57 protein-coding genes, 3 pseudogenes and 1 riboswitch (2 of these 61 running past the window's edge) are annotated in these 54,759 nt (G+C 66.4%); of the genes and pseudogenes, 29 read left to right on the top strand and 31 right to left on the bottom strand.

Features of this window, described 5'->3' with window-relative positions; all coding sequences use genetic code 11:
• Nucleotides 1-93: riboswitch (cobalamin riboswitch) on the bottom strand (it extends 110 nt beyond the left edge of the window).
• The gene (locus ESD82_RS22610) at nt 88-282 is read right to left on the bottom strand and encodes a short-chain fatty acyl-CoA regulator family protein (RefSeq protein WP_167521748.1); all 195 of its coding nucleotides are present in this window, start codon (nt 280-282) and stop codon (nt 88-90) included. It overlaps the preceding riboswitch by 6 nt.
• Nucleotides 283-675: 393 nt before the next feature.
• On the opposite strand from ESD82_RS22610, the pseudogene ESD82_RS22605 reads away from it, so the two are divergent.
• From ESD82_RS22605 to ESD82_RS09735, 3 genes and pseudogenes are all read left to right on the top strand, one after another.
• Nucleotides 676-807: pseudogene (locus tag ESD82_RS22605) on the top strand (hypothetical protein); the annotation flags it as partial.
• 22 nt (nt 808-829) lie between these two features.
• Complete coding sequence (locus ESD82_RS22600; protein ID WP_249038352.1) at nt 830-1,060, top strand: hypothetical protein; 231 nt, start codon at nt 830-832, stop codon at nt 1,058-1,060.
• A 148-nt stretch (nt 1,061-1,208) separates the two neighbouring features.
• Nucleotides 1,209-1,891 (top strand): annotated as a pseudogene (locus ESD82_RS09735) (isocitrate lyase); the annotation flags it as partial.
• A gap of 113 nt (nt 1,892-2,004) precedes the next feature.
• Here the strand turns inward: ESD82_RS09735 and xrtE are convergent.
• Together xrtE and ESD82_RS21790 are read right to left on the bottom strand one after the other, a co-directional pair.
• Nucleotides 2,005-3,693 (bottom strand): exosortase E/protease, VPEID-CTERM system, encoded by a 1,689-nt coding sequence (xrtE, locus tag ESD82_RS09730; RefSeq protein ID WP_167521747.1) that lies wholly within the window; start codon nt 3,691-3,693, stop codon nt 2,005-2,007.
• Nucleotides 3,690-3,917 carry a hypothetical protein gene (locus tag ESD82_RS21790; RefSeq protein WP_024843390.1) on the bottom strand — a complete coding sequence of 76 codons (228 nt, stop codon included), beginning with the start codon at nt 3,915-3,917 and terminating at the stop codon, nt 3,690-3,692. Before ESD82_RS21790 ends, xrtE begins: the two co-directional genes overlap by 4 nt.
• Nucleotides 3,918-3,921: 4 nt before the next feature.
• Between ESD82_RS21790 and ESD82_RS21785 the strand changes: the two genes are divergently transcribed.
• Nucleotides 3,922-4,134 (top strand): hypothetical protein, encoded by a 213-nt coding sequence (locus tag ESD82_RS21785; protein WP_167521746.1) that lies wholly within the window; start codon nt 3,922-3,924, stop codon nt 4,132-4,134.
• Between the two features lie 93 nt (nt 4,135-4,227).
• Here ESD82_RS21785 and ESD82_RS09725 read toward each other — a convergent pair whose 3' ends face one another.
• From ESD82_RS09725 to ESD82_RS09710, 4 genes are all read right to left on the bottom strand, one after another.
• Nucleotides 4,228-5,541, bottom strand: a complete 1,314-nt coding sequence (locus tag ESD82_RS09725) for an FtsX-like permease family protein (protein ID WP_024843389.1) — start codon at nt 5,539-5,541, stop codon at nt 4,228-4,230.
• Nucleotides 5,538-6,224: an ABC transporter ATP-binding protein gene (locus tag ESD82_RS09720; RefSeq protein WP_028710292.1), complete on the bottom strand. Its 687-nt coding sequence runs from the start codon at nt 6,222-6,224 to the stop codon at nt 5,538-5,540. The genes ESD82_RS09725 and ESD82_RS09720 overlap by 4 nt, the downstream gene beginning before the upstream one ends.
• A 9-nt stretch (nt 6,225-6,233) precedes the next feature.
• Entirely contained in the window at nt 6,234-6,710 is a 477-nt protein-coding gene (locus ESD82_RS09715) for a hypothetical protein (protein ID WP_147429249.1), read from the bottom strand.
• Nucleotides 6,711-6,777: 67 nt separating this feature from the next.
• Nucleotides 6,778-8,532, bottom strand: a complete 1,755-nt coding sequence (locus ESD82_RS09710) for an alkaline phosphatase (protein ID WP_147429250.1) — start codon at nt 8,530-8,532, stop codon at nt 6,778-6,780.
• A gap of 118 nt (nt 8,533-8,650) precedes the next feature.
• On the opposite strand from ESD82_RS09710, the gene ESD82_RS09705 reads away from it, so the two are divergent.
• A protein-coding gene (locus ESD82_RS09705) for an IS5-like element ISPso2 family transposase (protein ID WP_147427659.1) occupies nt 8,651-9,408 on the top strand; the annotation gives its coding sequence in 2 pieces (ribosomal slippage) (nt 8,651-8,975 and nt 8,975-9,408; 759 coding nt in all).
• On the opposite strand, the pseudogene ESD82_RS09700 reads toward ESD82_RS09705, so the two are convergent.
• The 5 genes and pseudogenes from ESD82_RS09700 to ESD82_RS09680 all read right to left on the bottom strand — a co-directional run.
• Nucleotides 9,404-9,520 (bottom strand): annotated as a pseudogene (locus tag ESD82_RS09700) (IS5/IS1182 family transposase); the annotation flags it as partial. The gene ESD82_RS09705 and the pseudogene ESD82_RS09700 overlap by 5 nt on opposite strands.
• 95 nt (nt 9,521-9,615) lie before the next feature.
• The gene (locus tag ESD82_RS09695; protein WP_147429251.1) at nt 9,616-10,455 is read right to left on the bottom strand and encodes a hypothetical protein; all 840 of its coding nucleotides are present in this window, start codon (nt 10,453-10,455) and stop codon (nt 9,616-9,618) included.
• 63 nt (nt 10,456-10,518) lie between these two features.
• Nucleotides 10,519-11,283 (bottom strand): sulfotransferase family 2 domain-containing protein, encoded by a 765-nt coding sequence (locus ESD82_RS09690; protein WP_167521745.1) that lies wholly within the window; start codon nt 11,281-11,283, stop codon nt 10,519-10,521.
• A gap of 116 nt (nt 11,284-11,399) precedes the next feature.
• Complete coding sequence (locus ESD82_RS09685; protein ID WP_147429253.1) at nt 11,400-12,533, bottom strand: UDP-galactopyranose/dTDP-fucopyranose mutase family protein; 1,134 nt, start codon at nt 12,531-12,533, stop codon at nt 11,400-11,402.
• Nucleotides 12,534-12,959: 426 nt separating this feature from the next.
• Nucleotides 12,960-13,717, bottom strand: a protein-coding gene (locus ESD82_RS09680; protein ID WP_114669439.1) for an IS5-like element IS1248A family transposase whose coding sequence is annotated in 2 segments (ribosomal slippage) — nt 12,960-13,396 and nt 13,396-13,717 — 759 coding nt in all. Because the reading frame shifts where the segments join, the coding sequence is not laid out codon by codon here.
• Nucleotides 13,718-14,007: 290 nt separating this feature from the next.
• Here ESD82_RS09680 and qatB point away from each other — a divergent pair.
• Genes qatB through qatD form a run of 3 tightly spaced genes read left to right on the top strand, consistent with a single transcriptional unit; the run spans nt 14,008 to nt 16,632 of the window.
• The gene (qatB, locus tag ESD82_RS09675; RefSeq protein ID WP_198019375.1) at nt 14,008-14,613 is read left to right on the top strand and encodes a Qat anti-phage system associated protein QatB; all 606 of its coding nucleotides are present in this window, start codon (nt 14,008-14,010) and stop codon (nt 14,611-14,613) included.
• Entirely contained in the window at nt 14,610-15,887 is a 1,278-nt protein-coding gene (gene qatC, locus ESD82_RS09670; protein WP_147429255.1) for a Qat anti-phage system QueC-like protein QatC, read from the top strand. Before qatB ends, qatC begins: the two co-directional genes overlap by 4 nt.
• Nucleotides 15,888-15,942: 55 nt before the next feature.
• Nucleotides 15,943-16,632, top strand: coding sequence for a Qat anti-phage system TatD family nuclease QatD (qatD, locus tag ESD82_RS09665; RefSeq protein WP_407672808.1), 690 nt, complete (start codon nt 15,943-15,945; stop codon nt 16,630-16,632).
• 58 nt (nt 16,633-16,690) lie between these two features.
• Here the strand turns inward: qatD and ESD82_RS09660 are convergent, their stop codons facing one another.
• From ESD82_RS09660 to ESD82_RS09625, 9 genes are all read right to left on the bottom strand, one after another.
• Nucleotides 16,691-17,932 (bottom strand): tyrosine-type recombinase/integrase, encoded by a 1,242-nt coding sequence (locus ESD82_RS09660; protein ID WP_028714053.1) that lies wholly within the window; start codon nt 17,930-17,932, stop codon nt 16,691-16,693.
• A 333-nt stretch (nt 17,933-18,265) separates the two neighbouring features.
• Nucleotides 18,266-18,850, bottom strand: a complete 585-nt coding sequence (locus ESD82_RS09655) for a dual specificity protein phosphatase family protein (protein WP_147429256.1) — start codon at nt 18,848-18,850, stop codon at nt 18,266-18,268.
• Nucleotides 18,783-19,901: an MBL fold metallo-hydrolase gene (locus ESD82_RS09650; RefSeq protein ID WP_147429257.1), complete on the bottom strand. Its 1,119-nt coding sequence runs from the start codon at nt 19,899-19,901 to the stop codon at nt 18,783-18,785. Before ESD82_RS09650 ends, ESD82_RS09655 begins: the two co-directional genes overlap by 68 nt.
• Nucleotides 19,889-21,616: an ABC transporter permease gene (locus ESD82_RS09645; protein WP_147429258.1), complete on the bottom strand. Its 1,728-nt coding sequence runs from the start codon at nt 21,614-21,616 to the stop codon at nt 19,889-19,891. Before ESD82_RS09645 ends, ESD82_RS09650 begins: the two co-directional genes overlap by 13 nt.
• A gap of 6 nt (nt 21,617-21,622) precedes the next feature.
• Nucleotides 21,623-22,591, bottom strand: a complete 969-nt coding sequence (locus ESD82_RS09640; RefSeq protein WP_024843946.1) for an ABC transporter substrate-binding protein — start codon at nt 22,589-22,591, stop codon at nt 21,623-21,625.
• Nucleotides 22,582-23,727 carry an ABC transporter ATP-binding protein gene (locus tag ESD82_RS09635; protein ID WP_123130372.1) on the bottom strand — a complete coding sequence of 382 codons (1,146 nt, stop codon included), beginning with the start codon at nt 23,725-23,727 and terminating at the stop codon, nt 22,582-22,584. Before ESD82_RS09635 ends, ESD82_RS09640 begins: the two co-directional genes overlap by 10 nt.
• Nucleotides 23,728-23,895: 168 nt before the next feature.
• Nucleotides 23,896-24,240, bottom strand: coding sequence for a GNAT family N-acetyltransferase (locus tag ESD82_RS21780; RefSeq protein ID WP_167521744.1), 345 nt, complete (start codon nt 24,238-24,240; stop codon nt 23,896-23,898).
• The gene (locus ESD82_RS21775; RefSeq protein WP_024843943.1) at nt 24,132-24,431 is read right to left on the bottom strand and encodes a hypothetical protein; all 300 of its coding nucleotides are present in this window, start codon (nt 24,429-24,431) and stop codon (nt 24,132-24,134) included. Before ESD82_RS21775 ends, ESD82_RS21780 begins: the two co-directional genes overlap by 109 nt.
• Before the next feature lie 352 nt (nt 24,432-24,783).
• Nucleotides 24,784-25,554, bottom strand: a complete 771-nt coding sequence (locus ESD82_RS09625; RefSeq protein WP_147429259.1) for a hypothetical protein — start codon at nt 25,552-25,554, stop codon at nt 24,784-24,786.
• Nucleotides 25,555-25,732: 178 nt separating this feature from the next.
• Between ESD82_RS09625 and ESD82_RS09620 the strand changes: the two genes are divergently transcribed.
• The 5 genes from ESD82_RS09620 to ESD82_RS09600 are packed head-to-tail and all read left to right on the top strand — an operon-like array spanning nt 25,733 to nt 28,684.
• Entirely contained in the window at nt 25,733-26,413 is a 681-nt protein-coding gene (locus ESD82_RS09620; RefSeq protein ID WP_024843941.1) for a phosphatidylserine decarboxylase, read from the top strand.
• Nucleotides 26,413-27,156 carry a CDP-diacylglycerol--serine O-phosphatidyltransferase gene (gene pssA / locus ESD82_RS09615; protein WP_028710246.1) on the top strand — a complete coding sequence of 248 codons (744 nt, stop codon included), beginning with the start codon at nt 26,413-26,415 and terminating at the stop codon, nt 27,154-27,156. Before ESD82_RS09620 ends, pssA begins: the two co-directional genes overlap by 1 nt.
• A gap of 8 nt (nt 27,157-27,164) precedes the next feature.
• A complete protein-coding gene (locus ESD82_RS09610; protein ID WP_024843939.1) occupies nt 27,165-27,782 on the top strand; it encodes a class I SAM-dependent methyltransferase in 618 nt (205 codons plus the stop codon).
• Nucleotides 27,783-27,824: 42 nt separating this feature from the next.
• On the top strand, nt 27,825-28,214 hold the full coding sequence (locus tag ESD82_RS09605) for a DUF4186 domain-containing protein (protein WP_024843938.1): 390 nt from the start codon (nt 27,825-27,827) through the stop codon (nt 28,212-28,214).
• Nucleotides 28,211-28,684, top strand: a complete 474-nt coding sequence (locus ESD82_RS09600; RefSeq protein ID WP_123130369.1) for a YbaK/EbsC family protein — start codon at nt 28,211-28,213, stop codon at nt 28,682-28,684. Before ESD82_RS09605 ends, ESD82_RS09600 begins: the two co-directional genes overlap by 4 nt.
• Nucleotides 28,685-29,043: 359 nt before the next feature.
• Here ESD82_RS09600 and ESD82_RS09595 read toward each other — a convergent pair whose 3' ends face one another.
• The 4 genes from ESD82_RS09595 to paaG all read right to left on the bottom strand — a co-directional run bounded on the left by ESD82_RS09595 (nt 29,044) and on the right by paaG (nt 32,354).
• On the bottom strand, nt 29,044-29,643 hold the full coding sequence (locus ESD82_RS09595; RefSeq protein WP_024843936.1) for a TetR/AcrR family transcriptional regulator: 600 nt from the start codon (nt 29,641-29,643) through the stop codon (nt 29,044-29,046).
• Between the two features lie 125 nt (nt 29,644-29,768).
• The gene (paaK, locus tag ESD82_RS09590) at nt 29,769-31,079 is read right to left on the bottom strand and encodes a phenylacetate--CoA ligase PaaK (RefSeq protein WP_024843935.1); all 1,311 of its coding nucleotides are present in this window, start codon (nt 31,077-31,079) and stop codon (nt 29,769-29,771) included.
• A 28-nt stretch (nt 31,080-31,107) separates the two neighbouring features.
• Complete coding sequence (paaI, locus tag ESD82_RS09585; RefSeq protein ID WP_024843934.1) at nt 31,108-31,569, bottom strand: hydroxyphenylacetyl-CoA thioesterase PaaI; 462 nt, start codon at nt 31,567-31,569, stop codon at nt 31,108-31,110.
• Nucleotides 31,566-32,354 carry a 2-(1,2-epoxy-1,2-dihydrophenyl)acetyl-CoA isomerase PaaG gene (gene paaG, locus ESD82_RS09580; protein ID WP_147429260.1) on the bottom strand — a complete coding sequence of 263 codons (789 nt, stop codon included), beginning with the start codon at nt 32,352-32,354 and terminating at the stop codon, nt 31,566-31,568. Before paaG ends, paaI begins: the two co-directional genes overlap by 4 nt.
• A gap of 102 nt (nt 32,355-32,456) precedes the next feature.
• Between paaG and paaN the strand changes: the two genes are divergently transcribed.
• The 7 genes from paaN (at nt 32,457) to ESD82_RS09545 (ending at nt 40,594) form a co-directional block, all read left to right on the top strand.
• A complete protein-coding gene (gene paaN, locus ESD82_RS09575; RefSeq protein ID WP_147429261.1) occupies nt 32,457-34,106 on the top strand; it encodes a phenylacetic acid degradation protein PaaN in 1,650 nt (549 codons plus the stop codon).
• 34 nt (nt 34,107-34,140) lie between these two features.
• Nucleotides 34,141-35,286 (top strand): ABC transporter substrate-binding protein, encoded by a 1,146-nt coding sequence (locus ESD82_RS09570; RefSeq protein WP_147429262.1) that lies wholly within the window; start codon nt 34,141-34,143, stop codon nt 35,284-35,286.
• A gap of 67 nt (nt 35,287-35,353) precedes the next feature.
• Nucleotides 35,354-36,226, top strand: coding sequence for a branched-chain amino acid ABC transporter permease (locus ESD82_RS09565; protein WP_011751016.1), 873 nt, complete (start codon nt 35,354-35,356; stop codon nt 36,224-36,226).
• Nucleotides 36,226-37,185, top strand: coding sequence for a branched-chain amino acid ABC transporter permease (locus tag ESD82_RS09560; RefSeq protein WP_147429263.1), 960 nt, complete (start codon nt 36,226-36,228; stop codon nt 37,183-37,185). The genes ESD82_RS09565 and ESD82_RS09560 overlap by 1 nt, the downstream gene beginning before the upstream one ends.
• The gene (locus ESD82_RS09555) at nt 37,182-37,961 is read left to right on the top strand and encodes an ABC transporter ATP-binding protein (protein WP_147429264.1); all 780 of its coding nucleotides are present in this window, start codon (nt 37,182-37,184) and stop codon (nt 37,959-37,961) included. Before ESD82_RS09560 ends, ESD82_RS09555 begins: the two co-directional genes overlap by 4 nt.
• Nucleotides 37,948-38,649 carry an ABC transporter ATP-binding protein gene (locus ESD82_RS09550; RefSeq protein WP_024843928.1) on the top strand — a complete coding sequence of 234 codons (702 nt, stop codon included), beginning with the start codon at nt 37,948-37,950 and terminating at the stop codon, nt 38,647-38,649. The genes ESD82_RS09555 and ESD82_RS09550 overlap by 14 nt, the downstream gene beginning before the upstream one ends.
• 4 nt (nt 38,650-38,653) lie before the next feature.
• On the top strand, nt 38,654-40,594 hold the full coding sequence (locus ESD82_RS09545; RefSeq protein WP_147429265.1) for a 3-hydroxyacyl-CoA dehydrogenase NAD-binding domain-containing protein: 1,941 nt from the start codon (nt 38,654-38,656) through the stop codon (nt 40,592-40,594).
• A gap of 98 nt (nt 40,595-40,692) precedes the next feature.
• On the opposite strand, the gene ESD82_RS09540 is transcribed toward ESD82_RS09545, so the two are convergent.
• Nucleotides 40,693-41,757 (bottom strand): 3-deoxy-7-phosphoheptulonate synthase, encoded by a 1,065-nt coding sequence (locus tag ESD82_RS09540; protein ID WP_147429266.1) that lies wholly within the window; start codon nt 41,755-41,757, stop codon nt 40,693-40,695.
• A gap of 270 nt (nt 41,758-42,027) precedes the next feature.
• Here ESD82_RS09540 and ESD82_RS09535 point away from each other — a divergent pair, with 270 nt between their 5' ends.
• Together ESD82_RS09535 and ESD82_RS09530 are read left to right on the top strand one after the other, a co-directional pair.
• A complete protein-coding gene (locus ESD82_RS09535; protein WP_024843925.1) occupies nt 42,028-42,729 on the top strand; it encodes a 5-formyltetrahydrofolate cyclo-ligase in 702 nt (233 codons plus the stop codon).
• 91 nt (nt 42,730-42,820) lie between these two features.
• Complete coding sequence (locus tag ESD82_RS09530; RefSeq protein WP_024843924.1) at nt 42,821-43,363, top strand: NADPH-dependent FMN reductase; 543 nt, start codon at nt 42,821-42,823, stop codon at nt 43,361-43,363.
• Nucleotides 43,364-43,426: 63 nt separating this feature from the next.
• On the opposite strand, the gene ESD82_RS09525 is transcribed toward ESD82_RS09530, so the two are convergent.
• Nucleotides 43,427-43,624 (bottom strand): hypothetical protein, encoded by a 198-nt coding sequence (locus ESD82_RS09525; protein WP_024843923.1) that lies wholly within the window; start codon nt 43,622-43,624, stop codon nt 43,427-43,429.
• 309 nt (nt 43,625-43,933) lie between these two features.
• Between ESD82_RS09525 and phnC the strand changes: the two genes are divergently transcribed.
• From phnC to ESD82_RS09505, 4 genes are all read left to right on the top strand, one after another.
• The gene (gene phnC, locus ESD82_RS09520) at nt 43,934-44,752 is read left to right on the top strand and encodes a phosphonate ABC transporter ATP-binding protein (RefSeq protein ID WP_147429267.1); all 819 of its coding nucleotides are present in this window, start codon (nt 43,934-43,936) and stop codon (nt 44,750-44,752) included.
• Nucleotides 44,753-44,785: 33 nt separating this feature from the next.
• Complete coding sequence (gene phnD / locus ESD82_RS09515; RefSeq protein ID WP_147429268.1) at nt 44,786-45,697, top strand: phosphonate ABC transporter substrate-binding protein; 912 nt, start codon at nt 44,786-44,788, stop codon at nt 45,695-45,697.
• 65 nt (nt 45,698-45,762) lie between these two features.
• The gene (phnE, locus tag ESD82_RS09510; protein WP_147429269.1) at nt 45,763-46,608 is read left to right on the top strand and encodes a phosphonate ABC transporter, permease protein PhnE; all 846 of its coding nucleotides are present in this window, start codon (nt 45,763-45,765) and stop codon (nt 46,606-46,608) included.
• Nucleotides 46,609-46,611: 3 nt separating this feature from the next.
• The gene (locus ESD82_RS09505; RefSeq protein WP_147429270.1) at nt 46,612-47,874 is read left to right on the top strand and encodes a PhnE/PtxC family ABC transporter permease; all 1,263 of its coding nucleotides are present in this window, start codon (nt 46,612-46,614) and stop codon (nt 47,872-47,874) included.
• Nucleotides 47,875-47,943: 69 nt separating this feature from the next.
• On the opposite strand, the gene ESD82_RS09495 is transcribed toward ESD82_RS09505, so the two are convergent.
• From ESD82_RS09495 to ESD82_RS09485, 3 genes are all read right to left on the bottom strand, one after another.
• The gene (locus ESD82_RS09495; protein ID WP_000480968.1) at nt 47,944-48,780 is read right to left on the bottom strand and encodes an aminoglycoside O-phosphotransferase APH(6)-Id; all 837 of its coding nucleotides are present in this window, start codon (nt 48,778-48,780) and stop codon (nt 47,944-47,946) included.
• A complete protein-coding gene (gene aph(3'')-Ib, locus ESD82_RS09490) occupies nt 48,780-49,583 on the bottom strand; it encodes an aminoglycoside O-phosphotransferase APH(3'')-Ib (RefSeq protein WP_001082319.1) in 804 nt (267 codons plus the stop codon). Before aph(3'')-Ib ends, ESD82_RS09495 begins: the two co-directional genes overlap by 1 nt.
• Before the next feature lie 65 nt (nt 49,584-49,648).
• On the bottom strand, nt 49,649-50,263 hold the full coding sequence (locus ESD82_RS09485; RefSeq protein WP_000904906.1) for a recombinase family protein: 615 nt from the start codon (nt 50,261-50,263) through the stop codon (nt 49,649-49,651).
• 125 nt (nt 50,264-50,388) lie between these two features.
• On the opposite strand from ESD82_RS09485, the gene ESD82_RS09480 reads away from it, so the two are divergent.
• Complete coding sequence (locus ESD82_RS09480; protein WP_001138082.1) at nt 50,389-53,274, top strand: Tn3 family transposase; 2,886 nt, start codon at nt 50,389-50,391, stop codon at nt 53,272-53,274.
• A 128-nt stretch (nt 53,275-53,402) separates the two neighbouring features.
• Here ESD82_RS09480 and phnF read toward each other — a convergent pair whose 3' ends face one another.
• Nucleotides 53,403-54,122, bottom strand: a complete 720-nt coding sequence (phnF, locus tag ESD82_RS09475; RefSeq protein ID WP_024843918.1) for a phosphonate metabolism transcriptional regulator PhnF — start codon at nt 54,120-54,122, stop codon at nt 53,403-53,405.
• 118 nt (nt 54,123-54,240) lie between these two features.
• On the opposite strand from phnF, the gene phnG reads away from it, so the two are divergent.
• Both phnG and phnH read left to right on the top strand, forming a co-directional pair.
• The gene (phnG, locus tag ESD82_RS09470; protein ID WP_024843917.1) at nt 54,241-54,693 is read left to right on the top strand and encodes a phosphonate C-P lyase system protein PhnG; all 453 of its coding nucleotides are present in this window, start codon (nt 54,241-54,243) and stop codon (nt 54,691-54,693) included.
• Nucleotides 54,690-54,759, top strand: the start of a protein-coding gene (phnH, locus tag ESD82_RS09465) for a phosphonate C-P lyase system protein PhnH (RefSeq protein WP_024843916.1). It continues 497 nt past the right edge of the window; 70 of the gene's 567 nt are visible here — the first part of the coding sequence; the start codon lies at nt 54,690-54,692; its stop codon lies off the right edge, out of view. The genes phnG and phnH overlap by 4 nt, the downstream gene beginning before the upstream one ends.

The following is a 54,759-nucleotide window of genomic DNA, read 5'->3' as shown; positions in this document are numbered from 1 at the left end:
AGTTGCGGGGGCAGTTCCGGTTCGGGACGCCTGCGGGCGCCCCGGCGGATTCCCTTTCAATTCCTTGCGGAAACCGACGCGCCTTCCCTAGCTTCTGGCGCGGGCGCTGGCAAGCGGCAGCATGGCCGGCCGGCTTGCCGCTGCCGCGCCACGGCTGCCCCCGGCCCGGTCCAGCCGCACGAAGAAGAACGGGACGCCGCGCGCCTCGGGGCGTTGCAGCGTGGACATACGATGCGCGGTCTGCTCGAAACTGGCACCGAAGCGGTGGCCCAGCAGTTCCACGTCGTAGCGCGCCGATCTGGAACCGGCGGCTGGACTGCCCCAGCAGTTCGGACAGCATCAGCTCGCCCCTGACCGGGGCGGGCAGGATGCGCACCGCGATGCCATGCGCGGCCAGCCGGCCGGTCAGCGCCATATGTGGCTCGTTGCGGTGCCGCGCCAGCGCCTCGGCCAGTTTCTCGGCCGCGCGGTCCAGCCTATCGACGTAATTGCGCCGGGCATAGAGCCAGTTCCGGACCGCATCGACCGGGCGCGATCTGCCCGACTATCTGCCGCAAACGCGCGAGATCCGGCAGGGCATCTGGCAGGCCGCCTTCGTTCCGCCGGCGCTGGAGGATCGCCGGGTCGAGATCATCGGGCTGCTGGGACCATGTCTTCAGCCATATCGAGCCCGCGATGCTGCTGAACCCGCATCAGGGCCGGATCACCGAGGCGGGCGTGCGGCTGAACATCCAGGTCTGCGTCGAATACCTGGCGCAATGGCTGTCGGGCCGCGGTGCGGTGCCGATCCGAAACATGATGGAGGATGCCGCCACCGCCGAGATCAGCCGTGCCCAGCTGTGGCAATGGCTGCGCCGCGGTCGCGCTGGAGAGCGCCGCATGGCAGGGCGATCTGATGCAAGCCGAGATCGTCGGCATCCTCGACCGGCTGGGCCCGAACGGGCTCCATCGCGGCCATTACGCCGCGGCCGCGCGCATCCTGCGAGAGGCGGCGACGGCCGAGACCTTGCCCGATTTTATCACCCTGCCGGCCTATGCCGTGCTGAACGCGCTGGACTGAGGGGCCCCGATGGACATCATCCGCACGCTTGCTCCCTTTGGCGGGCCGCTTGCCCCGGATGCCCCGCCTTGCCGCCGGCCGCGCCTGCCGATTCCCGGACCGATCATGCGGAAAGGAAGCATCATGAGCAGAAAGACCTTTTCGGCAATACATCAAATGGCTGAAGGTGGAGCCGATCATGGACGCAAACCCGATCCGCGAGGGCACGGGGCGCCGGCGCGTGATCGAGGATTGCATCGCCTCGCTGACCTTGGGCGGCGCCGACCTGTTGTGGATCGAGACCGATACGCCCAACGTGGACAAGATCGCCGGCATGGTGGCCGAGATCCGCAAGGCGGTGCCCGATGCCAAGCTGACCCATAACAACGCGCCCGGCTTCAACTGGACGCTGAGCCTGCGCAAGCAGCTGCGGGCGCAATGGCTGGCCGAGGGCCGGATCGGCAAGGCCGACCATCGTGACGGGAGTGCGCTGATGAAGCCCGATTTCGACGATACCGGCCTGGGCCGCGAGGCCGACGCCCGGCTGCAACGCTTCCAGGCCGACATATCGGCCCGCGCGGGCGTGTTCCGCAACCTGACCATGCTGCGACCTTCCACCTGACCGCCAAGCCGGTGGACGAACTCAGCCGCGGCAATTTCGGCGCGGAAAAGATGTTGGCCTATGTGCAGACCGTGCAGCGCGAGGAGATCCGCCGCGGCATCTCGGCGGTCAGGCACCAGCACGAGGTCGGCTCGGACCTGGGCGACACGTTCAAGGAGATGGTGGCGGGCGAACGCGCGCTGAAGGCGGGCGGGCATGCCAATCCCATGAACCAGTTCGCCGCAGGATAGGCCGGGATCGGGCTGCGGGTCGCCCGCCTTCGGTGGGTTCGCTCAACACCCCCCGGCCTGCCCGCGACGCCCCGATCCCTTGGGGCGTCGCTTTTCCGTCGTCGCGCCCGTGTTCAGATCAATGCCCAGTTGCCGCTGGCCGCCGCGGCGGCGAAGACCACGAGGTTCGCCGCCGCATGCGCCCATACCGCGTCGGTCAACCTGCCGCGGCGCTTGTAGACCGCGGCAAAGGCCAGCCCGGCGACGAAGGCCGCCGCGCCGCTGTCATGGAGCAGCGCGAAGGCGGCCGAGGAAACCAGAACGGCCCCTGCCTGGCCGGCCGGGCCGGGCAGTTTCAGCAGGTGGCCCAGCAGGTAGCCCCGGAAGGCCGCCTCCTCGATCAGGGGCACCAGCAGCACGGTGCCGACCAGGCGCAGGACGATCCAGCTTGCCGCCGCAAGCCCGAGCCCGGCGAAGGGCGGCGGGGCTGGCTCGGCCCCCGCAGCGACGCCGGCGGCAATCCACATGATACCGACCGCGACGCCCGCCAGCAGCGGCAGCGGATCGACGCGCCAGTCGAGCCGGGCCCAGACCGGAAGGAACAGGACCAGCCCCGCGCCCATCGCCGGCACCCGGTATGGGTAGGCCGCCTCGGGATTGGTGAAGAATGTCGATACGAAAAGCCCCGAGAGCAGCAGGACCAGCAGCGGCACCAGCATCGCGCTGACCGGATCGTGCCGGAAGGCGGCTGTCCTTGCGCCAAAGGCCGGGCCAGGTTTTTCGCCGCGCCACAGCGCCGGCACCAGATGCGCCGCGCCGATCATCCCGATGCTCAGCAGGGTGAACAGCAGCCAGCCCGCGTAGCTGTGAAAGGCATTGACCGCCAGGTCGGGCGATATGCGCGCCCCGATCCAGATCAGGGCCGCGATGCGCAGCACGTTGAGGCCGAAACTGGCCAGCAGCCCGACCGGCAGCAGCACCAGTGCCAGAGGCAGGCGCAGGCGCCGCCGCTCGAGCGCGATGAATCCGGCCATCACCAGGGTGATGAGCGCAAAGCCTTGCATGCCCGAGCATGGGTCGCCCACGCGGATGAGGAAATCGTCAAAGCCGATCACCATCTCGTTCGGGGCGGCCACGACCCTGCCGGGCAGCAGGGCAAGCAGGCGCAGCACCAGCTCGAAGGTGGCGGCGGTCAGGGGCGGCCAGCCCCAGGTGCCGTTGAAAAGCCCGGTCAGTTCCGGCGAGAGCAGCGCGATCCCCATGGCCGCCCACAGCCAGGGGCCGCCCCGGCGCAGCACCGAAAGCCAGCAGGCGATGGGCGCGGTCCCGGCCAGCGCCGCTGCGACCGAAACGGCGGCGCCCGCGGCAAGGGCCAGGGCAAGCGGCGCCAGGCTGGCGGTCATGTCGCCCCAAAGCACCGGCAGCAGCATGATCGCCAGCCCCGCCAGCATCGCGGCCGCTGCGGTGCCGGGCGACAGGTCGCCCGCGCCGATGCCGCCCGCGCCCAGGAAGCCGAACAGCTGGCGCCGCGCGGTCATCGCCAGCCCGGCAAGCAGGGCCAGGGCAAGCAGCCGTCCCAGCCCTTCGCGCAGCGCAAGGCAGGCCCGCGGCGTCTGGAAATCCGTGCATTCGATCTCGACCAGGAACTGGTAGCAGAAGGCGACGACCAGCAGCTCGCCCAGCAGCAGGGCGGCGAAAAGGCCAAGCCTGCGCCAGCCGCTTGCAAGAAGGGGCGCTTGCGGCGCCGGCGCCTCCGCCTGCCCATGATCCGGGCCGGCGCCGCCAACCGCCGCCGGGTCCGAGGGGTCGGCGCTGTCGGTCACGGGTTGGCCGAACGCCGGCGCCATTCCCAAAGCAGAAGCCCGACGATCACCGCGATCATCAGGACCGATGCACCCGCGAACAGGTCGATCTCGGGGACGCTGTGGGGTGCGGTGGCGCTTGCCGGATGGGCGGTGCCGGCATGGCTTTCCGAAGGGCCGGTCAGCGCCAGGTGGGTGCCGGCGGCGGACAGGGTCAGCAGGACCAAAAGCGCAGCATAGAACATCGAAATGAACCCAGATACCGAGGAAACGCGACAAACAAGCAAGAGCGTCGATGACCAAGAATTCATCATGCAGGGAAAACCGGCAACCTGTCGGAATCGCCAGGTTTTCCCCTTGCTTGCCCGCGTGATTTCGGGTGAGCGCGGCAATTTCGCTGCTGGCGACCATGCCGTCGGGATGTCGCGGTCGGTTGGCGGTCCACGGCGCCAATCTCTTTGATGCTTGAAAATATATAGATGATTTTCAGTGGTCTAAATCGCAAATATGAAGTGGCGTCGAGGGGTCGCCCTGTCGGCGGAACCCGGTCGGCGGTCAGCCGCGCAAGGCGGCGGCCGGCGGCTGGCGATAGGCCAGCCAGGCCGGCAGCGCCGCCAGAAGCGCCGCGGCCGCGACCAGGATCGCCAGCGTCGCGCCATCCTCGGGCGTGAAGCCGACCGGCAGGCTGAAGCCGCGCTGCATGGCGAAGGCGCGCGACAGCAGGCTGGCGGCCAGGTAGCCGCCGCCGTAGCCCAGCAGGATGCCAAGCCCGACCAGCATGGACAATTCAAGCCAGACGATCCCGAACACTGCCGACCGCGGCGCGCCAAAGGCCCGCAATGCGCCGATCTGCCGCCGGCGCTGGCCGACATGGATCACCGTCACCATCAGCAGCGCCGCCGCGACCAGAAGCTGCGTCCCGGAAGCGATGACCGCCAGCACCTGCCGGGCATCGCCCAGCGTCGCATAAAGGCTGGTCAGGACTTCGCCCGGAAAGACCGCAAGCGTCCGGCCGTCCGCGCGATAATCCTGGCGCAGCCTGTAGGCGTCGGCGATGGTCCTGGGCTTGACCAGGACGGCCGGCAGGCCGGGCAGCGCGCCGCGGTGCCAGTCCTCGTCCAGGGGCGCATCGGCATCCAGGCCGCGATGGCCATGCGCCTCGTCGTTTTCATGCGCGGCGTCGTGTCCGGCGTGGTCGTGTCCGGCATGTTCATCCTCGTGCCCGTGCCCCTGCCCCTGCCCGTGTTCGTCGTGGCCGGGCGCAAGGCCCATGCCATGCACATGCCAGACCGCCTGGATCGGCACCAGGATCGCCCGGTCCCAGGGCGTGCCGGTCGGGTTCAGCCGGCCGCTGACCCGATACCGGACGCCTTCGTGTTCGTGCCCGCCCTGTTCGACCTGACCATGGGTCGGCACGATCGTCTCGCCCGGTTGCAGCGGCACGGCCGAGCCGACGACGGCCTCGCCCTCGGTCCTGAACATCCCGCCCCGGGAAAAGCCGCCCGCGGTGCCCTCGATCAGGGTGGTGGTGGTGCCGACGATCGGGTAGCCGGCATGGAAGTCGCCGAAACCCACCGGCGCGGCCCATTCCACGCGCGGGTCGTCGTTCAACTCGGCCAGCACCTCGCCCGGCATCAGGGGCAGGGCGGCCGGTTGCAGGAAGACCGCGGACAGCACCAGCTGGGTTTCGCTGCCCGGCGCGCCGACGATCACGTCGAATTTCTCGGCGGCGCGGGCGCTGCCCAGGCGCAGCGCGCGTTCCTGCAAGGTGACGCCGACGCCAAGCGCCACCGCCAGCGCGACCAGCAGGACGATCACCACGGAACCGGCCCAGAGCCGTTTCAAGTCGGCCAGGGCAAAGCGGATCATGGCCGGACCTCTGCCATGCTGTCCGACCGGACGGTGCCGTCGGCCATGGCGATCCGGCGCGGCAGGCGCGAGATCAGGCGCTGGTCATGGGTGACGACGATCAGCGTGGCGCCGGTCTGCGCGGCCAGTTCCAGCAGCAGGCCGGCGATGACCGCGCCGTTCTCGGCATCGAGGCTGGCCGTCGGTTCGTCCGCGACGATCACGCCGGGGTCGCGCAGCAGCGCGCGCGCGGCCGCGACGCGCTGCATCTCGCCGCGCGACAGGGTCTCGACCGGCTGGTCCGGTCGCGACAGGCCGACGCGGGACAGAAGCGCGCCCGCGCGTGCCCGGATGGCGCCGTCCGCCACGCGCGCCAGCCGGGCGGGCAGCAGCACGTTCTCCAGCGCCGAAAGCCCTGGAAACAGGTGGAAATCCTGCATGACCAGGCCGATATTGGCGCCGCGCCAGCGGTCGCGCGCGCCTTCGGAAAGTCGCGCGATGTCGCGTTCGTCCCAGAACACGCGGCCCTGGGTCGGGCGGGCCAGGCCGGTGATGACATTGACCAGCGTGGATTTTCCCGAGCCCGAGGGCCCGATCACCGCGACCTGGCTGCCGGCGGCGATCTTCAGCCGCGGGATGCGCAGAACCGGCGCGGGCAGGCCGGGAAACGAGACTTCGGCAGCGTCGAGGTGCAGGCAGGGCATGGTGCGATCTCAGACCGTGGCATAGCGCGCTTCGCGCAGCCGCAGCTGGCTGACGAAGCCGGTTTCGGGGTCGATCCAGGAGCCGCGCTCGAGCCGGCCGGTCACCTCGATCATCTGGTTGGGCTGGGTAAAGGTCTGCCGCCGGTCCAGGTAGACCACGACGATGTTGTCCGGCCAGTCCGCGTCGGACGAGCAGAAGGGGCAAAGCGCCATCGGGATTTCGGACAGGACAAAGAACTGGGCCTCGGCCTTCAGCGGCGGGGCCATGAAGCCGCGGATGCTGACCGTCTTGCCGGTCAGCAGCTTGACCTTGTCCGAGAACTCCAGCCCCAGCACGCCGTATGCGGCATAAAGCTCGTCGAAGGTCAGCGCGGGCGCGCGGGCCAGCGCCGGGACCGGGGCGCCCAGGGCCAGCAGCGCCGCCAGCCCGCCCAGGCAGGCCCGGCGGCCGGGACGGAAACGGATCGGGTCTTGGGGACGGGTCATCCTGCATCTCCGGCAACGAATACGGTTCGGCCTGGCCGGGGCTGAAACCCCGGACAGGCCGCATGGCTCACTTCTGCACGGTGCCGAGGGCAAAGACGTCGGCCAGGATCTTGTAGACGTCGGACTGCTCCATATAGCCCTTGAACGCCTCGGCGCCGGGGCCGGCGGCCTGCAGCACGATGTCGTCCACGGCATGGACGGCGGTGTCGTTGTCCTTGGGCAGGTTGCCCTCGCGGAAGACCGCGCCGGGCAGATCCTTGTAGGCGTCGTTGGCGACATATTCGCCGTTCTCGTTCTGCACTGCGGGCTGGAACGGGCCGTCCAGCTTCGGGCCCCAGGTCTCGTAATGGTCGGGATAGTTCGAGGCGAAGATCGCGAAACGCCGCGCCACGTCGACCGAGTCGGGATAGCCGTCGCCATCGGCATCGGCATAGTCGGGAAAGCCCGCCTCGTCATAGACGCCGACCTTCTGGCGCATCTGGTCGCCGGGCCGGTTGTCGTCGATCGTGCCGATCAGCGAGACGCCATGGGTATGGTCGCCCGTGACCACGATCAGCGTGTCGGGATTGGCCTCGGCGAATTCGCGGGCCAGGGCCACGACCTGGTCCAGTTCGATGGTCTCGACCACGGCGCGATCCCAGTCCATCGGGTGGGACATCTTGTCGATCGAGGCGCCCTCGACCATCAGGAAGAAGCCGTCGGGGTTCTTCGACAGCTGCGCCAGCGCCGATTGCGTCATCTCGACCAGGCCGGGCTGGTCGGGGAACTTGTCCACGGTGCCCTTTTTCAGCTGGTTGCGGTCCAGCCAGGTGTCCATGTTGCCGGTGTGGAACAGGCCCAGGAGCTTGCCGGCATTGCTGCCCGCCGCCGCGGCCAGTTCATCCCTGCTGGTCGCCAGCGCATAGCCGGCATCCTTGAACAGCTGGATATAGTCCTTGTCGTCCTTGCGCTTCGAGCCGGGGATATCGGCCTTGAGGAAATAGGCCGAGCCGCCGCCCAGGATGACCTCGGGCTGGATGTCGTGGAACATGCCGACGATCTCGGCCTTGTCGGCGCGCTTGCGGGTATGGGCCACGACCGCGGCCGGGGTCGCGTCCTGCAGCTCGGAGGTCGAGACGACGCCGATCGCCTTGTTGGTGGTACGGCGCAGCGCCTCGGCGATGGTTTCGACCCTGGGATCGTCCAGGCTGTCCGGGGTGCGGTCGGCATAGACGCCAAGCGCGTTCACGCGGCTCTTGTGGCCGGTCATGTAGGCCGACATCGTATTGGCCGAATCCGTCGCGATGGAATGGGTGGACGAGGTGCCGATGAAGGCCATGTGGTCCAGGTCGTCCATGGCCAGGCGGCCGTTGGCCTTGCCCTCGGTCATGCCCTTGGACATGATCCGCGCCGCGGTGCGATGCGCCACCGACAGCCCGTCGCCCAGGATGAAGATGACATTCTTGGCCTTGGGGGTCTCGGCGGTCGAATAGACCTCCCAGGTGACCGACTTGCTTTCCTCGCCGGCCTTGACCTCGACCGTGTATCGGCCCGGTTCGGCCAGCGCCAGGTCGCGCAGGATCAGGGCCGAGCCGAGGGCCGCGTCGTCATCGCCCTTTTCCTCGGCCACGAACTCGGCGGGCTTGCCGAAGACCTCGGCATAGGGCTTGCCGTTCACGGTGACGGCCACGTCGCCTTCGGGATGAACCTCGTCCAGCTCGATCTTGAAATCGAAGGGGGAGTTCACCAGGATCGTCGCCCGGTCGAGCGGATAGATCGTGGCGGCCTGGGCGGCCCCCGTCAGAAAGGTCGTTGCCGCAAGCATCGCAAGCAGATTTCGCATGATCGCCTCTTGTGAGTTTCGGAAAACCGAGGGTTTTCCCGCAAGGGCGGCCTAGGGTCAGGATGCATTGATTTCTGTTGCGCTGCGTGATTCACGCCTCCGAAAACGGAGCGGTGACATGAGCGATCTCTTCTGGCTGACCGACGCGCAGATGGCGCGCCTGGCTCCCTTCTTTCCCAGGTCGCACGGGAAGCCCCGGGTTGATGACAGACGGGTGCTGAGCGGGATTATTTTCATCAATCGCAATGGCTTGCGTTGGCGCGATGCGCCCGCCTCGTATGGCCCACATAAGACGCTCTACAGCCGGTGGAAGCGTTGGAGCGAAAAGGGCATCTTCGCGCGGATGATGGCCGGGCTGGCGGCGGAACACGGCGAGAAAACGACCGTGATGATCGACGCAACATACCTCAAGGCCCATCGAACGGCGACCAGCATGGCCGCCAAAAAGGGGGGCGTGGTCGCCTGATCGGTCGAACCAAAGGCGGTATGAACACCAAGCTGCACGCCATCTGCGACAGTCAGGGGCGACCGATCGACCTGTTCGTCACCGCTGGACAGGTCAGCGATTATATCGGCGCTCGGGCCCTGCTGAGTGGTCTGCCAAACGTCAAATGGCTACTCGGGGATCGTGGCTATGACGCTGACTGGTTCAGAGAAGCGTTGCAGGACAAGGGGATACGTGCCTGCATCCCAGGCCGGAAGAAACGCAAGACGCCGATCAAATACGATAAGCGGAGATACAAGCGGCGTAACCGCATCGAGATCATGTTCGGCAGGCTCAAGGACTGGAGGCGCGTCGCGACCCGCTATGACCGATGCCCCAAGGTGTTCCTCTCAGCCATCGCCCTCGCGGCTCTCGTCATCTATTGGTTATGAATCCTGACCCTAGAACACGCTTGTCATCGACGCGTGGCTTGCCGTGCGACTTCGGGAAGAAAGGGGCAAGCTTGGTCATCTGCTCGTCGGTCAGCCAGTACAGGTCGCTCATGTCACCGCTCCGTTTTCCGAGCCGTGAATCACGTAGCACACTGAAAATCAATGCATCCTGACCCTAGGTTTAATGTCAGGTCGCGAAGCTTGGCGCTATGGACCGGCAAGCCTATGGACGCACTCGGCAAAAGTGGGATGGTTTCTTGCGAGCGCGTGGTTTGCCAAGACTTCGCGATACAACAAGGTGCCACGGCGAGCCCTTATAGTCTTGAAGAACCATTTCGGATCCAGTTTACCAGCGATCATCGCTCGATTGACCTCCTTGAAAATGCCTATCTGGTTCAACATAGGCGCACCGCCGTGTCCAGCGCCCGGTATTGGCAAATTGACAACATGCGGTCCTACGGACAAGCGGTCTGCGTGTCGTCTGTCGAAAGTGTCCAAGTTGTCGTAAATAATATAGCATAGGCCGGCATGGCGGACCCCGTCCGCGCCGTCCCAGAAGGGCAGGGACCAGTTCTGCCTTGTGCCTTCTGGAAACCTGTTTTCCCACGGCGTAATGTCTGGTTTCAAGGTGCTCTGCGGGCTGTACGCGACTACTTTACATCCCGGCGCAAAGGGGGCGAAGGCGGCTGCCGCGTAACCGCCCATGGAGCCTCCTGTAAAGACAACGTTCGAAAAACTCTCAAAGAAGCCCTGATTCTTTATCGCTTCAAATGCTTCTATGAGGTCGTAGCGGCGATACCAATCGCGTCTGCGTGCAATTACGCCCAGCAGCGAATGGCCTTGCCCAAGATAGAATTTCTGGCCCCAGGTATGGCGGCCGACGTATTTTTCGTTAAGCGGCCGAGCTGCGTTATCGAAAGAAACGATCAGCGTCCGGCCGCCAGCCGTGTATTGAAGACGATGGTTCGAAAGCTGGAAGACAAAGTCCGAAGAGGCGTTGACCTCTCCTATATGCTTTCGCCTTGTAAGAAATCGGAGTAGCCTCATCGGACTGCCTCTATATCCCGTCGGCTTACTTATTGTTCAATCAGACAGATCCGGGTGCAGGCCTCACCGGGGAATTTCAAGGCTATAGCCGAAATGCTCGAAATCATTGGCGTAGACTTTTCGCACAATGTCGGCAGTTTTCTGGGTATAGTATTCCTGCACCTTCTCATTGGACCCGGTTGCGTGTGAACGCCCGGCGGTGAAGGAAAGCTTTGCCAAGCCGACTCGGCGCGCGATATCGCCGGAGTCTTCGTCCAATGTTTCAAGCTTCGCAAAGAAAGTATATGGTATGATATCCGCACAGATGTGTTCGTATTGTGGCCGCCAATGCTGATCGAAGTCCAGCGGCTGTTCGAACAGCGTCAATGCTTCGCAATATTCCTCGAAGCTTACGGAATTATGCGCAACAGCGGACACGTGAACGTCGCGTAGTTTTGCCACCCTGTGCGCGATGTTTCTGAACTGGGGCTCGTTACGCCGAACCTTGTCGAGATAACCAGACAGAATCCGCGCAAAGGGGTTACGCACGACCGCCCATTTGATGACGTTGCTGTCTCTGATAAATTCGTTGAATTTCGTGCGACCCATCTGGAAGGGTTTGATCAGAAGCTGATGCTGAAAAGGGACATGGGGGTTGTGGTTTTCCTGCAGAAAGCCGGCGGGTACGGGCACATCCATTGTTTCCTGCCGCCATAGCTCTTTCTTTACGGCCGAGCATCCCGATTTCGCTACTTCACAAAAGAAATACATATTCTTTAGCGAAATCGAAAAATGATAGTTCATCTGCTGCGGACCGAGCCTCTGGTTACAGTTTTGGTAGTAGAACATTTCTTTCTTCTCCGGGGTATCGGTTGAGGCAGGTTGTGAGGTTGCTGTCTGGAAGGGCGCTTGCGGCCTTTTCCTGTTCCAACTGCGTGAAACATAAAGCGGATTGAATATCTTGATCATAGTGGTGATGTGCAAAACGCTGGTATAGATGGCCTCCCCAAAAACACCGCCGCCGTGTCCAGCGCCTCGCGGATGGTCACGTCCATGTCGAGATAGCGATAGGTGCCCAGCCGGCCGACGAAGGTGACGCCCTTCTGCGCCTGCGCCAGATCGACATATTGCGCCAGAAGCGATTTCTCCTCGACCAGGCGGATCGGGTAATAGGGGATGTCGCCCGGCCCGGCGGCGCGCGAATATTCGCGATAGCAGGTGCTGGCCTCGTGGCTTTCCCAGGGCGAGAAATGCTTGTGCTCGGTGATGCGCGTCCAGGGCACATCGCGGTCGCCATAGTTCATCACCGCGCAGCCCTGGTAATCGCCCTGATAGGTGAAACGCTCGAAATCCAGGGTGCGATAGCCCAGCCGGCCCAGGCTGTAGTCGAAGAACCCGTCCAGCGGTCCCGACCAGAACAGGTGGTCGGCCTGCTCGGCCATCTCGGCGCGATAGGGGGTCTCCAGCTCGACCGAGATGCGCGGATGATCCAGGATCGCCGCCACCATCGCCGTATAGCCGGCGCGCGGCATGCCCTGGAAGCGGTGGAAGAAATAATTGTCGTCATAGTTGAAACGCAGCGGCAGGCGCTTGAGGATCGAGGCCGGCAATTCGCGCGGCGAGCAGCCCCATTGCTTTTCGGTATAGCCCTTGAAGAACGCCTCGTAGAGTTCCGGGCCGACGAAGCGCAGCGCCTGTTCCTCGAAGCTCTGCGGCTCGGCGATCGAGCGGTCGGCGCGGCTTTCGATGAAGGCGCGCGCCTCGTCCGGGCGCAGGGTCTTGCCGAAGAACTGGTTGATGGTGTGCAGGTTCACCGGCAGCGAATAGACCGCGCCCTGCGAGGTGGTCTTGACCCGGTTCTGGAACGGCACGAATTCGGCGAAGCGGTTGACATAGTCCCAGACCCCCGCGTCGTCGGTATGGAAGATATGCGGGCCGTAAAGATGCAGCATGACGCCGGTCTCGGGGTCGCGCTCGGTATGGCAATTGCCGCCGATATGCGGGCGGCTGTCGATGATGCGGCAGTCATGGCCGGCCTCGGCCAACTGGCGCCCGATCACCGCGCCCGACAGTCCCGCGCCCACAAGCAGTATCTTCATCTTCCGTCATTCCCGTTTCCCGCCGCGGCTGCGGAAGGCGCGGATCTTGTCATGGTTGTGCGGCGGAACAGCGTTGCGGTTCGCGCGCCACGGCCCATCTCGCAACGCCGCCCAAGGTCTATAGCATGGGTCGGGGCGATGGCAAAAGCCGGCGCGATGCCCCAATCGGGGGGATTCGCGGGGGGAATCTTGCCGAGCGGGCCGCGCCAAGGCCAATCCGGCGGCATCCCGCCGCCCGGATGAGCGGTTCTTTGCGCTTTGCCGGCACAGCCAGAGCGCGAGCGGGCGAAACGCTTTGCAAGCCTGACACAAAGTAGCCTTAATACAACCGCATAGGATACCGTCCCGACCGTACCGCGTGCCTGGTTGCCATTCCGACGCAAATGTCGCAAAAACCGACGAGTTTAGTTTGCTTAGGGTCAGGATTCATAACCAATAAATGACGGTTGCCGCGAGCGCGATGGCCGAGAGGAAGACCTTCGGGCATCTGTCGTATCGGGTTGCCACGCGCCGCCAGTCCTTGAGCCTGCCAAACATGATCTCGATGCGGTTGCGCCGCTTGTATCGGCGCTTGTCGTATTTGACCGGTGTCTTGCGCTGCTTTCGGCCGGGGATGCAGGCTCGTATCCCCTTGTCCTGCAAGGCTTCCCGGAACCAGTCGGCGTCATAGCCGCGATCCCCGAGCAGCCAATCGACCTTTGGGAGGCTGCTGAGCAACGCCCGCGCCCCGATGTAGTCGCTGACCTGCCCTGCGGTGACGAACAGGTCGAGCGGTCGGCCCTGGCTGTCACAGATGGCATGCAGCTTCGTGTTCATGCCGCCCTTGGTCCGGCCGACGAGGCGTCCACGCCCCCCTTTTTCACGGCCAAGCTGGTCGCGGTGCGGTGCGCTTTCAGATAGGTCGCGTCGATCATCACGGTCTTTTCCTCGCCGTGGTCGGCGGCCAGCCCGATCATCATCCTGGCGAAAATGCCTTTCTCGCTCCAACGCTTCCACCGGCTGTAGAGCGTCTTGTGCGGCCCATACTCCCTGGGGGCATCTCGCCAGCGCAAACCATTGCGATTGATGAAGATAATCCCGCTTAGAACACGCTTGTCATCGACGCGTGGCTTGCCGTGCGACTTCGGGAAGAAAGGGGCAAGCTTGGTCATCTGCTCGTCGGTCAGCCAGTACAGGTCGCTCATGTCACCGCTCCGTTTTCCGAGCCGTGAATCACGTAGCACACTGAAAATCAATGCATCCTGACCCTAGTGGAGGCCCGGGCAGCGGCGTCTCGATGGTGCCACCCTGGACCCCGGACCCGCCCACGGGAGAGGCGTCTGACAATGGGGCGGAAGGCGGGGACGCTCCAGCCGATGACGGTGTTGCGGCCCCCCAGGTGCCGCCGGCGCCCGCACCACTTGCCCCACCAGTCCGCTTCCGCGGTGCGCGTCGTGCGCTAGGCGAGTTCGCAAAATCAGGCGATGGTGGGGACATGCGGCGCAGCATGGGTCACTACGTCCGGACCGGCTATGGCGGATCGGCAACAGCGACTCGGCGCTTCGGAGGTACGGCGGCAACCGCCGGTGCGCTTGGCGGAGCGCTGGCGCGGGTTGCAGCGGGACAGCCGGCCGAGCCAGGCAGCCCGCTTGATCCGGCACTCCTCGCCGGCCGCAATGTGCAGGAAGTTATGAACGCCGTTGTGGAGGCGGTTCGGCCGGTCGACGGGACGCAGGACGCAGAAGCTGAGCGCGCGGCAATTCGGGATGCCTTGACCGAGCTTCTTACCCGGTTCCCAGATGCGGATCTGCTAAATCTCGACCCTGAGCAGCGCGCCTTCGCCATCGAGCGTTTCACGGCAATCGACGTCTTCCGTCGCTTTGAACTCGATGTCGGCAAGACCATCGTTGAGAAGGCGCCGAGTGCGGTGACAGCTCTGTCTCGGCTCAAGGAAGTGCGGGACTATGTGAAGCAGAGCGTGGCAGCGGCATTCCGCAAGCTGCGCGATGCCGGACGCAGCCTCACCAGTGGTCGCATCAGTCAGGTTGTTAGGGATGCTCTGAGGGAGACATTTGAGGTGTTTGAAGGATACGCGGAATGAGGCTGGCCTGCGGTCCAGACGGCGCGGATCTGCCCGGCGGTGAAGGTATCATGCGCGTGGTCCTTTACGGCCAGCCGCGGGCCGAAGGACAAGGAAGCGCTGGCGATGCGGCGAGATCCGAGATCCAACGCCGACGATTTGACCCGGCCCCGCGGGCCTGGGACTTGTTATCGATCGCGCTGAGTGTCGTGACTGCAGATTTCGCAGTCTTGCGCGACAAGAGCCCGGACGGGTGGACACGAGAGATCGAACTCGACATTGCCGTGGCGGACGCGCCGTTCTGGAACGGGCAGGCCCGGGCCTTGGCCGAAGCGCTCGCATTCCTCACGACCGACCGCTGGACCCTGCGATTTCACGAGGGTGGGATGCTGCCCACGCCGCCTCGTGAACCAGTCCGGCCGCCTGAGAGCTGTGTGGTACTTCTGTCCGGCGGGCTAGACAGTTTGATCGGAGCGATTGACCTAACCGCGGCGGGCCACAAGCCATTCGCAATCAGCCAGACAGTTCGAGGCGACGCGGACAAGCAGGTCGACTTTGCCGCAAAGATCGGGGGCGGTCTCGGACACCTGCAACTAAACCACAATGCACATACGCCGGGTGTGCAAGAAGCCTCGCAACGGGCGAGGTCGCTTGTTTTCATCACTTTTGGCGTGATCGCTGCCACGGCCCTCAAAGCCTATCGGGAGGTCGCGGAGGTGCCACTCTTCGTGTGCGAGAACTGCTTCATCGCCATTAACCCGCCTCTGACTGGCGGGCGGCTCGGAAGCCTCAGCACTCGCACGGCACATCCGGAATTCCTGGCTCGTCTGCAAAAGGTGCTGGATGCGGCTGGTCTCCGTGTCAAGATCACCAACCCTTATGCCACGAAGACCAAGGGCGAAATGCTCCAAGCGTGCGCCGACCAGAATTTGCTTGGCGCCGAGGCTGCACGTTCGACGAGCTGTGGTCGATTCCAACGGTTCAACTATCGTCAATGCGGGCGATGCGTTCCGTGTCAGGTCCGACGGGCGGCGTTCCTCGCGTGGGACGCCAGCCAAGATACGACAGATTACGTCTACGAACCGATCGGAAAGGATGATGCAGATCACTCGGGGTTCGACGACGTGCGCTCAGTCGCGATCGCGCTTGCGGCCATCAAGGCAGATGGCATTGAGGCGTGGCTCGGTCATGCGTTGGCGTCCCCGTTCATCGCTGATCGACCGGCTCTTGTCGGTATGCTTGAGCGCGGTCTTGAAGAGCTTCGCGCGCTTCATCAGGCTTACGGCGTCAAATGATCGATTTCCACGCGCACCTAGACCTTTATCCTGATCCACACACCGTAGCGCGCGAGTGCGTCGTTCGCGATCTCTATGTTCTTTCTGTCACGACAACACCGTCAGCGTGGTCCGGAACGGCGGCGCTGACAACACAAAGGATGCGCCGCGTATTAGAACAGCGCTCGGACTGCATCCGCAAATCGCGCATGAACGTAAAGGCGAGCTTCCGCTGTTTGAGCGCCTGTTACCGCAGGTTCGGTATGTTGGCGAAATTGGCCTCGATGGTGGTCCAGAATACCGGCGATATTGGCTGGACCAAGAGCATGTCTTCACGCGTGTGCTCAGTCTTTGTGCTCGCGTCGGGGGCCGCGTCATGAGTATTCATAGCCGTCGCGCATCCACGCAGGTTCTTGACGCGCTGGTGACGGAGCCCAGTGCTGGCATAGCGATCCTTCACTGGTTTTCGGGAACACAAAGGGAGCTTGCGCGCGCGGTCGATTTGGGGTGCTGGTTCAGCGTTGGCCCGGCCATGTTGGCCGGTGACAAGGGGAGGGCACTGGCGGCCAAGATGCCACGGGACCGAATCCTTACCGAGACGGATGGCCCTTTCGCACAGGTTGATGGGCGAGCGGCATGGCCGTGGGATGCAAACCGAGCGGTAGAAGCGCTATCGAAGATTTGGTCAGAACCCATCGACACGGTGCAGCGCCAGCTTGATGGCAACCTCCGTAGATTAAGCAGCCAAGGGGTTGCCGGCGGCTGACCGTCAAAAGCTTGGCATGACCTTCGCGCGGTTACTGAGAGGCTTGAGCGGTCTGAGATCACGCGGCTGCCTTCAGGTGCTTCTTCTCAAGCATCGTCCGGACAAATTTATCCCATTTCGCCATTCCGGCCCGCTTCTCGACCATGTAGTTCCAGCGGTCGTAGTGCTTGGAACTGACGTCCTGTAAGGCGTGGTTTTGCAGCCGGTCGCGGATTTCCTTCGGAACGCCCGCCTTGCCGGCCAGCGTCTTGAAGGTCCGGCGCAGGTCGCGATTCGTCACATAGGGGATGACGCCGCGGTCCCGCTGACGCCACATGAACGAGTAAAGCGTGCCGTGGCTGACGGGCTTCGACGGATCTTGGGCCGATGGGAAAAACCAGCCGTATTCGTTGACGTTGATGGAGGCGAGCAACTCCGCCGCAAGCGAGGGCACCGGAACGGCATGGGGCTGTTCGTTCTTGGTCCTGGACCAGTCGATGATCTTCTCCTTGGCATCCCACTGATCGATGTGAAGGCCGGCGATCTCCTGCACCCGCTGTCCGGTCAGCATGATGAGCCTGACCGCGCGGGTATAGGGCGGATGGACTGGCGTGTCGGGGCATTCGAGCCAGCGGTAGAGCCGGACGAACTCGTCCTCGTCGAGCCAGCGCGTGCCCTTCACCTTGGGCTCGGTCGGGATACCCGACGCCGGGTTGAAGGGGATGCGGAAGCGACGGGGGGACTGCTGCCGATAGTCGTTGTCGGACTTCATGCCCCAGCTAAAGGCGGCATGGAGATAGGAGCGCACATGGTCGGCCATCGACTTCGCGCCCCGCTCGTAGATCGGGCGGATCAGCTCGATGACTTCTTCGGCTTCGACTTCGCGGGCGAGACGGTTGCGCCCCAGTGTGTCGGCGATCTTGTTGAGGCCCTTTTCGGTCTCCTTCCAGGAGGGCTTCCCGGCTTCCTTGAGAGCGGCGACATAGCCCTCGAACAGATCGGCGACGGTGCCGGGGCGGGTGTCGGTAGCGATCTTGATGCTCCGGCCCTTCTGGATCACGTCGGCAAAATCGCGCTTGAAGATCTCGCGCGCCTGGGCGAGCGACATCGAGGGATAGGAGCCGATCTTCTTCTTGGTGCGTTTGCCGTCCCGCCACTGCTGGGCCATCCAGTCGGCGGTGACGCGCTGGGGCATGGGCTTCAGGACGAGAAGGAGGCGGCCGGTGCCGCGCCCTTCGCCGTCGGCGAGGTTTTCCTGTTTCTGGCTCGTCTCGACCCGCTTGAGCGCGTGGCGGATCGTGGTGTCGGTCAGGGCAGGCATGGTGTTTCCTCCTGTTCCGCAGCTGGGATCGGTCAGGGAGAAACGGGGATCGCTAGGTGGGATCGGGAGGCCGTTTTCTACCCCTTTTACAGCCCCCAATTTGCCATAACCGCCCCCACTACGCAACGCAGAAAAGTGCCAAAATACCCAGTGTTTCAACGTGATTGAGCGGGATCGTTCGTGATCATCCTCAATGAGTGGGGTGGTTGTGGAACACCCTCGCATGAGTCCTTCCCGGCGATGGCCCGGCTGGCCCTCGCTCCGGCGGGCCTGGGTCATATGGTGTCCTGGAAGCGGGAGACCGAGGCGGCAATGACCCCTGCCGGGAAAGGGCTAACCGTGCAGCAGGGCGGGCAGGCTGCCGCTGGCCAGAACCGCTTGCGCCAGATCCCGCATCGGGGGCAGCGGGTAGGTGTCCGAATTGCCGCGCGCCCCGCGGATATGGGACACCGCACTGTCCAGCGTCGGGAACCTGCCGGGCGCGCGCAGGTGCAGATAGATCGCCAGCACGATGACCGAGCGCGACCGCCCGCCCCGGCAATGCACCAGCACATGCCCGGCGCGATGGGCGGGATAGTTCGGCTTGCCGGGGCTGGCCAGCGTGACCAGCCCTTCCAGCGCCAGAACGGCGGCGGCAAGATGGGCGGGCGTATTGCCCGACCCGTCGATCAGCCCCACCTTGGCGCGGCGCATATGGGTGCCGTCGGGCAGTTGCAGGGGCGCCACGTCGATGTTCAGCGCCACGTTCAGCGAAGACGTGATGCCCGCCGCCAGCAGCGCCGCGCCGTCGCGGGCGCCGGTCAGGTTGCCGACGTAAAGGCGGCAGATCCGGCCTTGGGGCAGGGCCAGGTCATGGGCCGGGACAAGGATCGCGGTGTCGTTCTCGGCCCGCTCGCGGGTGGTTTCCTTGGTGAGCATGGGTTTGGCTTTCTTCTGTCAGGGGGCAGACCCGGTCCGGTCGCCAGATCGGGGCCAGGGCGCGCGCGAGTTCGGGGGCATCGTCCAATGCGCCAAAGGCGGGAACCAGATGCCTGGCGCCGGTGATGCCGGCCAGCCAGAGCTGATCGCGGGCGCGGGGGTGCACGTTCCAGGGATGCCGGCTGGCGCGACCCGCGGCGATCAACCCGGCCGCCGCGCTGCCGGGGGCGACGTGGCCGGTGAAGATGAAGCGCCAGCCTCGCGGATCGGCGATCAGGCAGGACACCAAGTCGCCGGGGCGCTCGGTGTCCGCGGCGATGATCACGTCGCCGTCGCGGGCCTCTGGCGCGGTGGTGATGCAGCGCAGGTCGGGCAACGCGCCCTGCAGCTCGGCCCGGACCTGCGGGCAGACCACCGGTGACAGGCCAAGGGCGGACAGCCGCAGCGCCATATCCGCGCCGCGCCCCAGGATCGGGACCGGCAGCACTGTGCCGGGGAGGATGCTGTCCGCCAGCGCCGGCCCCTGCTTGGCCAAGGTCTGATCGCGGTCGCCATAGGAAAGATCGGTGATCACCAGATCCGCCCGGGGCGGGGGATCGAGGGGCAGAAGCCCGGATTCCCGGCTCCAGTCGCCCATGTAAAGCGCGCCGCCCTCTTGCGGCAGGTGCAGCCAGATGCCGCCCATGGCATGCCCGCTGCGTCCGACCACGACAGGCAGGCCCAGCAGTTGCGCCGGCCCTTGCAGCGGCAGGGCGTGGCAGGCTGCGGGCGGCGGATGCAGGCCCAGCAGCGGCAGGGCGTCGAAGGTGGCGCGGCTGGCAAAGACCGGCGGACAGCCCAGCCGCGGCCAGAGGTCGATGGCCCCGACATGGTCGATATGCGCATGGGACAGGAAGATCGCATCGACCCGTCCGATGCCGTCCATATCCGGGCGCTGGCCCGGTGTCGGCCCCTCGCCCAGGTCCAGCAGGATGCGCCGCCCGGCGATCTCCAGCAGGAAGGCCGCCGGGGATTTGCCGCCCAGGCCGCTGAAGGCGGTCAGAACTGCCATGGCAACACGCCTTTCGGCAGGAAGCGCGACAGCGCCGTCGACAGCAGCATCAGCGCCAGCACGCCCAGGGTCATCAGGCAACCCACGGCGGCGGCAAGGGTCGAGGCCCCGCCTTCCTCGAGGAAGATGATCATCGGCCCGATCGTGCGGGTGCCCGAGGAGATCAGCAGGATCGAGGTCTGGATCTCGTTGATCGCGGTCATGAAGACGATCACGGCGGCGGCGATGGCGGTCGGCGCGATCAGCGGCCAGATCACGTCGCGCATCCGGCGCAGGAAGCCCGCGCCCGCGACCTGCGCGGCCTCTTCCAGCGCGCGGTCGATCTGGGCGTATCCCGACAGCACCGGACGCAGCGCCAGTGCGAAGAAACCCGCGACATAGGCCGCCAGGATGATCCAGGGCGTGCCATAGATCGACACCCCGATCCCCGGCAAGGGCCGCAGGAACAGCAGGATCATCGCGACGCCCAGCGTGATGCCCGGCAGGGTATAGGCGGCCTCGGACCCGAAATGCAGCAGTCGCACCAGGGGCCCGCGCCGCCATGTCAGGAAATAGCCAAGGAAAACCGAGGCCAGCATCAGGAAGCCCATGGTGACCAGCGTCAGCCACAGCGAGGTGACGAAGGCATCGCGCAGCGACACTTGCTGGAACAGGGCCGCTGCGTAGTTCTTCAGCGTCATCGTCTCTGCCGTCAGCGGCAGGCCGTAGGCGGCGACCAGCGATGTCTGAAGCAGCGCCGACAGGGGCAGCAGCAGCGAGACGATGAGATAGCCCCAGAGCAGCGCCGCGATCACGGCCCCGGCCCGGCCCAGGGGAAGCGTCAGGGGGCGGCTGCCCAGATCGACGCGGGTATCGCCGCGCTCACCGGCGCGCGCGGCCAGCAGCACGCCCGCCACGGTCAGGGCGGTCAGCACCAGCGACAGCGCCGCCATGTTCGGCAGGGCGGCCGGCCCCAGCCCGTTGATCTGCTGATAGATCTGGGTGATCAGCGTCGGCACCCGTGCGGGAATGCCCAGCATGGCCTGAATGCCGAAATTCCCGATTGCCGAGACGAAGGCAAGGCTGGCCGCCGCCACCATGCCGCCGCGTGCCAGCGGCAGGATCACCGTCAGCAGCACCCGGAGCGGACCGGCGCCGGCGGCGCGTGCCGCCTCGGCCAGGTCCAGCGGAATGCGGCGCAGGCTGGCCTGAATCGCCAGATAGACCAGCGGTGCATTGTAGATGCCCAGAAGCAGGATGATCCCGGTCCTGGAATACAGGGGATGCCGCGTGCCCGCCTCCATCGACAGGCCAAGGACGCCCAGCACCGGGCTGGAGGGCGAGAAGGCCTGGATCCAGGCCATGGCGGTCACCTGCGGCGGGATCATCAGGGGCAGCACGAAGGCAAAGACCAGCGCCGATTTGCCGCCAAGGTCGGTCTGCACCATGATCACCGCGAAGATCGTGCCGACCAGCAGGGAAACAAGGGTCGAGGCCAGCGAGATCTGGATGGTGTTCCAGATCGCCGCCCCGGTCTGCGGGCGCGAGAACAGCTTCGCCAGCCGCTCGACCGCCAGCCCGCCATCGTCGAAAAGCGCCGCCTGCGCCAGCCGCAGCATCGGCGCGACGGAAACCGACAGGATCAGCACGGCCAGCAGGGCCAGCACGATCCTTTCGGACGAAAGCCGGAAAAGGGGCGCGCGCGGCGCCCCCGTGCTGTTCGGAACGGAGGTCATCCCCGGTCAGCCGCCGAAGATTTCGGTGAACCGGGCGCGGGCCTCGGCATCCTCGGCCACCGCGCGGTCGGCATCCAGCGGCATCAGCCTGATCTCGGACAGCGCCGGCATCCCCTCGGGCGAGGCGACCTTGGGGTCGACCGGCATGTAGCCCTGTTCGGCGGCCAGTTTCTGGCCCTCTTCCGACAGCACGAAGCTGACGAAGGTCTTTGCCGCCTCGGGCTGATCGGTGCCGGCAAGGATCGCCACCGGCTCGGTGAAGAAGGTGGCGCCTTCGGCCGGATAGACGAATTCCACCGGCGAGCCCGCCTTCTTGGCGCGCAGCACATCGGCATCAATGTTGACGCCATATTTCACCTGGCCCCCGGCCACGGCCTTGAGCACCGGGCCATTGCCGCCCTCGGGCACCACGCCAAGCGCATTCAGACGTTCGTAATAGTTCCAGCCCTGGCTGGCGTCCTGTAGCAGCGAATGCATGTGGACCAGCGCCGCGCCGGAATAAAGCGGGCTCGGGGCGACGATCTGGCCGGCATTGGCATCCTGGAACAGATCGGCCCAGCCGGTGACGGGCGCGGCGATCCGGGTGTTGTAGACGATGCCGGTGGACGAGATCTTGGTGCCGAAGAAGGTCTTGTCGGCATCGTATAGCAGCGGGTCGATGCCTTCGAGCGGCGCTTCGGGCCAGGCCAGCAGCAAGCCTTGGCTTTTCAACGCGCCCAGATTGATGCTGTCGGCGACCAGCAGCACATCGGCCTTGATGCCGCCGGCCTGCTGCTCGGCGGTCAGGATGTTCATCAGCTGCGAGGTGCCGTTGCGCATCCATTCCACGGTGATGTCGGGATGCCTGGCCATGAAGGCGTCGACGGTCTGCTGGGCGATTTCCGGCGATTGCGAGGTATAGAGCGTCAGCGTGGTCTGCGCCGACACCGAGGTCGCGGACAGCATCAGGGCAAGGGTGGTGACAGTCAGGCGCATTGGAATTTCTCCGTAAGATGCGGGGAGGAGGAGGGGACCGATGCCGCGCCGGGAACGGAGGTGCCGGGCAGCGGGATGGCCCAGAGGTCGCGGAACGCCAGGTCAAGGCGCGCGCCCGGTTCGGGCGGCGTGGCCGTGTCGGGCAGCACCATGGGCAACCGCAGGGACGGGTCCGCCTCCGGGCGCAGCTCATAGGACCAGCTGCCGCCGCGATAGCTGCGGGCGGTGACGCGGGCGGGGATGCCGGCCTCGCCCGGATGGGCGGGCTGGATATCGGCGGGATGGATGGCGGCCATGGCCAATGGCCGTGCGGTTTCCCCGGCATGGCAGCGCAGCCGGACGCGCATGCCGAGAAGATCGGCCCTGGCAAGCCTGTCCCCCAGGGGCCGCAGGCCCTCGACCGGCAGCACCAGCCCACCCCCGATGAAACCGGCCACCATGGCGTCGGCAGGTTCGCGATACAGTTGCCGGGGGCTGGCGCATTGCAGCAGGCGGCCCCTGTCCATCACCGCGATGCGGTCGGCCAGGGCCATCGCCTCGGCTTGGTCATGGGTGATATAGACCAGCGTCGCCCCGCTTTCGCGGTGGAAGCGGCGGAACTCTTCTTCCATCGCGGCGCGCAGATGCACATCCAGGTTGGCCAGGGGTTCATCCAGCAGCACCAGATCCGAGCCGGCGGCCAGGCAGCGCGCCAGCGCGACCCGCTGGCGTTGCCCGCCCGACAGATCCGCCGGGCGACGGCCGGCAAAGGGCGCCAGGTTGACGGTGTCCAGCGCGCGGGCCACCCGGGCCTGGCGTTCGGCCCGTGGCAGGCGCGCCACCTTCAGCGCATAGCCGACATTTTCCGCCACCGACATATGCGGCCACAGCGCGTAGTTCTGGAACACGAGGCCGATGCCGCGCCCCTCGGGCGGCACCATGGCATTTCCATCCGCCACCTGCCGGTCGCCCAGGGTGATCGTGCCTTCATCGGGGCGCTCGAAGCCTGCGACCAGCCGCAGCAGCGTGGTCTTGCCGCAGCCCGAGGGGCCAAGCACGGCCACGAATTCGCCCGCTGCGATGTCGAGGTCGATACCCGACAGAACCCTGGTTTCGCCATAGCTCTTGCCGATGTTCGACAGCCGCAAACCCGTCATGCCGCGCTGTCCCTTTCCTGCCGTTTCGGCGCGACTGATGCAGCGGCGGCATGACAGGAGCGTGGCCGTTCTGTAAAACCTTGATGAAGCTTGCGGTTCGGATCGAGGCGGGACATCGAACCGGGCGCCGGCGGCGACCCCCGATGCCCTCGGGACCAAGGCTGGCGGTCAGGAAGCCGCCGCCGCCAGGGATCGCGCATAGAGGATGCGCGCATGCGCCGCTCCGGGCGCAATGCCAATCCGTTCGAAACCGCAACGCAGCGGCAGCCGGTGAGACAGCTCTTTGGGCGCGTCCACCACGGCCACGAGCCGCCTGAGGCCGCAACCCTCTCGGGCATGATCCGCCACCGCCTCGAGCGCCCGCTTGGCCAATCCCCAACCCCACAGTTCGGGACGCAGCGCGATCACCGGCTCGACGCCGCCGCGCATGCGGGGCTCGCGCTGCAGCAGGTCGGAAACCGGCTGGAGGCCGCAGATGCCGGCAAAGGCTTGCCCGGCGTCTCCAGGGCCCACAAGCCCAGCCCCGCCTCGTCCAGCTTGCGGCTGCGCGCGAGCATGCCGGCGACCGTCTCGCGCGGCAGCACGATGTCGTCGCAGAGATATTTTCGCACCTGCGGCAGATGCAGCCGCGCGCATAGCGAGGCGAGATCGCCCGCGCGTGCCGGCCGAAGCGTCAGGCCGGGCAGCTGGATCGTCGGCTTCACGCCCTACCCTCCGGCACGGGATTGCGCTGCGGCGGGCGCAAGCATCGGTCCGTTCCGCCTCGGCAAAGGCGGTGGCATCCCAGCCCTGCTGGCGCATCCATGGCCTGCCTTCGGGAGGGGAGGCGGAAACGGCGCGGGACATTCCATGCATATCCGGTCGGATGGCGTCGAGGACCGCTTTGCCTTCCGATCATGTGCCCTGGATCATGCCTGGGTCAACAGCGAGGCGGGAGGGTGCGGCCGGTCAGGGATATGGGCCATCGGGTCGTGAAATGGATCGGCGTCATCGCCGTTCCGAAACATTCGGGGGCCCAAACCACCGCCTCGGCGCACGCATGCTTATCCCGCCCTATCATGTTCGCCCCTGGGTGAAAGGCAACGGGTGCGATGCCTCCGATATCGAAGCCTGCTGCGGGCGGTGCAGCGCCCCGGCATGCGCCCTGCCCCGTGAGGGGCACGGCAAGCAAGGCGTTATGAAGGCCCGCGGACACGCGGAAATACCCGTCGCGCCCGGCATCGGCTTCGTCCGCTTGTCCGCCCGCCTGAGGATGTCCGGCGCACTATAGGTGTCCGCGCGTGCGGCTGGCCCCCGGGAATGGCTCTCTGCCCGCAGGGCCGGCAGCTTCTCGGCCGCGGCGATATTGATCGGCCCGTCTCGCGCCTTTTCAACCGCCATCGGCGCGGCGCCTGCAGCAACAACCGTACCGCCCGCGCGAGAAGCTGGAGCCGCGGGGCTGGCCGGGTTGCGGGACAGGCTGGTCTTGGCCAAGGTGGTCGAGGCGGCGGCGCGCGCCCGTGTCGAGGAGGCCGGTTCAAGCATCAGCGCCGCGTGCCGCAGCATGCCGACTGCCACGCGTGGGTGAAGGTCGAGCGCGCCGATGACGGTGCTAAGGGGCGAATTGGAACGCCAGGACGCCGAAGCCCCAGCCGGCGTGCCGGAGGTCCAGCCGGATACCGCGACCGGCCACCGCCGCAATGTCGGCGCTTCGCCGAGGCGCCGAATGGTCCCGACGGTGTCCGACTTGCGCTCGTCGACCGGCGAGGGGATGGTCACGCCGCTGAAACGCGCGACGATTTGATGGGCATCCTTGGCGTTGCGGGCGCGCAGCCGGAACCGGGGCAAACGGGAGCCATGACGGCGGCATCTGCTTGCCCCCGCAACCGGAGGCCTGTGCCTCGGGGCGGCCGGGGGCTTGGAGGGCGGGCACAGCGGAAGCAACATGTATGGCAGGCTGCACTATTGCATGTGGTCTCAATCGCATTATGACGGACGGCGCCGATCAGCCCTTGGGGAATGCCAGATGCGCATGCGCGACACCTTCATCAAGCCGATGCATCGCGAGGGCATCCGCTTCGTGGCGGCCTTTGCCGCCGCCACCCTGCTGCTGTTCCTGATCTGGGAGCCCTTGGGCTGGATCGGGGTCGGGCTGACCGTCTGGTGCTATTACTTCTTCCGCGACCCCGAGCGGGTGACGCCGGCGCGGCCCGGACTGGTCATAAGCCCGGCGGATGGCGTCGTCTCGCTGATCGAGCCGGCGGTGCCGCCGGCCGAGCTGGGCATGGCCGACACCCCGCTGACCCGCGTCAGCGTGTTCATGAGCGTTTTCAACTGCCATGTGAACCGCAGCCCCGTGGCGGGCGAGGTGGCCGCGGTCGCCTATCGGCCGGGCAAGTTCTTCAACGCCTCGCTGGACAAGGCCAGCGTGGACAATGAACGCAACGGGTTGCGCATCCGCATGGCGGATGGGCGCGATCTGGCGGTGGTGCAGATCGCCGGGCTGGTGGCGCGGCGCATCGTCTGTTTCGTCAAGCCGGGCGACCGGCTGGCGGCGGGAGAGCGCTTCGGGCTGATCCGATTCGGCTCGCGGCTGGATGTCTATCTGCCGCCGGGCGTAGTGCCGCTGGTCGAGATCGGCCAGACCATGGTCGCGGGCGAGACGGTGATCGCCGAGCTGGGGCCGGCCGGGCAGGCGGAGGCGTGATGGACCAGCCCTCCGGCCCGCAGACCGAGTTTTCGCTGGTCCAGCTTCTGCCCAACATGCTGACCATCGTCGCGGTTTGCGCAGGGCTGACCGCCATCCGCTTCGGCGTGCAGGGCGACTACATGCCGGCGGTGCTGCTGATCATCGCGGCGGGCATCCTGGACGGCATCGACGGGCGGATCGCGCGGCTGCTGGGCTCGTCCAGCAAGATCGGGGCCGAGCTTGATTCGCTGGCCGACTTCCTGAATTTCGGCATCGCCCCGCCGCTGATCCTGTATTTCTGGGCGCTGAAGGATATTCGCGGCCTGGGCTGGATCTGCGTGCTGGTCTTTGCCGTCTGCTGCGTGATCCGGCTGGCGCGCTTCAACGTCTCCGCCAAGTCCGAGGAGGCGCAGCGCGACAGCGCCTATTTCGAGGGCATCCCCTCGCCCGCCGGGGCGCTGCTGGTGATGCTGCCGATGTATCTGTCCTTCGCCTTCGCCGACCGGCCGATGCTGCCGGGGGCGTTGATCTGCCTGCACATGGTCCTGGTCGGGCTGCTGCTGATCAGCCGTATTCCCACCTGGTCCTTCAAGACCACCCGCATCTCGCGCGAGAACGTCAAGTTCTTCCTGGTCGGCGTGGCCTTCGTCGGGGCGGCGTTGCTGACCTTCGCCTGGGTGACGCTGATCGCGCTGTGCCTGGGCTATGTCGTCATGGTCATCTGGGCCTGGATCGACCGGGAACGGCCCTCAAACCGATAGGAACGGCCATGGACATCAAATCCATCCAAGCCTCGTATTCCCGCTGGGCGCCGATCTACGACCGGACCTTCGGGGCGGCGACCAACATGGGCCGGCGCCGGGCGGTGGACTACATCAACCGCCGCGGCGGCTCGGTGCTGGAGGTGGGCGTCGGCACCGGCCTGTCGCTGGAGCATTACGGCCCGCACATGCAGGTCACGGGCATCGACTTCAGCCGCGAGATGCTGGACAAGGCCGTCGCCAAGGTGCAGCGCCTGGGGTTGAAGCAGGTGCAGGCGCTGCGGCAGATGGATGCGCGGGCGCTGGATTTCCCCGACGACCATTTCGACACGGTGACGGCGATGCATGTCCTGTCGGTGGTGCCCGAGCCCGAGCGGGTGATGGCCGAGATCGCGCGGGTCTGCAAGCCGGGCGGCAAGGTGGTCATCACCAACCATTTCGCGCGCGACCGCGGCGCCATGGCGGCGGTCGAGCGGGTCTTTGCCCCCCTGGCCAATACGATCGGCTGGCATTCCGATTTCCGCATCGAGCGGGTGCTGGGCCAGGAATCGCTGGTCCTCGAGGAACGCCGCACCCTGCCGCCTTTGGGCATGATGACCTTTCTGGTGCTGGCCAAGGCGGGCTAGGCGGGGCTTTCCGCGCCGGGACGGGACGGCTATGTCCTGGGCATGACCGATCAGGACCAGATCCTGGGCCGGCTGGCCCGGTCCGCCTTTCGCAGCCGCTTTCGCCTTGGCCGGAAGCAGCGGCGCTATGCCGACGCCAGGGGGCGCGAGACCGTCGCCGCCCATGCGCGCGACTTCATCGCCGCGCGGCTGGCACCGGTCGAGCCGCCGAACGACGGCCGCCAGACCCCGATGCGTGGCCATCCGGTCTTCATCGCCCAGCACGCCACCGCCTGCTGCTGCCGCTCTTGCCTGCAGAAATGGCACGGCATCCCGCGCGGCCGGGCGCTGGACGCCGCGCAGCAGGCGCAGATCGTCGACCTGCTGATGGCCTGGATCGACCGCGAGATGGGCTTTCGCCCGCCACCGCCGCCGGCAAGGCCCGCGGAATGAGCGGCGCCACCCCGGCCACGCAATTCCTGCTTCGGGCGCAGGTGGCCTTTCGCCCGGTTGAATACCGCTATGATCCGGGGTCCGAGCGCGTGGCGCTGCAAGCGGCCGAGGCCATCGGCCTGCCGCCCGCCCGGCTGCTCAAGACGCTGATGGTCGAGGTGGACGGCCGCCCCGCCTGCGCGGTCCTGCCCGGTGATCGCAGCCTGTCGATGAAGCGGGTGGCGGCGGCATTCGGCGGCAAGTCGGCGGCGATGATGCCGCCCGCCAAGGCCGAGCGGCTGACCGGCTATCATACCGGCGGCATCAGCCCCTTCGGCCAGCGCCGCCCGGTGCCGGTGGCCTTCGAGGCCGACGCCATGGGCTTTGACGAGGTGGCGATCAACGGCGGCAGGCGCGGGCTGTTGCTGCTGCTGTCGCCGCGCGATGCGCTGGCCGCGCTGTCGGCCAAGGCGGCGGTGTTGTCCGCCTAGCCCCCGCAATCGCCATTCACCTTAGCCAGCTGCTGGTGGCTGCGAGAAGGTCGCGGCCATTGAAGGGGATGGTCCTGCGGTCGTAGCGGGTAGGGCGGAAGTGTCTGGGTCTGTTGAAGCCGCGTTCGATGCGGTTTCTGTCGTTCGCAAACAGACGGCTATCGTTCCCGGTCCGGCCCGGATCGCCTGCCTTTCCGGGCAGATGCGACACGATCCTCTCCCATTGGGCGTGGCTCAACGCCGAGCGCTTCGTGGCCATACTGAACCCCGTGTCATCTCGGGATGTCCAGTGAACCGCTCAATTCCACCCAAGGAAATCCTGAACGTCGATCCGCCCTGGGACACCCTGCAAGGGGACTTCAGCGGACCGCCTTGATCCCTTCCAGGATCAGGGTCGTCGCCACATCGGCGTAATCCTCGCGGGTGATGCGGCCGCCGTCGCGGAACCACATGTAGACCCAGTTCATCATCCCGAACAGCGACATGGTCACGGGGGTCAGCAGCGGGCGCTGCGGATCGTCCAGGTCGGGGTTGATCTCGCGCAGGACGGCGGCGAAGCGCTTGACGATGCGGCGCTCGACGCCCAGGATCTCGGCCTTCTGGTCGTCGCCCAGGGCCGGGGTGGCGTTCAGCTGCACCTTGTGCTGGTTGTCCGCGCCGCGATAGCGTTCCAGCACTGTGCCGACCAGCCGGCGCAGGCGCTGCTGCGGCGGCAGGGTCGGATCGTCCGCCTCTTCGATGGCGGCTTCCAGCTCTTCCAGATGGGTAATGATGATGGCGAAGATCAGCGCGTCCTTGCTGGGATAATAGTGGTAAAGCAGCGCCTTGGAGACCTGGCTGTGGGTGGCGATCTGCGCCATGGATGCCTTTTCCATGCCCAGATCGGCAAAGACCTCGGCCGCCTTGTCCAGAAGGCCGCGCTGCTTTTCCTCGAAATCCGCTGCCCGTGTCCGAGCCATGCCATTCCTCATCAGATCATTTGTTCGCCCGCGGTCGGGAGGCGAGAAAAACAAGGGGGCACATGGCCCCCTAACGACTTAGCGGGTTTGCGACCGCGCGTCATATTGGTTGCCGCGTTGCGGCATCATGTCTTGGGCCGATTGTCAAGCACCCGCTTGGCCTTGCCCTCGGAACGGGCAATGGCGTTGGGATCCTTGACCTCGATCCGGGTCGAGACGCCGACCACGCTTTTGATGTGATGCGCCAGTTCCTTGGCGGAATGGGCGCGGGCGGATTCGTCGGTCATTTCGGGCGCGCATTCGACATGCACGGTCATGCTGTCCATCCGGCCCGAGCGGGTCAGCTCGATCTGGAAATGCGGCGCCAGACCCTTGCATTTCAGGATCTGCTCCTCGATCTGGGTCGGAAAGACGTTGACGCCGCGCAGGATGATCATGTCGTCGCTGCGGCCGGTGATCTTCTCGATCCGGCGCATCGAGCGCGCGGTGCCGGGCAAGAGCCGGGTCAGGTCGCGGGTGCGATAGCGCACCATCGGCAGCCCTTCCTTGGTCAGCGTGGTAAAGACCAGCTCGCCGATCTCGCCGTCGGGCAGCACCTCGCCCGTGACCGGGTCGATGATTTCCGGGTAGAAATGATCTTCCCAGATATGCAGCCCGTCCTTGGTCTCGACGCATTCCATGGCGACGCCGGGGCCCATGACCTCGGAAAGGCCGTAGATGTCGACGGCGTGCATGTCGAAGGCTTCCTCGATCTCCTGGCGCATGGCGTTGGTCCAGGGCTCGGCGCCGAAAATGCCGATCTGCAACGAGGACTCGCGCGGGTCCAGGCCCTGGCGGCGGAACTCGTCCAGGATCGACAGCATGTAGCTGGGCGTCACCATGATGATGCGCGGCTTGAAGTCGTCGATCAGCGTCACCTGCCGCTCGGTCATGCCGCCCGAGATCGGGACCACGGTGCAGCCCAGCCGCTCGGCCCCGTAATGCGCGCCGAGGCCGCCGGTGAACAGCCCGTAGCCATAGGCGTTGTGCAGGATGTCGCCCGGCCGGCCGCCGGCGGCGCGGATCGAGCGCGCGATCAGGTTCGCCCAATGGTCGATGTCGGCCTGGGTATAGCCCACCACGGTCGGCTTGCCGGTGGTGCCGGACGAGCCGTGGATGCGCACCAGCTTGGACTGCGGCACGGCGAACATGCCGAAGGGATAGGTGTCGCGCAGATCCTGCTTGGTGGTGAAGGGGAATTTCGCGATATCCGCCAGCGATTTCAGATCCTCGGGATGGACGTCATGCTCGATGAAGCGGTTGCGATAGAAGGGCGAATTTTCGAAGGCGTGCTTCAGCGACCGCTTCATGCGGTGGAATTGCAGGGCCTCGATCTCGTCGCGCGAGGCGATCTCGATCGGGTCCAGCTCTTTCCTTTCGGGCGCCAGTGGGTGCATGGATTCCTCCCCTTGCGATGGGTTGCGGTCAGGGCTCGACCGGCAGATGGGTGCCTTTGACGGTGCGGGAGTGGCCGCGGAACTCGGCCACATGCGCACCGTCCTGGTTGGTGATGCGGATGTCGTAGATGCCCGAGCGGCCGCGGCGCGAGACCTCGCGCGCCTGGGCCGTCAGCCGGTCGCCGATGCGGACGGGCAGCAGGTAGCTGATCGAGCAGTGCTGCGCCACGACCAGCTGGTTGTAGCTGTTGCAGGCAAAGGCGAATGCGCTGTCGGCGAGCGTGAAGATATAGCCGCCGTGGCAATTGCCGTGGCCGTTCGACATGGCCTCGGTGATGGTCATGGAAAGCGTGGCCTCGCCGGGCGCGATATGGTCCAGGCTCATGCCCAGCCGCTGGCTGGCGGAATCGTCGTTCCACATCGCATGGGCCGAGGCTTCGGCCAGTTCCTGCGCGGTCATCTGGGCCACAGGCTTGGTCATGTCGTTCATTGTCCCCTGAACTCCGGCCGGCGTTTCTCCAGGAAGGCGGTGACGCCCTCGGCGTAATCGGCGCTGCGGCCTGCCTGCCGCTGGCAGTCGCGCTCCATGTCCAGCTGCGCGTCCAGGCTGTTGGTGGCGGCCGCCTGGATCAGCCGCTTGGTCAGACCCAGGCCCAGTGTCGGCCCGGCGGCCAGTGATTTCGCCAGCGCCCCGGCCTCGTCCATCAGCGCCGCGTCCTCCACGGCCTTCCAGATCAGGCCCCAGTCCGCGGCTTTTTCCGCCATCAGCGGCTCGGCCGTTAGGGCCAGCGCCTTGGCGCGCGGCTCGCCCAGGATACGGGTCAGGCTGAAGGTGCCGCCGGCATCGGGGATCAGGCCGATCTTCGCAAAAGCCTGGATGAACTTCGCCGATTTCGCCGCCAGCACGATGTCGCAGGCGAAGGCGATATTCGCCCCGGCCCCGGCCGCAACGCCGTTGACCGCGCAGACCACCGGCTTTTCCAGCGCCCGGATCAGCCGCAGCGTCGGGTTGTAGAAGGTCTCGAGCGTCTGGCCCAGGTCGGGGGCGGGGCCGCCCTTGCGCGGGTCGCGGTCGCCCAGATCCTGCCCGGCGCAGAAGCCGCGCCCGGCGCCGGTCAGCAGCAGGGCGCGCACCGCCGCATCGTCATGGGCGCGCTGGATCCCGGCGCGCAGTGCCCGGTGCATCTCTTCGTTGAAGGAATTCAGCTTGTCGGGGCGATTGAGCGTCAGCGTCAGCACGCCATCGGCCAAGGCCGCCAGGACGGTTTCCGTCATCGGTAAAACTCCCATGCCCCGGCAACCGGGGCTCCCTGAAAATTTTTGTTGCATAAACCGACCGGCCGGTCAATGATAATCTGGCAAGTGAGGGGGAACACCGTGACAGAATTTTTCGACCGCCATCGGCCGATGCTGGACGCTGCGCTGGATGCCCTGCGCCAGCGTGCATTCTGGAGCCCGTTCCCCGAGATTCCAAGCGGCAAGATCTATGGCGAATCGGCGCGCGAGGAGGGCGAGACCGGCTTCGCCGCCCTGCGCAATGCCGGCTTCGAGCTGCCGGGACACCCGAATCAGCGCCGGCTGGGTGCCGAGGTCTCGCCCTTTGGCGGTGCCTTGGGGATCACCTATCCGGCCGCCGATGCCGCGACGCTGATCGCGGCGGCACAGGCGGCGCAGCCGGCGCTGGCCGCGGCCAGTCCCGAAGCGCGGGTGGGCGCCTGCCTCGAGGCGCTGGTGCGGCTCAACCGCATCAGCTTCCTCATCGGCCATGCCACCATGCACACCACGGGGCAGGCTTTCGCCATGGCCTTCCAGGCGGGCGGGCCGCATGCGCAGGACCGCGGGCTCGAGGCGGTGGCGATGGCCTGGGACGAGATGACCCGATTCGCCCCGCAGGCGCGCTGGGAAAAGCCGCAGGGCAAGGCGGCGCCGATCGTGCTGGAAAAGCATTGGTCGATCGTGCCGGCCGGCCTGTCGCTGGCCATCGGCTGCAACACCTTCCCGACCTGGAACTCTTATTCCGGGATCTTCGCCAGCCTCGCCACCGGCAACCCGGTGATCGTCAAGCCGCATCCCGCCGCCATCCTGCCGCTGGCGCTGACCGTCCGCGTGCTGCGCGAGGTGCTGGCCGAGGCCGGGCTGCCGGCCGATTCGGTGCTGCTGGCCGTGGACGAGCGCGGGGCCGAGATCACGCAGGATCTGGCCACCCACCCGGCGGTGCGGCTGATCGACTATACCGGCTCGGCCGCCTTCGGCGACTGGCTGCGCGGCCACGCGACCCAGGCGCAGCTGTTCACCGAGGAGGCGGGCGTCAACACCGTCACCATCGCCGCCACCGACGATCTCGCCGGCATGTGCGCCAATCTGGCCTTTTCGCTGGCGCTTTATTCCGGGCAGATGTGCACTGCGCCGCAGAACATCTATGTCCCGGAAGGCGGCATAGACACCGACCAGGGCCGCAAGAGCTTCGACGAGGTCGGGCTGGCGCTGGCCGCGGCCATCGACGCATTGCTGGCCGACCCGGCCCGCGCGGCGGGCATCTGCGGCGCCATCGCCAACCAGGCCACGCTGGAGCGGGTGCAGCAGGCGCGCGGGCTGGGCCGGGTGCTGCGCGATTCGGCGCCGCTGGGGCAGGGGCGCACCGCCACCCCGCTGCTCTTGGCGCTGCGGGACGGCGATCCGGCCTGCGAGCGGGAATGCTTCGGCCCCATCGCCTTCGTCATCGCGGTGAAGGACGCCGATGCCGCCATCGCCCGCGCCGCCGATCTGGCGCGGCGCAAGGGCGCGATCACCGCCGCGCTCTACGACCGGGACGAGGTGCGCATTGCCCGCGCTGCGCAGGCCTTTGCCGCGGCCGGAGTCAACCTGTCGGTGAACCTGACCGGCAATATCTATGTCAACCAGTCGGCGGCCTTCAGCGATTTCCATGTCACCGGGGCCAACCCGGCGGGGAATGCCTGCCTGACCGACACCGCCTTCGTCGCCAGCCGGTTCCGGCGCGCCATGTGGCGCCGGCCGGCCGCGGCCTGACCAAGTCAACTAGTTCTCTGGGAGGAGACGAACCATGAAAAAGACCCTGACGACGACCGTTCCGGCCGCGCTGATCGCGCTTGGCCTGGCCTCTGCCGCCAGCGCCGAGATCAAGATCGGCGCCTCGGTTTCCGCGACCGGGCCGGCCGCCTTCCTCGGCGACCCCGAGGCCAAGACCCTGCAGATGCTGGTCGAAGAGCTGAACGCCAAGGGCGGCATCAACGGCGAAGAGATCGCGCTGGTGCTTTACGATGACGGCGGCGACGCCAACAAGGCGCGCACCTTTGCCACCCGCCTGATCGAGGATGACGAGGTGCAGGCCATCATCGGCGGCACCACCACCGGCACCTCGATGTCGATCCTGGCCGTGGCCGAGGATGCCGAGATCCCCTTCATCTCGCTGGCCGGTGCCATCGACATCATCCAGCCGGTCAAGCCCTTTACCTTCAAGACCCCGCATACCGACCGCATGGCCTGCCAGAAGATCTTCGAGGACATGCAGAAAAGCGGCATCCAGAAGATCGGCATGATCTCGGGCACCGACGGTTTCGGCGCCTCGATGCAGGCGCAATGCAAGGACGTGGTCGGCGAATACGGCATCGAGATCGCCGCGGACGAGACCTATGATCCCAAGGACGCCGACATGACGGCGCAGCTGACCAAGATCCGCAACACCGATGGCGTGCAGGCGGTGCTGAACCCCGGCTTCGGCCAGGGCCCGTCCATCGTGACCCGCAACTATCGCCAGCTGGGCATCGAGCTGCCGCTTTACCAGTCGCATGGCGTCGCCTCGGACGGGTTCATCGAGCTGGCCGGCAAGGAGGCCGCCGAGGGCGTGCGCCTGCCCGGCACCGCGCTGCTGGTCGCGGACCTCTTGGCCGAGGACGATCCGCAAAAGCCGGTGGTGACGGCCTACAAGGCCGCCTATGAGGGCAAGTTCAAGGAGCCGGTCGGCACCTTCGGCGGCTATGCCCATGACGGTTTCGCCCTGCTGGTCGATGCGGTGACGCGCGCCGGCTCGGCCGAGCCCGAGGCGATCCGCGACGCGCTGGAGCAGACCTCGGGACTGGCGGGCACGACCGGCATCTATACCATGTCGCCCGAGGACCATCTGGGGCTGGACCTGTCGGCCTTTCGCATGCTGGAGGTCAAGGACGGCAGCTGGTCCATCGTCGAATGACCCCGTGCGGTCCCCGCAGGGGGACCGCTTCCGCCCGCTCGGGAGAGCCCAGCCAGAGAGCCTCGGCATGTCTGAACTTCTGCAATTCCTGTTTTCAGGGCTGACGGTGGGCGCGGTCTATGCGCTGGTCGCCCTTGGTTTCACGATCATCTACAACGCCTCGGACGTGGTGAACTTCGCCCAGGGCGAGTTCGTCATGCTGGGCGGCATGATCACATGGTTCGCCCATGCCGCCGGCCTGCCGCTGCCGCTGGCGGCGCTGATCGCCATCGTCGCCACCGCGGCGCTGGGGGTCGCCATCAACAAGCTGGCCATCGAGCCGGCGCGCGGCGCGCCGGTCGTGTCGCTGATCATCATCACCATCGGCGCCTCGGTCTTTCTGCAAGGCGCGGCGCAGCTGGTCTTCGACAAGCAGATCCACAGCTTCCCGGCCTTTTCCGGCGACACGCCGCTGCGCATCGGCGGTGCGACGATCCAGCCGCAAAGCCTGTGGGTGATCGGCGGCGCGCTGGTGGTCTTTGCCGGGCTGTGGCTGTTCTTCACCCGCACGCTTCTGGGCCGGGCGGTGCTGGCGACCTCGAACAACCGGCTGGCGGCGCAGCTCGTCGGCATCAACACCAATTTCGTCATGACGCTGTCCTTCGCGCTGTCGGCCGGGATCGGCGCCCTGGCCGGGGTGCTGGCCACGCCGATCACGCTGACCGCCTATAACGTCGGCATCGGCTTTGCGCTGAAGGGCTTTGCCGGCGCCATGCTGGGCGGCATGGGCAATCCCAAGGGCGCGCTGGCCGGCGGCTTCCTGATCGGGCTGATCGAGGCGCTGACCGCGGGCTACCTCTCCTCGACCTACAAGGAGGCCGCGGCCTTCGTGGTGATCCTGCTGGTGCTGTTCTTCATGCCCCAGGGCCTGTTCGGCCGCAAATCGACGGAGCGGGTGTGATGCCGAGACTGACCGCCAAATCCGCCACGCTGCTGGTGCTGGCCGCGCTGATCGCGGTGACGCCCTTCTTCTTTCCCTCGGGCTATTACTACCGGGTCGGCGCGCTGATCTTCGTCAACGGGCTGGCCGTGACCGGCATCGTGATCCTGACCGGCTATGCCGGGCAGATCAGCCTGGGCCATGCCGGTTTCGCCGGCATCGGCGGCTATGCCTGCGCCTTGGCGCCGACGCATCTGGGCCTGCACCCGTCGCTGGCCGTGGTGCTGGGTGCGGCGATCTCGGGCGTGCTGGCCTATCTGGTCGGCCGGCCGATCCTGCGGCTCAAGGGCTATTACCTCGCCGTGGCCACGCTGGGCTTCGGCATCCTCGTCTCGATGGTGCTGAACAACGAGCGCCAGCTGACCGGCGGCCCCGACGGCATCGCGGTGCCCGAGCTTGGCCTGCGCGGGCTGCTGAAAGACTGGGGGCTGGACCTGACCAACGGCCAGTTCTGGTATTTCTTCTGCGGGCTCGTGCTGCTGGCCGGCGCCTGGCTGGCGCTGAACCTGTATCAAAGCCCCAGCGGCCGGGCGCTGCGCGCGCTGCACGGATCCGAGATCGCCGCCGGCACCGTCGGTATCGACGTGGCGCGGGTCAAGCTGCAGGCCTTCGTCATCTCGGCGGTCTATGCCTCGGTCGCGGGCTCGCTGGTGGCGTTGCAGAACAAGTTCATCACCCCCGATGTCGCCGGCTTCATGCATTCGATCGAGATGGTGACCATGGCCGTGCTGGGCGGCGCCGGTTCGGTGCTGGGCGCGATCTTCGGCGCCGGCATCCTGACGCTGCTGCCGCAGGTGCTGACCGTCTTTGCCGAATACGAGCAGCTGGTGCTGGGCCTGGTGATGATGCTGGTGATGATCTTCCTGCGCGAGGGGCTTTTGCCCTCGGTCCTGCGCAAGCTGAGGGGGAGGGAGGAATGACGCTGCTTTCGGTCGAAGGTCTGGGCATCAGCTTCGGCGGCATCAAGGCCGTGAACGATGTCAGCTTCAAGGTCGAGCCGGGCGAGATCGTCTCGGTCATCGGCCCGAACGGTGCCGGCAAGACCACGCTGTTCAACATGATCTCGGGCGTCTACCAGCCCGGATCGGGCCGCGTCGTGCTGGAGGGCGAGGACGTGACCGGCATGGCGCCGTTCCGGCTGGCCAGCCGCGGCATGTCGCGCACCTTCCAGAACCTGCAAATCTTCCAGAACATGACGGTGCTGGAAAACGCCATCTCGGGCTTTCACCTGCAGGAGCGGGGGCCGGTGCTGGCCGACCTGCTGCACCTGCCCGCCTCGCGCCGCCGGGCGCGGGCGGCCGATGCGGGCGCGCGCGCGCTTCTGGCCCGGGTCGGGCTGGAGCGGGCGGCGGATCGCGAGGCGGGGAACCTGTCCTATGGCTCGCTCAAGCGGCTGGAGATCGCCCGCGCGCTGGCGATGAAGCCCAAGGTGCTGCTGCTCGACGAACCCGCCGCCGGCTGCAACGCCGTCGAGACCGAGGAGATCGACCACCTGATCGCCGAGGTCGCGGCATCCGGCACCGCCATCCTGCTGGTCGAGCACGACATGAAGATGGTCATGCGCATTTCCAGCCATATCGTGGTGCTGGACCATGGCGAGAAGATCGCCGAGGGCGCGCCGGCCGAGGTCAGCCGCAACCCGGCGGTGATCGCCGCCTATCTGGGAACCGAGGAGGGTGCCGATGCTGACGGTTGAGGGCTTGCGCTCGCGCTATGGGCGCATCGAGGTCTTGCACGGCATCGACCTGCATGTCGATTCCGGCGAGATCGTCACCGTGGTCGGCGCCAACGGCGCGGGCAAGACCACGCTGCTGCGCTGCCTCTCGGGCGTGCAGCCGGTCTCGGCCGGGCAGATCACCTTCCGGGGCGAGCCGCTGGCCGGGGTGCCGGCGCATCGCCGCCCGGCGCGCGGGCTGACGCAATCGCCCGAGGGCCGGCAGATCTTCACCAACCTCACGGTCGAGGAGAACCTGCGCCTCGGCGCCTTCCTCTACAGCGACGACCGGGTGGAAAAGGACATGCAGGACGCGTTCCAGATGTTCCCGATCCTGCGCGAAAAGCGCAACCTGGCGGCCGGAGGGCTGTCGGGCGGCCAGCAGCAGATGCTGGCCATGGCGCGGGCGCTGATGGGCCGGCCGTCCTGCCTGCTTCTGGATGAGCCCTCGATGGGCCTGGCGCCGATCATCGTCCAGCAGATCTTCGACGTGGTCAGCGGGCTCAAGGCGCTTGGCGTCACTGTGCTGCTGGTCGAGCAGAACGCCTTCGGCGCCTTGAAGATCGCCGATCGGGGCTATGTCATGGAAACCGGCCGCATCACAATGCAGGGACCGGCGGCGGAACTGATCGCCGATCCGCGCATCCGCGAAGCCTATCTGGGGATCTGAGGAAATGACCGTCACCATCGCCCGCCAAGGGGAAATCGCCATCGTCACCGTGGACAATCCGCCCGTCAACGCACTGAGCCAGGCGCTGCGGCAGGGGCTGTGGGATGCCGTGGACACGCTGGACGCGGACCCGCAGGTCGCGGCGGTGGTGCTGGCCTGCGCCGGCCGCACCTTCATCGCCGGGGCCGATGTGACGGAATTCGGCAAGCCGCCGCAGCCGCCGCACCTGCCCGATCTGGTGGACCGGATCGAGGCCGCGCAAAAGCCCTGGGTCGCGGCCATCCACGGCTCGGCCCTGGGCGGCGGGTTCGAGGTGGCGATGGGCTGCCGCTTCCGGGTGGCCGCGCCCGACGCTTCGGTCGGCCTGCCCGAGGTAAGCCTCGGCATCGTTCCCGGCGCCTCGGGCACGGTGCGCACCCCGCGCCTTGCCGGGGCCGCGCTGGCGGTGGAGCTGGTCACTTCGGGCCGGCCGATGCGCGCGGCGAAAGCCGCCGAGGCCGGGCTGGTCGATGCGGTGATCCAGGGCGACCTGCTGGAAGGCGCCACAGCCTTCGCCCGGCAGGCGCTGGCCCAGCCCTTGCCCGCGCCGGTCTCGGCCCGTCCCGTCGCCGCGCCCGATGCCGGTTTCTGGGCCGAGCAGGAGAAGGCCGTGGCCAAATCCGCCAAGGGCGCTGCCGCGCCGCTGCGGGCGCTGGCCTGCCTGCGCAAGGCCGTCGAAGCGCCCTTCGCCGAGGCCATGGCCTTCGAGCGCCAGACCTTCCTGGAACTGCGCGGCTCGGATCAGGCGGCGGCGCTGCGCCATGTCTTCTTCGCCGAGCGCGCCGCGCCGCGCCCGGCCGCCCTGCGCGAGGTGGAACCCTTGTCCCTGCGCCGCGCGGCGGTCATCGGCGGCGGCACCATGGGCGCCGGCATCGTCGCCGCCCTGCGCGAGGCTGGCCTGCCCGTCACCCTGGTCGAGCGCGACGACAAGGCGGTGGCGCGCGGCCTTGCCAATCTGCGCGGCATCTTCGCGGGCGGCGTCAAGCGCGGCAACCTGACCGAGGCGCAGGCAGAGGCCCTGGCGGCCGGCGTCACCGGGACGACGGATTACGCCAGCCTCGCCGATGCCGATCTGGTCATTGAGGCGGTGTTCGAGGAAATCGGCGTCAAGCGCGCCGTGTTCGAGCAACTCGCCCGGGTCTGCCGCCCGGATGCGGTGCTGGCGACCAATACCTCCTATCTCGACCCGCGCGCCATCGCCGAGGGGCAGCCCGAGCCCGAGCGTTTCATCGGCCTGCATTTCTTCAGCCCGGCCAATGTGATGAAGCTCCTGGAGATCGTGCCGGTGCCCGAAACCTCCGACCGCACCCTGGCCACCGGCTTCGCGCTGGCGCGGCTGCTGAAGAAGATCCCGGTCCGCGCCGGCATCTGCGAGGGCTTCATCGGCAACCGCATCCTGAAACGCTATCGCGCGGCGGCCGAGGCGCTGGTCCGCCAAGGCGTGCCGATCGCAGAAATCGACGCCGCCATGCGCGGCCACGGCTTTGCCATGGGCCCGTTCGAGGCGCAGGATCTGGGCGGGCTCGACATCGCCTTCCTGCAACGCGAGGGCGCGCGGGCGGCCGGGCAGGCGGTGCCCGAGACGCTGGGCGACATCCTGGTGCGCGCCGGCCGCAAGGGGCAAAAGACCGGCGGCGGCTGGTATGACTATGCGCCGGGCGAGCGCAAGCCGCAGCCCTCGGCGGCGGTGGCCGAACTGCTGGCGGGCCACATCCGGCCCGGCCCGGCCATGGGCCGCGAGGAAATCGCCCAGGCCCTTGTCGCCGAAATGGCCGCCGAGGGGCAGGCGATCCTGGACGAGGGCATCGCGCAGGCGCCCGCCGACATCGACCTGGTCGAGATCCACGGCTACGGTTTCCCGCGCTGGCGCGGCGGGCCGATGTTTGCCACCGGCATCCGCGGCTGAAGCACCGGGGCCGGGCTGGATGGGGCCGCTTGAAACCATGCGGCCCGCCTTGCCCTGCGCGAAGCCCGGCGATTTTCGCCGCCCGTCCGACGCCCGCCTCAGGCGGCGCAGCGCAATCGCGTCGCCGCGGCCCCGGCCAGGTCCAAGAGCAGGGCGCGGCTTTCTTCCCAGCCCAGGCAGCCGTCGGTGATGCTTTGCCCATAGGTTGGCGCCTGGCCGGGCCGCAGATCCTGCCGCCCCGCCACCAGGTTGCTTTCCAGCATGACGCCGCGGATGCGCGTCTCGCCGGTGCGGACCTGCGCCGCGACATCGGCGACGACCAGGGACTGACGCGCCGGATCCTTGCCGCTGTTGGCGTGGCTTGCGTCGATGACGATGCCGGGCTCGACCTCGGCCTTGGCCGCGGCCGCCGCCACCGCCGCGACATGTTCGGCACCGTAATTCGGCCCGTCATGGCCGCCGCGCAGCACGACATGGCAGGCATCGTTGCCGGTGGTGGTGGCGATGGCCGCCGCCCCCTCGGCGGTGATCGCCGGGAAACTGTGCGGCCGCGCGGCCGAGCGGATCGCGTCCAGCGCCACCTGCACCCCGCCGTCGGTGCCGTTCTTGAACCCCACCGGGCAGGACAGGCCCGAGGCCAGCTGGCGGTGGATCTGGCTTTCCGTGGTGCGCGCGCCGATGGCGCCCCAGGCGATCAGGTCGGCGAAATATTGCGGCAGGATCGGGTCCAGGAACTCGGTCGCCGCCGGCAGGCCCATGCGGTTGATCTCCAGCAGCAGGCGGCGGGCCAGTGGCAGCCCGTCCTCGATCCGGTCCGAACCGTCCAGATGCGGATCGTTGATCAGCCCCTTCCAGCCGACGGTGGTGCGCGGCTTCTCGAAATAGACCCGCATGACGATCTCCAGCCGGTCGGAGAGCGCGCGGCGCAACTCGGCCAGGCGCGCGGCATAATCCAGCGCCGCCGCGGGGTCGTGGATCGAGCAGGGGCCGGCGACGACCAGCAGCCGGTCGTCGCGCCCGGCCAGGATGGCGCGGATGGCGGCGCGGCTGTCGGCGACGATGCGCGACACCGCCTCGTCCCGCGGCAGCGATTCGGCCAGGGCGGCGGGGGCGGGCAGGGGGCGTAATGCGGCGATGCGCAGGTTCTCGGTCTGGATGGGCATGGCTCTTTCTTTCTGCAAAGGGCCGGACCGGAAGCGCATGGAACTGAAAAAGCCGCCGGTCTTGGGCCAGCGGCTTCGGGGGTTCGTTATCGCGCGGTTCGCGCTACACCCGGCTCCGCTGGATAGCGGAACCAATAAAACGAGACGGTGCAGGGCATTCGATGCGACATGCGGCCTCCATAACCGCTGCGCAGCGCGCTGTCACGCCGATTCTTGCGCGCGGGCTTTGGCGGTGCGCCGCGCCATGCTACCCTGCCGCGCATGACCAGGATGCAGCCTCCCACCGCGGGATCGGACAGGGCCGATGGGGAGCAGGGCGGCTCGCCCCCTTGCCAGGCCGAGCGGATCGCGCCGGACTACTTCGATCCCTTGGCCGTCGATGCAGGGCAGGCCCGCGACGTGGCGCGCTGGCGCAGGGCGCGGCGCGAGGAATTGCTGGCCAGCCGCGCGGGCCTGAGCATCGCCGCGCGCCAGGCCATCGCCGCGGCCATCGCCCGCGGCCTGGACGCGCTGCTGGCCGCGCATCTGCCCGATCCCCGCGGCCGTGTGGTCGCCGGCTATTGGCCGATCCGGTCGGAACCCGACCTGCGCCCCTGGCTGGCCCGCCTGCATGATCGCGGCGCCCTTCTGGCCCTGCCCGAGGTCGAGCGGCCGGCCAACCCGCTGGTCTTTCGCCCCTGGCATCCCGGCGCGGCGATGCGGCGCGGGCATTGGAACATCCCGGTGCCGGCGAACACCGAAACGGTCGAGCCGGATGTGGTTCTGGCCCCGCTGGTCGGCTGGGACGGCGCCGGCTATCGGCTGGGTTATGGCGGCGGCTATTTCGACCGCACGCTGGCCGCGCGGCAGCCGCTGGCCGTCGGGGTCGGCTTGCAGGCGGCCCGGCTGGCGACGATCTATCCGCAGCCACACGACATCCGGCTGGCCGCCATCGTCACCGAATGCGGTCTGCAATATCGGGACAGGGCGTGAAAAAATCCCGTCGGGCATGGCATCGATTTCCGTGCCCGCGACGTTGAGCGACAGCCGGCAGGGGCCGGCGGGCAGCAAGGGACAAGCACCGATGACCAAGACAATCCTGGGCCTCAGCGGCAGCCTGCGGCGCGCCTCGTTTAATGCCGGGCTGCTGCGCGCCGCGGCCGACCTGGCGCCCGAGGGGGTGCGCATCCAGACCGGTTCGATCCGCGAGGTGCCGCTTTACGACGGCGATCTGGAGGCCGAGTCGGGCCTGCCGCAGCCGGTACGCGCCCTGCAAGCGCAGCTTGCGGCGGCGGACGGGTTGCTGATGGTGACGCCGGAATACAACAACGGCGTGCCGGGCGTGTTCAAGAACGCCATCGACTGGATGTCGCGCGGCGAGGGGCTGGCGCTGTTCGTGGGCAAGCCGGTGGCGGTGATCGGCGCCTCGCCCGGCGGGTTCGGCACCATCCTGGCGCAGAACCACTGGCTGCCGGTGCTGCGCACGCTCAAGGCCGCGCTGTGGACCGAGGGGCGGCTGATGGTGTCGCGCGCGGGATCGGTCTTCGACGACCAGGGCAACCTGACCGACGACAAGACGCGCGCGCAGCTGCGGAAATTCCTGGAGGGCTTTGCCGCGCGCCTCTGATCCGGGACGGGTCATGCGAAAGGCAGCCCGAGGGCTGCCTTCTTGCGTCGATGCGGTGGACGATTATTCGGCCGCGAAGGTGGCGGCGAACTGCCCGCACCAATCGTTCGACTTGACGACCGGCCAATAGCCCCTGGTGTCCGCATCCTTCTGGTTGACGGGGGGGTTGGCGCGGCACAGGCCGGAATCCGAAAGCGTGCTGGCGGAGTTGGCGACGTGATCCTCATAGAACGCGCAGGCGCTACAAGCGGTTTTCGTCATGGCTGTTCTCCTGTCTGGCTGGCTGTCTCTGCGGTGGCTGGCTGGCGTTTCGGCTGGCTGGCGACCTTGGCCCGGATATAGCGGGCGATTCGCGAGGGGTCAAGAAATAATCTTGTAAAAACATATAGTTGATAGAAGTTCTTGGTGTTATGATCCCGATCCGAACACTCGGATTTGGATTTTGCGTCCTGTGAAAAACGCTCGGGAAAGGCGGGTGGCGGCGCGGCGTCAAGAAAGCTTCACCGAACTGAGCCGTTTTCGTCACCGATCCCGGCTATGAGCCCCCCAACCGCTCATGGAGGGCCCGCCTTGCTTGCAGTTCAGAACGTCACCCGCGTCTTTTCCGGGCGTGCCGCGGTGGACGATATCAGCTTTTCCGTGGACGGCCCGGCCTTCGTCGGCATCATCGGCCGGTCGGGGGCGGGCAAGTCCACCTTCCTGCGGATGATGAACCGGCTGACCGACGCCTCGGCCGGGCGGATCTGCGTGGACGGGCGCGACATCCTGGCGCTGCGCGGCCGCGACCGCCGCGCCTGGCAAAGCCAATGCGCGATGATCTTCCAGCAATTCAACCTGGTGCCGCGCATGGACGTGGTCTCGAACGTGCTGCACGGGCTGCTGAACCGCCGGCCGGTGCTGGCGACGCTGTTCAACCTGTGGCCGCGCGCCGACATCCTGCGCGCGCTGGAGATCCTCGACCGGCTGGGCATCGCTGAACAGGCGCCCAAGCGGGCCGAGGCGCTGTCGGGCGGCCAGCAGCAGCGCGTCGCCATCGCCCGCGCCCTGATGCAGGATCCCCGGATCATCCTGGCCGACGAGCCCATCGCCAGTCTCGACCCGATGAACGCGCAGATCGTCATGGACACGCTCAAGCGCATCAATGTCGAGGACGGGCGCATGGTCATCGCCAACCTGCATACGCTGGACACGGCGCGGCGCTATTGCGACCGGGTGATCGGCATGCGCGACGGCCGCATCGTCTTCGACGGCACGCCCGCGCAGCTTTCGACCGGCGTCGCCCGCGACATCTATGGCGCCGACCACAGCTTCAACGAGGCCGCGACCTCGACCGCCATCCCCGCCGACACCGCGGCCGATGCGGCCTATGCCGCGCGGCTGATGGCCTGACGGCCCCGCAATACCGCAACCCATGGAGAGACCATGAAACCGCTTGCCCTGGCGCTTGCCGCCGCCACCGCCCTCAGCTCCGGCCTGACCTCGGCCGCTACCGCCCAGCCGATCACCGGCTTCAACCTCGGGATCATGGGCGGCGAGAACGCGCAGGACCGCATGACCTCGAACGAATGCTACCGCGCCGCCATCGAGGCCGAGCTGGGCGTGCCGGTCAAGGTCTTCACCCCCGCCGATTACGACGGCGTCATCCAGGGCCTTCTGGGCGGCACGCTGGACATGGCCTGGCTGGGCGCCTCGGGCTATGCCAAGATCCATCTGACCGATCCCGAGGCGGTCGAGCCGGTGCTGACCAAGCAGAACATGGACGGCTCGACCGGCTATTACGCCATCGGCTTCGCGCGCAAGGACAGCGGCATCGCCTCGATCGAGGATGCCAGGGGCAAGTCCTTCGCCTTTGCCGAGCCGAACTCGACCTCGGGCTATCTGGTGCCGGGCGCCGAACTGGCCGAGACCCATGGCAAGCTGGAGGATTTCTTCGGCCAGGTCCGTTTCGCCGGCGGGCATGAACAGGCCATCATCGGCGTGGCCAATGGCGATTTCGACGCCGGCGTCAGCTGGGCCGACGGGCTGGGCGACTGGGAGGACGGCTATAACTCGGGCGCTTTCCGCAAGGCCGCCGATGCCGGGCTGGTCGAGATGAACGACCTGGTCGAGATCTGGAAATCCAAGCTGATCCCGGAAGGGCCGATGGTGCTGCGCAAGGCCCTGCCGCAGGAGGTCAAGGACAAGGTCACGAAACTGACCGCCGACCTGCACGAGACCGACAAGGCCTGCGCCTATGGCGTCGCGCATGGCGAGGCCAAGGATTTCGTGCCGGTGACGCATGACGCCTATTTGGGCGTGGTCGCCGCCCGCAAGCTGCAGGAAACGGCGCAGTAAGCGCCTCTTCCCGGCCGCGTCCCCGTACCGGGGCGCGGCATCCGCAATTCAGCCGCAGGACTCTCATGGCCGCCCTTGCCCCGGACCATATCCGCGATGCCTATCTGGAACTGGCCCGCCGCCGCCGGCTTTACGGCGGGCTGTTGCTGGTGATCTTCGTCGCCATGATGGCGGCCGGGTTCCGGCTGGCCGAAAGCCGCAATGCCGGCGGCTTCGTCGACGGGCTGCCGATGGTGCTGGCCTTCCCCTCCGAGGTGCTGGCCGAGGCATGGCAGAAGCGCGCGAACCTGCCGGGCCTGCTGGCCAAGCACCTGCCCTCGCTGGTCGAGACGCTGAACATCGCCGCGGTCTCGACGCTTTTGGGCGGGCTGATGGCGATGGGGCTGGCGCTTCTGTCGACGCGCGGGCTGGCGCGCTGGCCGCGGCTGACCGGGCTGTTCCGCCGGCTGATGGACGCGCTGCGCGCCGTGCCCGAGATCGTGATCGCTCTGGTGCTGATCTATATCCTCGGCGGCGGGCCGGTGCCGGCGGTCATCGCCATCTCGCTGCATACTGCCGGCGCGCTCGGCAAGCTGTTTTCCGAAGTGGCCGAGAATGCCGACCTGAAGCCGGTCGAGGGGCTGGCCTCGGTCGGCGCCGGCTGGGGCCAGCAGGTCGGGCTGGGCGTGCTGCCGCAGGTCGCGCCGAACTGGCTGTCCTATGCGCTGATGCGCTTCGAGATCAACCTGCGCGCCAGCGCCATCCTGGGCTTCGTCGGCTCGGGCGGCATCGGCTACGACCTGAAGCTGGCGATGCAATGGGGCACGGGCCGCTATGACGAGGTGGTGGCGATCTTCCTGCTGCTGTTCGTGGCCATCGTCGCCATCGACCGGCTGTCCGACCACGCGCGCAGCCGGCTGGTCAGGGGCTGAACCATGACGACTACGCTTTCCCCCGCGCTGACCGATACCGTGCTGACCCGCTTTGCCCGCCGCCGGCTGGCAGCCTTTGCGGTGCCGCTGGCGATCCTGGCCTATCTGGCCTATGCCGCCATCGCCTTCGACATCGCCGGGCTGGCCGGGCGGGCGCGGATGGACAATGCCGCGGTGCTGCTGGCGGATTTCTGGCAGCACAAGACCCATGTGACGCGCGACAACCGCACGGGCGCGCTGCGCGTCGCCATCGACGGCGAGGCCAAGGGCACCTATCCGCCGGATCGCCTGCCGGCCTGGATCGCCACCGAGGGCGATGCGACCCGCATCGACCTGGGCCACGGCCATGTCGTCACCTATGACGCGGAGGGCGCGCGCTACGACGTGCCCGGCTACGGCCTGATCGACATCCGCCAGCAGGACGGCGGGCTGCGCCTGACCGCGCCCGAGCCGCTGGCGGACTGGATCAACGCCTCGGACAGCCGGGTCAGCGTCACCACCGAGGCCGGGCGCTTTGCCTATACCCGCGCCAAGGTCGAGACCTTCCGCTATCAGCCGGGCTGGGCGCTGTTCTTCTTTACCCTGGACAGCCCGTTTCACTACATGAGCTGGCCCGAGATCGCCGCCAGCGCGCTTTGGGGGCCGCGCGTCGATCCCGATCTGCCCAACATCGCCGCCATGGCGCGCGATTTCTGGACCAACGCGATGTGGCGGCATGGCGACGTGATCTGGGCCATGTTCGAGACGGTGCTGATGGCCTTTCTGGGCACGTTCGGCGCGGCGCTCGTGGCGCTGCCGCTGGGCTTCATGGCGGCGCGCAACATGATGCCGCTGGGCGCGCTGCGCTTCGGGCTGCGGCGGATCTTCGACTTCATCCGCGGCGTCGATGGGCTGATCTGGACCATCGTGCTGGCCCGCGCCTTTGGCCCCGGCCCGATGACCGGCGCGCTGGCGATTCTGCTGACCGATACCGGAAGCTTCGGCAAGATGTTTTCGGAAGCCTTGGAAAACATCGACGAAAAGCAGGTCGAGGGCATCCGCTCGACCGGCGCGGGGGCGGTGCAGCGCGCGCGCTTCGGGGTGATCCCGCAGGTGACGCCGGTGCTGCTGAGCCAGGTGCTGTATTTCCTGGAATCGAACACCCGCGGCGCCACGGTGATCGGCGCCATCGTCGGCGGCGGCATCGGCCTGTTGCTGACCCAGGCGATCCAGACCCAGAAGGACTGGGAGGGGTCGTTTGCGGGAGAGGGCGAAATCCTACGCTAAGGCTTTGGCCAACGATATTCTCCGGTAAGATTGATGTGTTCCCAGGGGATAGGAGAAGTCGCTTGATATCTAGTATGACGTCTGTCGCACCTGCTTGATCGCGGCCGCGATAGCTAGATCGCGTTGCTCCTCTTCTCCATCCGCGTTCCAAGCTGCGGAAAGGCACCCATAAGCGTACGCCTGGTCGAGCAGGCGACGCGGATCGACGTCCAGCGCACGAGAGAATGCGTCCGCCATCTGTGCAATGCGTCTAGGATCGAGACAAAGGTCGTCTCTGTCAGCCGGATCGTAGAACATATTGGCGGCGCCAAAGCCCACTTCACCGACCAGACCGACGGGATCTATCACCAGCCAGCCGCGACTGGAGAACATGATGTTTTCATGATGCAGATCGCCATGTAGCCCACGCAGTTCCGAGGCATTGCTCATCATTTGATCGGCTATAATCGCCGCGTGGACGTAGTCAGTTTGACAACCTGCGTTTTGATCATCGCGCGCCCGCTGAAACAAAGCTGCAAAGCGATCCCGGATCGGGAGAAGGGCAGAAGGCAGGGGTTCCTCAGATGCGGCATACAGCTTCGCCATTAGTTCCGCTGCAATTTCGGTCGCCTGGTAGTCGCCGTGCTCGGCAACGATGTGAGAGAGCATTCGCTCCCCGGCATATTCGAGCAACATCAGATTGTTCTCACGACCGAGCAACCGGACTGCTCCCCTCCCATTGCGCCATACCAGATAGTCGGCCCCGCGCAGTTCATCAGCAATGTCTTCTATAGGTTTCAATCCCTTGACGATTGCAGGAGTCCCGTCTGGCAATGAAACTTTCCAAACGAGGCTGGAAAAGGTGTCCGCAATGAGAACAGGTTGCGAAACGTGCCAATGAGCAGGAAAAACAGGCGGCATGAACATCAACCCCAAGTCAGAGGGTCCAATCGCAGATAGAAGGCAAGGCGTTCGCGGTCGGGGGCTTCGATCCCCAATACATTGAATAGGACAGCGAAGGCGCGCTCTGCTTCATCTGGCGCTGCCCAGTTCTCTTCGGCGTTAGCAATCATGAGTGCCAAATCGGCATAGCGATCTGCTGTTCCGAGCCGCCCAAGGTCGATCAGACCCGTGCATTGAAGAGTTTTAGGGTCCACCATGAAGTTCGGCATGCAGGGATCACCATGGCAAACAACCATATCGGTGCGCTCTTGGTCGAGCCGCACCGGTAGCTCTCGTTCGACACGAGCCAAAAGATCGAGCTGCGGCGTACTCTTGTCCTCGTCCGGTAAGAAGTCGGGATTGACGGCATTGCGGGACACCACATCAACGGCGCGTCCGAACATTCGCGACAGCCTGCGCTCAAACGGACATTGATCAACCGATAGGCTGTGAACAGCGCCAAGTTGCTGCCCCATTGACGGCCACGCTTTGAGCAAATCCGCTCCAGACAGATCAGCCGCCGGTACTCCCGGAATTGCCGTTATCACCAAGCATGCACCCTCCTGTTCCTCCTGCCAGTTGATCACCTCGGGGCAAGCCACACCTCGACCTTTGAGCCAAATGAGGCGGTCACGCTCTCCAGCGAGCTCACCGCGGCGGGAAGCAGGTGCGATTTTCGCGAAGGCATGCCCGTCACCACGTCGAAAAACAAAATCACCAGATTCTCCGCCTCTGACAGGCAACCAGTCAGAATGCGATTCACCAAAAAAAATATTAGTTCGATTCAATGGAGGTTCCTTCAGTTTTCTGATGAAGCGCGGAGGTGGCTCAACCTGCGAAAAGAAACGAGTTGCTACGTAAGTCCGAGAACATGCTTTCCATGGTCTCTGAGCTCGCCTTTGGGACCGACATATCGGTAGAGAGTGACGCGCTCGATGCCGAGTTCCTTGCAGAGATCGGAAACTGAAGTATCGCGCTGGGCCATGGCGGCTTGCGCGAGACGCACCTGAGCTTTGGTGAGCGCGAATTTTCGTCCGCCCTTGCGACCGCGCGCTCTCGCGGAGGCGAGACCCGCCATGGTGCGCTCTCGGATCAGATCCCGCTCGAACTCGGCCAAGGTGGCGAAGATTCCGAACACCATGCGACCGGACGCAGTCGTGGTGTCGATCTGAGCGCCCTTTCCAGTCAGAACCCGCAGGCCGATCTTGCGGTCTGACAGCTCCTTCACCGTGTTGACCAGATGGGCAAGCGATCGTCCGAGGCGATCGAGCTTCCAGACCACCAGCACATCGCCGTCACGCAATGACTTGAGGCAGGCAGTCAAGCCAGGGCGATCATCACGACCGCCGGAAGCAAGATCATCATAGATATTGTCCCGTTCGACACCTGCGGCGCGCAAGGCGTCGTGCTGCAGGTCGAGAGACTGCGAGCCATCGGCTTTGGAGACGCGGGCATATCCGATCAGCATGTATCACAAACGTTGGTTTGAGGCGGCGCTTCGGCCACGATTGCATTGACCTCTGGAAATGTATCTCAACCAGCTTCATAAACAAAGCGTCTTGAACGCTATCAGATTTTGAAAAAGGAACATGTATGCCGCGTCGCGTCACTCTAACCGATCGGCAGAAAGACGCGCTGTTGCGCTTGCCGACTTCACAGACGGATTTGCTCAAGCACTATACGCTGAGTGATGAAGACCTTGGGCATATCAGGCTGCGTCGGCGCGCTCACAACAGGTTCGGCTTCGCCCTGCAATTGTGTGTCCTGCGCTATCCCGGCCGGGTGCTGGCTCCAGGCGAACTGATCCCTGCAGAGGTCATCGAATTTATCGGAGCGCAGCTTGGCCTGGGTGCCGACGATCTCGTAGACTATGCTGCCCGCGAGGAAACACGGCACGAGCATCTTGCCGAGTTACGGGGGCTCTACGGCTTCCGCACCTTCTCCGGACGTGGTGCGAGCGAGCTGAAGGAATGGTTGTTCCGAGAAGCCGAGATGGCGGTGTCGAACGAGGATATCGCCCGTCGCTTCGTAGCCGAGTGCCGACGCACCCGCACTGTCCTTCCCGCGACATCCACGATCGAGCGGCTTTGTGCCGCGGCTCTCGTCGATGCCGAGCGACGCATCGAGACGAGGATCGCCAGTCGGCTGCCTATGTCGATCCGAGAACAGTTGCTGGCATTGCTCGAGGAGACGGCTGATGATCGGGTGACCCGTTTTGTGTGGCTGCGCCAGTTCGAGCCTGGCTCGAACTCTTCGTCGGCCAACCGGCTGCTCGACCGGCTCGAATATCTGCAACGCATCGATCTCCCCGAGGATCTGCTTGCCGGCGTTCCTGCCCATCGGGTGACTCGTCTGCGCAGGCAGGGTGAACGGTATTATGCCGACGGCATGCGCGATCTCCCGGAGGACAGGCGGCTTGCGATCTTGGCTGTTTGCGTCTCGGAATGGCAGGCGATGTTGGCCGACGCAGTGGTCGAAACCCACGACCGGATCGTCGGCCGTCTCTACCGTGCTTCGGAGCGTATTTGCCATGCAAAGGTCGCAGACGAAGCGGGGGTGGTGCGTGACACCCTGAAATCCTTCGCCGAGATCGGGGGCGCCCTGGTCGATGCACAGGATGATGGCCAGCCGCTGGGCGATGTCATCGCGAGTGGGTCAGGGTGGGACGGCTTAAAAACCCTTGTTGCAATGGCAACCAGGCTGACCGCCACCATGGCCGACGATCCGCTCAATCATGTGCTCGACGGTTATCACCGCTTCCGCCGATACGCTCCACGCATGTTGCGCCTGCTCGATCTGCGAGCTGCGCCCGTTGCACTGCCGCTTCTGGAAGCGGTGACGGCCCTTCGTACCGGTTTGAACGATGCCGCGATGACCAGCTTCTTGCGGCCCAGCTCGAAATGGCATCGCCACCTTCGGGCCCAGAGGGCTGGCGACGCTCGCCTATGGGAGATCGCGGTGCTGTTCCATCTGCGCGATGCGTTCCGCTCCGGAGATGTCTGGCTTACTAGGTCCCGGCGCTATGGCGATCTGAAACACGCACTCGTTCCGGCACAATCCATCGCGGAAGGCGGTCGTCTCGCTGTGCCATTGCGGCCGGAGGAATGGCTGGCAGACCGGCAAGCTCGCCTCGACATGCGGTTGCGCGAGCTTGGCCGTGCCGCTCGCGCAGGCACGATCCCGGGCGGGTCGATTGAAAACGGCGTTCTGCATATCGAGAAACTCGAAGCCGCCGCGCCGACAGGCGCCGAAGATCTGGTGCTCGATCTCTACAAGCAGATCCCGCCCACGCGCATCACCGATCTCCTGCTGGAGGTGGATGCGGCGACCGGCTTCACCGAAGCGTTCACCCATCTGCGCACAGGAGCACCCTGCGCTGACCGGATCGGGCTAATGAACGTTATCTTGGCGGAAGGGATCAACCTCGGCTTGCGCAAAATGGCGGATGCGACAAACACCCACACCTTCTGGGAATTGATCCGCATTGGACGGTGGCATGTCGAGGGCGAAGCCTATGACCGGGCGCTGGCCATGGTGGTCGAGGCACAGGCAGCGTTACCCATGGCCCGGTTCTGGGGCATGGGCACGTCGGCTTCGAGCGACGGACAGTTCTTCGTCGCTACAGAGCAAGGTGAGGCCATGAACCTGGTCAACGCGAAATATGGCAATACCCCGGGCCTGAAAGCCTATAGCCACGTCTCCGACCAATATGCGCCGTTCGCAACCCAGGTGATTCCTGCAACGGCAAGCGAAGCGCCTTACATCCTCGATGGCCTGCTGATGAACGATGCTGGACGCCATATCCGCGAGCAGTTCACCGACACGGGCGGCTTCACCGATCACGTCTTTGCCGCATGTGCCATTCTCGGCTACCGGTTCGCTCCGCGCATCCGCGACCTGCCATCCAAACGGCTCTACGCGTTCAATCCGTCGGCCGCCCCGGCGCACCTGCGAGCGTTGATCGGCGGAAAGGTCAACCAAGCCATGATCGAGCGCAATTGGCCCGACATCCTGCGCATCGCCGCCACCATTGCTGCCGGGACCGTCGCGCCAAGCCAGATTCTGCGGAAACTCGCCTCCTATCCGCGGCAGAACGAGCTCGCGACAGCCCTGCGGGAAGTCGGTCGCGTCGAGCGCACCCTGTTCATGATCGACTGGATTCTGGATGCCGAACTCCAACGGCGTGCCCAGATCGGGCTCAACAAAGGCGAAGCTCATCATGCGCTGAAGCGGGCAATCAGCTTCCACCGCCGCGGTGAAATCCGCGACCGTTCCGCCGAAGGCCAGCATTACCGCATCGCCGGCATGAATCTGCTCGCCGCCATCATCATCTTCTGGAACACCATGAAGCTCGGCGAGGTCGTTGCAAACCAGAAACGCGATGGAAAGCTGCTATCGCCCGATCTCTTGGCCCATGTTTCGCCGCTCGGATGGGAACACATCAATCTCACCGGAGAATATCGCTGGCCAAAGCCTTAGCGTAGGATTCCGCCCCCTCCCGCAAACGACCCCTGGGAGGACGTGGCCTATTACATGGTGCTGATCGTGCTGATGGTGATGGCGATGGACAGCTTCTCGGGCTGGCTGCGGCGCAGGCTGATCCGGGGCTAGAGGGCATCCTCGGGGCGCAGGGTCAGCGTGACGCGGTCGCCGGCGAACCAGGTGGTGCCGTATTCCACCGGCACGCCGCCCGCGTCCACGTTCACCGCCACCGAACGCAGCACCGGTGCGCCCTCCGGCACCTCCAGCGCCAGCGCCATCACCGCCGGCGCCAGTTCCGCCGTCAGCCGGGTCGAGGCGCGGGTGTAGTCCCTCAGCCCGCATTCCGCCAGCGCCGCCGTGACCGAGGGGATCGCCACCACATGCCGCAAAAGCCCGGGGAAGCGTCCGGCATCGAAGACCGAGCGGAACACCGCCACCGGCTGGCCATCGACCAGCGACACGCCCTCGACCACATGCACCGGGCTGCCGGGGCCAAGGCGCAGCGCCTCGGCCTCCTCGGCATTGGCGGCGCGCGTCTCGGTCAGCGTCAGCCGGCGCGAGGGCGTGCGGCCCGAGGCGGTGATGTTCTGGTGAAACCGCACCCGCAGGCCCAGCGGATAATCGGTGGGCCGCGCCGCGACGAAAACCCCGGCCCCGCGACGCGAGCGCACCGTCCCCGCCTCGGCCAGCGCGGCCAGCGCGTGGCGCACGGTATGGCGATTGACGCCGAAACGCGCCGCCAGCACCGCCTCGGAGGGCAGCTTGTCGCCGGGGTGGTAATGCCCCCCGGCGATTTCACCGGCCAGCGTGTCGGCGATGGATTTCCAGATCGGACTGCGGGCCATCTTGCCTCCGTCACCAAAAATTCACGAGGCCGGACCTTGAGCCGAATCGGCGGTCGGGCTATTACTTGTCTAGTTGTATAGAAAACTAGACAAACCCGCAAGCTTGTCGAGGCCCGGAATGTCCCACTCTCCCCATCCTGAAACCGCTGCGCGCCGCGACTGGATCTCGGCGCTGGCCAAGGCGCCGCCGGGGCGGCTGGCGGCGCTGCTGCCCGAATTGCCGGCGCATGAGATGCTGCGTGCGCCCGAGATCGGCACCGTGATGGTGCAGGGCCGCATCGGCGGCACCGGCGCGCCCTTCAACCTGGGCGAGATGACCGTGACCCGCTGCTCGGTCCGGTTGTCGGGCGGGGCGGTGGGCCATGCCTGCGTGCAGGGCCGCGACAAGGCCCATGCCGCCCGCGCCGCCGTCGCCGATGCGCTGATGCAGACCGATGCGGCGCCGCAGATTGCGGCGCAGGTGCTGGGCCCGCTGCGCCAGGAGGCCGCCGAAGCCCGCGCCACCCGCGCCGCCAAGGCCGCCGCCACCCGCGTCGAATTCTTCACCATGCTGCGCGGAGAGGACGCATGAACGCCATCCTGACCGGCGGTTTCGCCGACCCCTCGACCCAATCCGCCCATGCCTTTCGCGCGCTCT

It is taken from the genome of Paracoccus pantotrophus (genome assembly GCF_008824185.1).
In the GTDB taxonomy this organism is placed as follows: domain Bacteria; phylum Pseudomonadota; class Alphaproteobacteria; order Rhodobacterales; family Rhodobacteraceae; genus Paracoccus; species Paracoccus pantotrophus.
The sequence above is the reverse complement of the archived record's forward strand: the minus strand, read 5'-3'. Positions and strand labels throughout refer to the sequence as shown.

Coding starts and splice junctions, on each gene's coding strand:
- ESD82_RS21790 (WP_024843390.1), bottom strand. CDS start 3,917: ATGTTCTATGCTGCGCTTTTGGTCCTGCTGACCCTGTCCGCCGCCGGC.
- ESD82_RS21785 (WP_167521746.1), top strand. CDS start 3,922: ATGAACCCAGATACCGAGGAAACGCGACAAACAAGCAAGAGCGTCGAT.
- ESD82_RS09725 (WP_024843389.1), bottom strand. CDS start 5,541: ATGATCCGCTTTGCCCTGGCCGACTTGAAACGGCTCTGGGCCGGTTCC.
- ESD82_RS09720 (WP_028710292.1), bottom strand. CDS start 6,224: ATGCCCTGCCTGCACCTCGACGCTGCCGAAGTCTCGTTTCCCGGCCTG.
- ESD82_RS09715 (WP_147429249.1), bottom strand. CDS start 6,710: ATGACCCGTCCCCAAGACCCGATCCGTTTCCGTCCCGGCCGCCGGGCC.
- ESD82_RS09710 (WP_147429250.1), bottom strand. CDS start 8,532: ATGCGAAATCTGCTTGCGATGCTTGCGGCAACGACCTTTCTGACGGGG.
- ESD82_RS09695 (WP_147429251.1), bottom strand. CDS start 10,455: ATGAGGCTACTCCGATTTCTTACAAGGCGAAAGCATATAGGAGAGGTC.
- ESD82_RS09690 (WP_167521745.1), bottom strand. CDS start 11,283: ATGTTCTACTACCAAAACTGTAACCAGAGGCTCGGTCCGCAGCAGATG.
- ESD82_RS09685 (WP_147429253.1), bottom strand. CDS start 12,533: ATGAAGATACTGCTTGTGGGCGCGGGACTGTCGGGCGCGGTGATCGGG.
- qatB (WP_198019375.1), top strand. CDS start 14,008: ATGCGGCGCAGCATGGGTCACTACGTCCGGACCGGCTATGGCGGATCG.
- qatC (WP_147429255.1), top strand. CDS start 14,610: ATGAGGCTGGCCTGCGGTCCAGACGGCGCGGATCTGCCCGGCGGTGAA.
- ESD82_RS09660 (WP_028714053.1), bottom strand. CDS start 17,932: ATGCCTGCCCTGACCGACACCACGATCCGCCACGCGCTCAAGCGGGTC.
- ESD82_RS09655 (WP_147429256.1), bottom strand. CDS start 18,850: ATGCTCACCAAGGAAACCACCCGCGAGCGGGCCGAGAACGACACCGCG.
- ESD82_RS09650 (WP_147429257.1), bottom strand. CDS start 19,901: ATGGCAGTTCTGACCGCCTTCAGCGGCCTGGGCGGCAAATCCCCGGCG.
- ESD82_RS09645 (WP_147429258.1), bottom strand. CDS start 21,616: ATGACCTCCGTTCCGAACAGCACGGGGGCGCCGCGCGCGCCCCTTTTC.
- ESD82_RS09640 (WP_024843946.1), bottom strand. CDS start 22,591: ATGCGCCTGACTGTCACCACCCTTGCCCTGATGCTGTCCGCGACCTCG.
- ESD82_RS09635 (WP_123130372.1), bottom strand. CDS start 23,727: ATGACGGGTTTGCGGCTGTCGAACATCGGCAAGAGCTATGGCGAAACC.
- ESD82_RS09620 (WP_024843941.1), top strand. CDS start 25,733: ATGCGCATGCGCGACACCTTCATCAAGCCGATGCATCGCGAGGGCATC.
- pssA (WP_028710246.1), top strand. CDS start 26,413: ATGGACCAGCCCTCCGGCCCGCAGACCGAGTTTTCGCTGGTCCAGCTT.
- ESD82_RS09610 (WP_024843939.1), top strand. CDS start 27,165: ATGGACATCAAATCCATCCAAGCCTCGTATTCCCGCTGGGCGCCGATC.
- ESD82_RS09605 (WP_024843938.1), top strand. CDS start 27,825: ATGACCGATCAGGACCAGATCCTGGGCCGGCTGGCCCGGTCCGCCTTT.
- ESD82_RS09600 (WP_123130369.1), top strand. CDS start 28,211: ATGAGCGGCGCCACCCCGGCCACGCAATTCCTGCTTCGGGCGCAGGTG.
- ESD82_RS09595 (WP_024843936.1), bottom strand. CDS start 29,643: ATGGCTCGGACACGGGCAGCGGATTTCGAGGAAAAGCAGCGCGGCCTT.
- paaK (WP_024843935.1), bottom strand. CDS start 31,079: ATGCACCCACTGGCGCCCGAAAGGAAAGAGCTGGACCCGATCGAGATC.
- paaI (WP_024843934.1), bottom strand. CDS start 31,569: ATGAACGACATGACCAAGCCTGTGGCCCAGATGACCGCGCAGGAACTG.
- paaG (WP_147429260.1), bottom strand. CDS start 32,354: ATGACGGAAACCGTCCTGGCGGCCTTGGCCGATGGCGTGCTGACGCTG.
- ESD82_RS09570 (WP_147429262.1), top strand. CDS start 34,141: ATGAAAAAGACCCTGACGACGACCGTTCCGGCCGCGCTGATCGCGCTT.
- ESD82_RS09565 (WP_011751016.1), top strand. CDS start 35,354: ATGTCTGAACTTCTGCAATTCCTGTTTTCAGGGCTGACGGTGGGCGCG.
- ESD82_RS09560 (WP_147429263.1), top strand. CDS start 36,226: ATGCCGAGACTGACCGCCAAATCCGCCACGCTGCTGGTGCTGGCCGCG.
- ESD82_RS09555 (WP_147429264.1), top strand. CDS start 37,182: ATGACGCTGCTTTCGGTCGAAGGTCTGGGCATCAGCTTCGGCGGCATC.
- ESD82_RS09550 (WP_024843928.1), top strand. CDS start 37,948: ATGCTGACGGTTGAGGGCTTGCGCTCGCGCTATGGGCGCATCGAGGTC.
- ESD82_RS09545 (WP_147429265.1), top strand. CDS start 38,654: ATGACCGTCACCATCGCCCGCCAAGGGGAAATCGCCATCGTCACCGTG.
- ESD82_RS09540 (WP_147429266.1), bottom strand. CDS start 41,757: ATGCCCATCCAGACCGAGAACCTGCGCATCGCCGCATTACGCCCCCTG.
- ESD82_RS09535 (WP_024843925.1), top strand. CDS start 42,028: ATGCAGCCTCCCACCGCGGGATCGGACAGGGCCGATGGGGAGCAGGGC.
- ESD82_RS09530 (WP_024843924.1), top strand. CDS start 42,821: ATGACCAAGACAATCCTGGGCCTCAGCGGCAGCCTGCGGCGCGCCTCG.
- ESD82_RS09525 (WP_024843923.1), bottom strand. CDS start 43,624: ATGACGAAAACCGCTTGTAGCGCCTGCGCGTTCTATGAGGATCACGTC.
- phnD (WP_147429268.1), top strand. CDS start 44,786: ATGAAACCGCTTGCCCTGGCGCTTGCCGCCGCCACCGCCCTCAGCTCC.
- phnE (WP_147429269.1), top strand. CDS start 45,763: ATGGCCGCCCTTGCCCCGGACCATATCCGCGATGCCTATCTGGAACTG.
- ESD82_RS09505 (WP_147429270.1), top strand. CDS start 46,612: ATGACGACTACGCTTTCCCCCGCGCTGACCGATACCGTGCTGACCCGC.
- ESD82_RS09495 (WP_000480968.1), bottom strand. CDS start 48,780: ATGTTCATGCCGCCTGTTTTTCCTGCTCATTGGCACGTTTCGCAACCT.
- ESD82_RS09485 (WP_000904906.1), bottom strand. CDS start 50,263: ATGCTGATCGGATATGCCCGCGTCTCCAAAGCCGATGGCTCGCAGTCT.
- ESD82_RS09480 (WP_001138082.1), top strand. CDS start 50,389: ATGCCGCGTCGCGTCACTCTAACCGATCGGCAGAAAGACGCGCTGTTG.
- phnF (WP_024843918.1), bottom strand. CDS start 54,122: ATGGCCCGCAGTCCGATCTGGAAATCCATCGCCGACACGCTGGCCGGT.
- phnG (WP_024843917.1), top strand. CDS start 54,241: ATGTCCCACTCTCCCCATCCTGAAACCGCTGCGCGCCGCGACTGGATC.